Genomic DNA, 57,671 nt, shown 5'->3' on the forward strand with positions numbered 1-57,671 from the left:
GGCGCCATCGAGCTTACANGGACGTACTTGCAGCGTCCCCTGCATGGCCCACCCGCTCCGCCAAGCGCGGCTTTTGCTCTAAGCGTCAGACCACGAGGGGCTCAGCCGTTGGCCGCCGCAAACACCGGCCGCGTCAGGTTGTCCGCCTCGCCATCAGTGCACAGCACTTCGTCTTCAATGCGGATGCCGCCGTACGGACGGAAGAAGTCCACACGCTCCCAGCTGATCGCATCGCCATGACCGGCGGCCTTCACTTCGTTCAACAGCATGTCGATGAAGTACAGGCCCGGCTCGATCGTCACCACCATGCCCGGCTCCAGCACGCGGGTCAGGCGCAGGTACGGATGGCCGGCAGGACGCTCGATGCGGCCGCCTTCATCGCTGGCCGCGAAACCGGCCACGTCATGCACCTGCAGGCCGATCAGGTGGCCGATGCCGTGCGGGAAGAACGCGGCGCTGACGCCGGTTTCCAGCGCGGTCTGCGGCGACACCTTGATCACGCCGAAGTCCTTCAGCACGCCCATCAGCGACAGGTGCGCATCCACGTGCAGCTGCTTGTAGTCGAAGCCCGGGCGCACGGCCGCGCACATCGTCTGCTGCGCGGCATCGACCGCGTCGATCATCGCCGCGAACTCGTCATGGCCGGCGGCGGCGTAGGTGCGGGTGATGTCGCTGGCATAGCCGTGCGCGCTGGCGCCGGCATCGATCAGGAAGCTGCGCAGCGGTTGCGGCGCCTTGCGGCCCAGTTCGGTGTAATGCAGCACCGCCGCATGCTCGTTCAAGGCCACGATGTTGCCGTACGGCAGTTCGGTGGCGTCCTGGCCCACGGCCTGGCAGTACGCCATGTGGATGCTGAACTCGTCGGCGCCGTTGCGGAACGCCGCTTCGGCCGCGCGATGGCCGCGCACGCCCAGCACCTGCGCCTGGCGCATCAGGGCGATTTCGTACGGCGTCTTGCTGCCGCGGTGCCATTCCAGGTAGTTCACCACCGGCGCCGGATTGTTGGGCACATACGCGCCCAGCGCACTCTGCGGCTCACCCAGGATCGCGCAGCGCGCCGGGTCGGGCGGCAGCAGTGCCAGCGCCTCGTCCGGCGTGCGGATGATGTGGATGTCGAAGTGCTCGACCCACCAGCCGCTCGGTGCATCCGGCACCACATGCCAGTAGTCGAACGGCTGGTGGAAGATCACCGCCGGACGCTTGCCCGGGGTGAACACGATCCAGCTGTTGGGTACACGAGTCAGCGGCAGCCAGGCCTTGAACTGCGGGTTGACCGCGTACGGATAGTCACGATCGTCGAAGACCTGGTAGTGCAGGGTGCCGCTGGGCACCACCAGGTGGTCGAAGCCGCCGCGTGCCAGCGCCTGCTCGGCGCGTCGGCACAGCACGGCCAGGTGGTCGGGATACAGGGCGCCGGGGTCTTGCTGGGTCATTGCGGTGGCTCGACACGGAAAACGGCCCTAGATTCTGCCGGATACCGACGCAATCCGCTGTGCCGGAACCGGCACTCAGCCCGTCGAAACCGGTGCCTCGTCGCTGTCTTCGCCGATCCACCGGCGCAGCAGCTGCCGATGCTCGCGTGACAGGGTCAGGAAGCGGAAGCCTGCCCAGCTCTGGCCGGGGGCATGCGCCGGTTCGCTCCACAGCAGATGTACGCCGACGTCGATCCACTCGCTGCGGCCATCGGCCAATGGCAGCGGGAAGCGCAGCTGATACAGCGCATCGTCGCGCAGCGCGGCGCTGGCCAGCATCAGCATGCCGGTCTCGGACACGTTGCCAAGCCGGCCGACCACGCTGTCGCGCATCTGGTCGGTCACCGGTACCAGATCGGACACCTGCCGGCGCGGCGCGCGGCGGGTATCAACGGGCGGTTGCGTACTCATGCGTTGGGCTCCTGCGGGCGACGTCCGGCCAGCGTGCGCAGTGCGCTCAGGCTGGCCTGCCAGGCGCGGTCGACCAGACGGCCCTTGTCTTCGGTGACCAGCTGCGCGCGTCCGGCGGCCATCTGCCGGGCGAGTGCATCCAGGGTGGTTTCGCCGATCTTCTGCCCACGCGCGTTGACCAACAGCACATGGCCGGTCAGCAGGCTGTACCAGGACAGGCGCTGGCGGCGCAGCGCGCCTTCGCCATCGTCGATATCGAACCAGCTGCCGAAGGGCAGCGCGCACAGCTGCTGGTAACTGGCTTCCTCGGCCTCGCTGCGTGGTGCCGCATCGCTTGCCAGGGCCTGTGCGCCGGTGTGTTCGCCCAGTCGTGCACGGGCCTTCAGGCGTGCGCTGAGCTCGGTGCGCGAGGTGCTTTCGTCTTCGCCACCCGGTGTGGACAGGCGGCGCGCGACGGCAGCGGCCTCCTCGGCGTGGTAGCCGACCTGCAGCAGGGCCGATTCAACCTCGGCAGCCAGCGCAGCGTCGGTCGCGCTGGTTTCGCTGGCGGCCTCGGCAGTGATCGCCGCGATGCGTTCGGTCTGCTGCAGGCGTTCCTGCCATTGCGGCGAATCATCGCCGTGGCGCAGGCGGGTCAGCGTCAATGCATCTGCCCATGCCTGGCGCAGCAGTGTCTGCACGAAGCGCGGCGGCTGCTGGGTATCGCAGCACTGGTCGATCTGCGCATTGGCCTGGCGTCGCGCAAGTTCCAGCCGCTCCTTGCCGCGTGCGGCTTCCACGTGACGGCGCTCGGCCAGTTCGGCACGGTGCGCGGCCGCACGCTGGTGCTGCTGTATCTCTTCGTTGGCGGCGGCAAAGGCCTCGGGCGTGCGTGCATCCTGGCCGAGCAGGCCCTGCACGCTCTGCGCCAGCCGTTGCAGCAGCTGCGGATCGACATCGTCATCGCCGAGCCAGCTGGCGCCGGCTTCAGCGACATGGTTGAGCAGTTCGCGCGCCGGATGTTCGTCGCGCACGAAGAACCCCGGGTCGGCCATCGCTGCGCGCGCCAGCGGTACCTGCAGGCGCGCGAGCAGCGCGGCCGGCACCGGGTCCGGTCGTTGCTGCTGCTGCACCTGCTGCAGCAGCAGGCGCAGCAGATCGAGATTGTCGCGGTCGTGGCTGCCAAGGCTTGCCTGCGCGCCATGCTCGCTGCGCAGCTGGGCCACCACGGCGGCCTGCAGATCGGTCATGGCGCTGGCGGCGCTGGCCTGGCCCTGCAGGCGCGCCAGCACGGCATCGACCGCTGCACTGGGCAGGGCCGCCGGATCCGCCGCTGGCTGCGGGGTCTGCCGCGCCTGTTGCAGCATCTCGTGCAGCACGCTGCTGGCCGGTACCGTCATGCCGGCCGACGCACCGGGCGCAGCCGCGTCGGCGAAGGCGTCCTGCATCAACGTCGACCATGAGCCGGGCGGTGCCGAGCCACCCCAGCCGGTCATCGGCGTGGGCACACGCGGAGACGGGCGCCCGCTGCGTCCACTGCCGACCGACTGGGTGATGATCCGGCGGGTGCTCGAAGAACGTGCCAGGTATGGGGTGTAGACCAGGCCCGGCAGGATGCCGTGCTGTGCCAGCAGCGCATTGGCGCGGTCGAGCACATCGCCCAGCCGCTCCAGCACCTGCCGCTCGAAGCTGCGGTACAGCGCCATCTGCACGTCGGCGCTGAGGGCATCCTGTTCGGCCAGCCTGCGCACCATCGCGCACAGGGCCTGCGGGGCCAGCGGCAGGGTATCGGCTTCGAAGGCCGGTGCGCCGGCGACAACGCCCAGGCGCTGGCCGAGCAGGTTCAGGGCGTTGGCCGATCGCAGGGTTTCCCGGCGCACCATTTCGGTCAGCAGCAGATCGCGGTCGACTTCATGCTCGGCGACCAGGCTCAACCCCAGCATGCCGGGCAAGGGCGGTGGGGTGGCGGCGGCCACTACCGGGGCGATCGGTTCACGCAGCCGCGCAAGCGCATCGGCCAGTGCATCGAGCATGCGGTCGCTGAAGTGGCCGGCGAACGCATGCAGCTGGCCGCGCTGTGCCAGCAGGTCGGCCTGCTGTTGCGGGTTGCGGGCATGGTCGGCGTCATGCAGCAGGGTCTGCTCCAGCGCTTCCACGGTCAGGATCAGCGGTGCCGTCAGGGCTTGGTGGCACAGGCCGATCAGCGCGCCCAGCAACTCGCGCACGCGCGGCGGCAGGTCGGCTGCGGCCAGGCGGGCAGTGTCGGCACTGGAAAGGGAAAAGACAGCAGACATCGGCGAGGGGTTCCGGATTCCCGCGGATCGATCTTGGAATCTACCGTGTCGGCTGGTGAAGACGCTACTTTGGCGATGGATCCATTCAGGGCCGCCTGCGATGGCGGCGCCGCAGCAGATCAATCTTCCAGGAACAGGCTGACCACATCGTTGGTGAAGCGCCGGCCGAGCTCGGTTGGCTGCACGTGCCCGTCTGCCACCACCAGCCATCCGCGCTGCACCGCTTCGGCCAATGGAACGTCCAGCACGCTGCGGGCCAGGCCGGTCCGCGATTCGAAGTCGCGCAGGCTGAAACCTTCGTGCAGGCGCAGCAGGTTGAGCATGTACTCGAACGGCAGGCGATCGGCGGCGATCACTTCGTCGCCGCCGAACGATGCGGCCGTGCCTGCGGTATCCATGAACGTCTGCGGGTGCTTGTGCTTCCAGCGCCGCAGCACGTGCTCCTCGGCGCCGGAACTGATCTTGCCGTGTGCGCCGGCGCCAATGCCGAGGTAGTCACCGAAACGCCAGTAATTCAGGTTGTGCGCGCTCTGCCGGCCGGGGCGGGCATAGGCACTCACCTCGTACTGGCCGAAACCGGCCTGCGCCAGCAGCGCCTGGCAGTGTTCCTGCATGTCCCAGGCATTGTCTTCATCGGGGATGCCCTGCGGCGGCCGCGCGAAGAACACGGTGTTCGGTTCCAGGGTCAGCTGGTAGTGCGAGATGTGGGCCGGCTGCAACGCGAACGCGCGTTCCAGGTCGGCCTCGGCACCAGCCAGGGTCTGCTCCGGCAGGGCGTACATCAGGTCGATGTTGAAGTTGTCATAGCCCGCGTCCTGCGCCATTTTCACTGCGCGCTCGGCCTCGCCACTGTCGTGGATGCGGCCCAGTCGTTTCAGCGCGGCATCATCAAAACTCTGGATGCCGAAGCTGAGGCGGTTGACCCCGGCCGCGCGGTAACGATCAAAGCGACCGTGCTCGGCGGTGCCCGGGTTGGTTTCCAGAGTGATCTCGGCATTCGGTGCAAAGCGCAGGCGGGCACTGGCCTGCTGCAGGAAGCGGTCGATCGCCTCGGGCGGGAACAGGCTGGGCGTGCCCCCCCCGAAGAACACGCTGCTGACCACCCGGCCCCAGACCAGCGGCAGGTCCTGGTCGAGGTCGCGCACCAGCGCATCGATGTAGGCATCGAAAGGCAGTTCGCCCTTGGCCTGGTGCGAGTTGAAGTCGCAGTACGGGCACTTGCGCACGCACCACGGCAGATGCACGTACAGCGCCAGCGGCGGTGGCACCAGACGCGGTGGTGCGTCGTGGTCGCAGGCTTCGCCGGGCGGGTGGTTGCAGTGGTCGTGGGCGTGATCGTGCGGCATGGTGGTCATCGGTAGCGCTGGCCGCTGGCCGGCTTCCCTGTGTCGATCCGGTGGGGTATCAGAGCCAGGACGCGAGCTGCTGCTTGAGCTGCTGCAGGGCGATGGCACGATGGCTGATGGCGTTTTTCAACGCCGGTTCCATTTCCGCAGCAGTCAGGCCGTGGGTGGTGTCCAGGAACACCGGGTTGTAGCCGAATCCATTGGTACCGCGAAGTTCGCGGATGATCTGACCTTCCCAGCGACCTTCGCAGATCAGCGGCTGCGGGTCGGTGGCATGGCGCAGCAGCACGATCACGGCGTAGAAGCGGGCGCTGCGCTGGCCATCGGCGATGTCGGCCATCGCGTCCAGCAGCTTGGCATTGTTGGCCGCCGCATTGGTCGGGTGACCGGCATAGCGCGCGCTGTACAGGCCCGGTGCACCGCCGAGGGCATCGACGATCAGGCCCGAATCATCGGCCAGCGCCGGCAGGCCGGTCGCTTCGCAGGCCGCGCGCGCCTTCAGCAGTGCGTTCTCGACGAAGGTCAGGCCGGTCTCTTCCACATCGCCCAGGCCCAGTTCGGCGGCCGAGGTGATCTGCAGCGGCAGGTCGGCTAGGATTTCCTGCATTTCCACCAGCTTGCCAGCGTTGTGGCTGGCCAGGACAAGCTTCTTCATCAGCGGGGCTCCAACAGGTCCCAGGTGTTGCCGTACAGGTCGCGGAACACCGCAACCGTGGCGTAGGGTTCTTCGCGCGGCTCTTCCAGGAACTGCACACCGGCAGCCAGCATCGCCGCGTGGTCGCGGCGGAAGTCATCGGTATTGAGGAAGAAGCCGACGCGGCCACCGGTCTGGTTGCCGATGCGGCTGCGCTGCTCGTCGTCGCTGGCGCGGGCCAGCAGCAGGGCGGCGGCGCTGCCATCGGTCGGGCCGACCACCACCCAGCGCTTGCTGCCCTGGTCGATGTCGTCCAGCAGATGGAAACCGAGCTTGCCGGTGTACCAGGCGATGGCCTCGTCATAGTCGGCCACCACCAGGGTGGTCAGGGCAATGCGCCGGTTCATGCCGACAGCGCTGCCTGCTGCGCGGCCAGCAGCTCGGTCACGCCCTTCTCGGCCAGGCCCAGCAGGGCATCGAGCTCGTCACGGCGGAAGGCATGGCCTTCGGCGGTGCCCTGCAGTTCGATGAAACCGCCGCCGTCGTTCATCACCACGTTCATGTCGGTGTCGCAGTCGCTGTCTTCGGCGTAGTCCAGGTCCAGCACCGGGGCGCCGCGGTAGACGCCGACCGATACCGCCGCCACCGCGCCGAGGATCGGATTGCGCTTGATGTCGCCGCGCTTCATCAGCACGTTCACCGCATCGACCAGGGCCACGTAGGCGCCGGTGATGGCCGCAGTGCGGGTGCCGCCGTCGGCCTGCAGCACGTCGCAGTCCAGGGTGATGGTGCGTTCGCCCAGTGCGTTGCGGTCCACGCAGGCGCGCAGGCTGCGGCCGATCAGGCGCTGGATCTCCAGCGTGCGGCCGCCCTGCTTGCCGCGTGCGGCTTCGCGGTCGCTGCGGGTGTGGGTCGCGCGCGGCAGCATGCCGTACTCGGCGGTCACCCAGCCTTCGCCCTTGCCACGCAGGAAGCCCGGCACCCGGTTCTCGATGCTGGCCGTGCACAGCACGCGGGTTTCACCGAAGCAGACCAGCACCGAACCTTCGGCGTGGCGGGTGAAACCGCGCTGGATGACGACCGGGCGCAGCTGATCGGGCTGACGGCCACTGGGGCGGAAATCGGACATGGGGCAGGTTCCGTAGGGAAAGGGAGTACGCCACCATCCCCGCGGCCTTCACGGGGCGGGGAAAGGGGCTCAAAAGAGACCGCTAGGGTACCATTCCCCCTTTGCAAGCACCGGATACATCCATGATTCGAAGCATGACGGCCTATGCCGGCGGCGAGCGCTCCACCCCGTGGGGAACGCTGGGCTGCGAGCTGCGCTCGGTCAACCACCGCTTCCTGGAAGTGGGCACGCGCCTGCCCGAGGAACTGCGCGCATTGGAACCGCAGCTGCGCGAACGCATTTCCGCGCGCCTGAGCCGTGGCAAGCTGGATCTGGTGATGCGCCTGCGCGCGCCGGACTCGGCCGCCAGCCTGCAGGTCAACGAGGTGCTGCTGGGCCAGCTGGGCCAGCTGGCGCACCGGCTGACCTCCGATTTCCCCAACCTGCAGGTCAGCTTCACCGACCTGCTGCAGCTGCCGGGCGTCACCCAGGGTGAGGCCACCGATGCGGCAGCCCTGCAGATTGAAGCACTGGCGCTGCTGGACCAGGTGCTGGAGGGCTTCATCGCCGCCCGCGAGCGTGAAGGCAATACGCTGGCCACCGCCATCGCCGAGCGCGTGGATGCCATCGAGCGCATCGCCGCCGAGGTGCGCACGCTGATTCCGGCCATTCGCGACGGCCAGCGCACCAAGCTCGCTGCCCGCCTGGCGGACCTGCCACACCCGGTTGATCCGGGCCGCGCCGAGCAGGAACTGGTGATGTGGCTGCAGAAGCTGGACGTGGACGAGGAGCTGGATCGCCTGTCCAGCCATATCGTCGAGATCCGCCGCGTGCTCAAGCAGCGTGAACCGGTCGGCCGCCGCCTGGACTTCCTGCTGCAGGAGTTCAACCGCGAGGCCAACACGCTGGGCTCCAAGTCGGTGGACAGCCGCACGTCCAACGCCGCCGTCGAGCTGAAGGTGCTGATCGACCAGATCCGCGAGCAGGTGCAGAACATCGAATGAGCATTTCCACGCCCCCGGCCGCGATCGCACGCGGCACGCTGTACATCGTTGCCGCCCCCTCCGGCGCCGGCAAGAGCAGCATCGTCAACGCCACCCTGGCGCGCGACCCTCAGATCGCCCTGTCGATCTCGTTCACCTCGCGTGCCATGCGCCCGGGTGAAGTGAACGGCCAGCACTACCACTTCGTCAGCGCCGAGAAGTTCGAGGAAATGATCGCCGCCGGCGATTTCTTCGAACACGCCTGGGTGCATGGTGACTGGAAGGGCACCGCCCGCCAGTCGGTGGAGCCGCAGCTGGCGGCCGGCCAGGACGTGCTGCTGGAAATCGACTGGCAGGGTGCGCAGCAGGTGCGCCAGCTGGTGCCGGGCACGGTGACGGTGTTCATCCTGCCGCCATCCAAGCAGGCCCTGCAGGACCGCATGCGCAAGCGCGGCCAGGACAGCGAGGCGGTCATCGCCCAGCGCCTGGGCGCGGCCCGCGATGAAATGCTGCACTTCAACGAATTCGACTACGTCATCGTCAACGAAGTGTTCGATACCGCCGTGGACGAACTGTGCGCGATCTTCACCGCCAGCCGCCTGCGCCGGGACGCCCAGAAGGTCCGCCATGCCGGCCTGATCCAGGCCCTGTTGACCCCGGATGCGGGTTCAACTGATTGATTCCTAAAGGGTCCGGTGGGGGCTGGCTTGATTTTGTCCAGCCCCTGCCAGTACACTCCGTCCCCTTTCCCTCATTCGACTGAGCGGCCGACCGGTCGCCGGGAGCCCGTATGGCCCGCATTACCGTAGAAGATTGCCTGGAAGTCGTTAACAACCGTTTCGAGCTGGTGATGATGGCCTCCAAGCGCGCCCGTCAGCTCGCCAATGGCGTGCAGGCCACGCTGGACAACAGCGAGAGCGAGGACAAGCCGACCGTGCTGGCGCTGCGCGAAATCGCTGCCCGCAAGATCGACAACGCGCTGATCGACGAAGTCGAGAAGGCCGAGCGTGAGCGCGCCGAGCGCGAAGCGCTGGAGTGGGCCGCCGCCGAAGTGGTCGCCGACGAAGACATGTCCAAGAACGACGATTGATCGCATCGATCAACGTCATTGCTGGATACGCCGAACAGCCCGCCCCGTGCGGGCTGTTTCGCATTCAGGGTTTGCCGTAAACGTCGCGCTGGCATAGGCTTTGGCCATGAACCCAGGCCCCACTGCCAAGGTCGCCGCAGTCCCCGCTGCCGCCGTACCCGATTACGTCCTCCAGCTCGAACGCGCCGCCCACTACCTGCCGCCCGAGCAGCTGCCGCTGCTGCGCCGTGCGTGGGAAGTCGGTGCCTCCGCGCACGCTGGGCAGACGCGCAAGTCGGGCGAGCCCTACATCACCCATCCGGTGGCCGTGGCCCAGGTGCTGGCCGAGCTCGGCCTGGACGTGGAAGCGCTGATCGCCGCGATCCTGCACGACACCATCGAAGACACCCCGCTGACCCGCGAGGCCCTGTCGGCCGAGTTCGGCGAAGCCGTGGCCGAACTGGTGGACGGCGTCACCAAGCTGGACAAGCTGAAGTTCCGCGACCGCCAGGAAGCGGCCGCCGAGAGCTTCCGCAAGATGCTGCTGGCGATGTCGCGCGACCTGCGCGTGATCATGATCAAGCTGGCCGACCGCCTGCACAACATGCGCACGCTGGGCGCGCAGAGCCGCGAAGCGCGTGGCCGCATCGCCCGCGAGACGTTGGAGATCTACGCCCCGATCGCGCAGCGGCTGGGCATGAGCCTGGTCAAGAGCGAACTGCAGAACCTTGGCTTCAAGGCGCTGTACCCGTGGCGCCACGCGATCCTGGAAAAGCACATCCGCAGCCAGCCGGTCGTGCGCCGCGAGGCGCTGGCGCAGGTGGAAGTGCAGCTGTCGCAGCGCTTGGCCAAGGAGGGCATCGAGCACCGCCTGGTCAGCCGCATCAAGACCCCGTGGAGCATCTACAACAAGATGCGCGACGAGAACAAATCCTTCGACCAGGTGATGGACGTGTTCGGCTTCCGCCTGGTGGTGCGCGGCGTGCCGCAGTGCTACCACTCGCTGGGCGCGGTGCATGCCGCGTTCAAGCCGCTGGATGGGCGCTTCCGCGATTTCATCGCCATTCCCAAGGCCAACGGCTACCAGTCGCTGCACACGGTGCTGTTCGGCCCGTATGGTTCGCCGATCGAGGTGCAGATCCGCACCGAGGAAATGGACCTGATCGCCGAGCGCGGCGTGGCTGCGCACTGGACCTACAAGTTCGGCGGTGATTCGCCCAACAGCGCGCAGAGCCGCGCCCACGCCTGGATCGTCGAACTGATCGATTCGCAGCGGGCCGCCGGTTCGTCGCTGGAGTTCCTCGACAACGTCAAGGTCGACCTGTTCCCGGACGAGGTCTACCTGTTTACCCCGAAGGGCAAGATCCTGGCCCTGCCGCGCAATTCCACCGCGCTCGACTTCGCCTACGCCGTGCATACCGACGTCGGCAACATGGCCGTGGCCTCGCGCGTGGACAAGAAACTGGTGCCACTGCGCACCAAGCTGGTGTCCGGGCAGTCGGTGGAGATCATCACCGCGCGCTCGGCCACGCCCAAGCCGCAGTGGCTCGAATTCGTGGTGACCAGCAAGGCGCGCACCGCCATCCGCCACCAGCTCAAGCAGCTGGAGCACGAAGACGCCGTGCAGCTGGGGCACCGCATGCTCGACCGCGCGCTGGAAGCGATGGACAGCTCGCTCGAGCGCCTGCCCAAGGGCCGCCTGGATGCCTTCCTGGCCGAACACCGGTTCCCGCGCCTGGAGGCCCTGCTGGCGGAAGTCGCGCTGGGCAACTGGATGCCGACCCAGGCCGCGCAGGCACTGATGGCCTACGCCGAACTGCGCGGCGGCGCGCATTCGCGCCACAGCTCGCAGGAGAAGATCCTGATCAACGGCAGCGAGCGTGGCGTGGTCACCTTCGCCGGCTGCTGCCAGCCCATTCCCGGCGACGACATCATGGGCTACCACACCGCCGGCAAGGGCATCGTGGTGCACCGCATGGATTGCCCGAACCTGGCCGAACTGCGCAAGTCGCCCGAGCGTTGGGTGCTGATCGGTTGGGATACCACCGTATCCGGCGACTACGACACTTCGCTGGTGGTGGAAGTGGAGAACGGCACCGGCGTGCTCGCACAGCTGGCCGCGGCGATCGCGCAGAGCCATTCCAACATCGAGCGCGTGGATTACCTGGACCGCGACTTCAACGCTGCAGTGCTGGCGTTCAACATCCAGGTGCGCGACCGCAACCATCTGGCCGAAGTGATGCGTCGCCTGCGCCGCCTGTCGGTCGTGCAGGCCGTTCGCCGCCAGTAGATCCACGCCATGCGTGGATGACGTTCCGCGCACACAACGCACGGGGTCGGATCCGTTTCCCGCCGGGAAACGGATCTGGCCCCAGCTGACGCTCGCCCCACCCGGTACAATCACCGCTCTGTTTTCCCCCAACGCACCGGAGCGATCCATGTCCCGCCAGATCATCAACACCGAAAAGGCCCCGGCCGCCATCGGCCCGTACTCGCAGGCCGTGCGCGCCGGCAACACCGTGTATTTCTCCGGCCAGATTCCGCTCGACCCGGCCACCGGCGACATCGTCGGCGCCGGCGACGTCGAAGCGCAGGCCCGTCGCGCCTTCGACAACCTCAAGGCCGTGGCCGAAGCCGCCGGCGGTTCGCTGGACAAGGTCGTGCGCCTGGGCCTGTACCTGACCGACCTGGCCGAATTCGCCAAGGTCAACGCGGTGATGCAGGACTATTTCCAGGCCCCGTTCCCGGCCCGTTCCACCATCGAAGTCTCCGGCCTGCCGAAGGGCGCCAACTTCGAGGTCGACGCGGTGATGGTCATCGACTGACCGCCACGTGGCACGCAAGGCGGCGGTCACCCCGGCACTGGCACCGTCCGGTGAAGCATCGCTTGCGATGCTCGCCGGCGTCGGGCCGGCCGTGGCCGCCAAGCTGCAGGCGCGTGGCCTGGCCACCCTGCAGGATCTCTGGCTGCACCTGCCGCTGCGCTATGAAGACCGCACCCGGCTGACCCGCATCGAAGACCTGCGCAACGGCATTCCGGCGCAGGTGGAAGTGCGGGTGGTGGCCGTCGAGCGCGGCATGCGCTACCGGCCGATGCTGAAAGTGGCGGTGGAGGATGAAGGGCAGGGCACCCTGGTGCTGCGCTTCTTCCATTTCCGCCAGCAGCAGGTCGGCCAGTTCGCGGTCGGCAACCGTCTGCGCTGCTTTGGTACGCCCAAACCGGGTCACCTCGGGTTGGAGATTGTCCATCCCAGTTACCAGGTACTGGGCCGCAACGATGACCCCGATCTCGGCGACCGCCTCGACCCGGTATATCCCACCGTCGAAGGCGTCGGCCCGATGACGATGCGCAAGCTGATCGGCCAGGCGCTTGATCGCCTGCCGGAAGAAAGCACGCTGGAACTGCTGCCGAGCGGCTGGGTCGAAGGCCTCGGCCTGCCATCGCTGCGTAGTGCGCTGCTGACCGTGCATCAACCACCGCCGGATGCAGACCTGGCCGCACTTGCCGCCGGTACCCATCCAGCGCAGCGCCGGCTGGCAATGGAAGAACTGCTGGCGCACCACCTCAGCCTGCGTCGCCAGCGCATTGCGCTGCAGGCGCATCACGCGCCGCCGCTGGCCGGTCCCGGCAAGCTGGCCAAGGCGTTGTTGAAGCAACTGCCGTTCGCCTTGACCGGCGCGCAGGCACGCGTGTTCAAGCAGATCCGCGAAGACCTTGCGCGCCCCAGCCCGATGCTGCGGCTGGTGCAGGGCGATGTCGGCTCGGGCAAGACCGTGGTGGCGGCATTGGCAGCGATGCTGGCGGTGGAGCAGGGCAAGCAGGTCGCACTGGCCGCCCCCACCGAGCTGCTGGCCGAACAGCATCTCAACAACCTGCGCGGCTGGCTGGAGCCGCTGGGCGTGCGCATCGCCTGGCTGGCCGGCAAGGTCACCGGCAAGGCGCGCGCAAAGGTGATGGAACAGGTTGCCAACGGCGAAGCGCAGGTGGTGGTGGGTACCCACGCACTGATGCAGGAGGCGGTGGTATTCCACGATCTGGCGCTGGCCATCGTCGATGAGCAGCACCGCTTCGGCGTGCACCAGCGCTTGGCGCTGCGCGACAAGGGCAAGGGCGGCAACAACGTGCCGCACCAGCTGGTGATGACCGCCACGCCGATTCCGCGCACGCTGGCGATGTCCGAATACGCCGACCTGGATGTATCGGCCATCGACGAACTGCCGCCGGGCCGCACGCCGGTGCAGACCGTGGCACTGAACAACGATCGCCGCCCCGAGCTGATCGAACGCATCGCCCTGGCCTGCCGCGAAGGGCGGCAGGTGTACTGGGTGTGCACGCTCATCGAAGAAAGCGAAGAACTGGATGCCACGCCGGCACAGGCCACCTACGAATCGCTGCAGGCGCTGCTGCCGGGCGTGCGCGTGGGGCTGGTGCATGGCCGGCTGAAAGCGGCCGAGAAGCTGGCGACGATGGTCGCGTTCAAGGCTGGCGACATCGACCTGCTGGTGGCCACCACCGTGATCGAAGTCGGCGTGGACGTGCCCAACGCCTCGCTGATGGTGATCGAGAATGCCGAGCGCCTGGGCCTGGCCCAGCTGCACCAGCTGCGCGGCCGCGTCGGCCGTGGGTCGGCGGTGTCGCGCTGCGTGCTGCTGTACCAGGCACCGCTTTCGCAGATGGCGCGCGAACGCCTGCAGACCATGCGCGAAACCAACGACGGTTTCGTCATTGCCGAGAAGGATCTGGAGCTGCGCGGGCCCGGCGAACTGCTGGGTACCCGGCAGACCGGCCTGGCCGGTTTCCGCATTGCCGATCTGGCCCGCGACGCCGGCCTGCTGCCGGGCGTGCATGCGCTGGCCGAACGCCTGCTGGCGCAGCAACCGGCGCTTGCAGATCGCGTGGTGCAGCGCTGGATCGGTACGGCCGTGCGCTACGCCTCGGCCTGACTGGCCGGTTGGGGTCGGATCCCTTTGCCGAGCAAAGGGCTCTGACCCCGCAAGGATCAGGACGTCCGCCGCGGACTGGTAGAGCCGAGCCCATGCTCGGCTGCTGTTCGCGCTGCGCGCGTGAGTCGAGCATGGCTCGACTCCACAAAAGCCTATCCACGCATGGTGTGGATCTATTGGCATCTGCTAGACGGCCGGCAACTGCGTACCCATGTATTCGGACAAACCACGGCAGGCCAGCAGCAGTCCTTCGCGGATGTCATCGCCTATCTGCTGCACTTCTTCGCCGTCCACGCGCACGCGCTCACTGGCGTGCAGCATCTCCAGCAGCAGGATCAGCCCGGCATTGGCGCGGTCGATGCGGGCCAGCGCCACACGTTGGCCAGGTGTATGCCAGCGGCTCGGCCACGGCTGACCATCGGCACCTTCGCCCTGGCGGATGCGCTTGAGGCAACGCAACAGGGTGAAGCCGTCGTCCGTAGGTCCGGTCGCGGGGGCGGCGAGGGTGGTTTCCAGCGCCTGCGCCAGCTCATCGGGGATGCTGGCGGCGGCATCGCCCAGCGTGGCGAACAGGAAGGGATAGCGGGATGCGGTCATGTCGGCAGTCCTTGTGCGCAAGGCAAGAGGCCACCCACGCGAAGGCGAAGGTGGCGGACGGTGAGTGGTTGCAATACCGGTGACTACCTCAAGAACGCCGGCGGGCGCGAAGCCCCCACGCACCGCCCGCCATAGAGCGCACGGACGGATTGCCTGCCGGACGCCACGCAGGAACACGCGCGCAACGCCGGCAGGCAAGCGTAAACAACAAGGCAGTCAAACGGGATTGCAAGCCCGTGCCATCCGTTGTCGATGGCCTCCCATGTTTTCCATGAAGGACTGTGGGCCTCAATGAGAAAAGTTGGAAAGATCGAAAACGCTGCAATTGCAGCGCGGCCCCGCCCGGCACGCCGATTACGTCATCTTTCCCGATCCCGCCGACGTCCATCCACGCATGGCGTGGATCTACCGTGTCGACCAAGGTCGACACCCACCAACAGCAGCAGGGTCGGCACCCACCAAAAGCAGGTCATGCCATTCCGACAGATCGCGGAAATCTGTCGAAGGCGGGGTGGGTCCGGTTGCGGGGGCGTGAGCCGCATGGATGCGGCGACCGAGCTTACATGGACGTACTTGCAGCGTCCCCCGCCACCGGACGCGGGGGCGTGAGCCGCATGGATGCGGCGACCGAGCTTACATGGACGTACTTGCAGCGTCCCCCGCCACCGGACCCACCCCGCCATCCCACGGAATGCCAGCTTTTGCCGTTGCCGTTGCCGTTGCCGTCGATTCTGTGGGTGCAGGGCGCAGCCCTGCCGAACCCGAACCCCCGTACTTGCAACGGTCATCATCCCGGTCCACACTTCGTTGCCGATCTGAAGACGGCAACGATGACCAAGAAGATCCCGCTGTTGATCGATACCGACCCCGGTGTCGACGACGCACTGGCCCTGCTGATGGCCTTCGCCGATGAACGGCATGACGTGGTCGCCCTGACCATCGCCGCCGGCAACGTAGGCCTGCAGTACACCGTCCGCAACGCCCTCAAGCTCTGCGACATCGTCGGCCGCACCGACGTGCCGGTGTTCGCCGGCAGCCCCGATCCGCTGCTGCATCCGTCCGTCGACGCCGCCCACGTGCATGGCCGCGATGGCTATGGCGATGTGGACCTGCCGCCGCCGAGCCGCCAGGCCGACGCCGAGCACGCCGCGCTGGCCATCCTGCGACTTTCGCACCAGCATGCCGGCGAACTGATGCTGGTGATGCTCGGCCCGCTGACCAACCTGGCGCTGGCGCTGAAGCTCGATCCGACCCTGCCCCAGCGCATCAAGCGCATCGTGGTGATGGGCGGCGCAGTCACCTGCCACGGCAACATCACCCCCGCCGCCGAATTCAACATCGCCTTCGATCCGGAAGCCGCGCATGTGGTGTTCACTTCGTTCCCGCACCTGCTGGTATCGGACTGGGAAGCCACCGTTGCCCACGGCCTGCCGTTGGCCGACGCCGAGCAGTGGCTGGGTGCCGATTCCGATCGTGCGCGCTTCTACGAGCTCATCTCGCGCAAGACCCGTGGCCTGTCCGAAGACAGCAAGGGCGGCCGCTGGTACACCGCCGACGCGCTGGCCATGGCCTGGGCGCTGAACCCGGAAGGGCAGCTGCAGGTCGAGTCGCGGCCGCTGAATGTGGAACTGAACGGAACGTTCAGCCGCGGCGCGACCATCGTCGACTGGAACCGTCAGACCGGCCAGCCGGACAACTGCGATCTGCTGATGGCCTACGACCAGGGGCGTTTCGAAGCCCTGGTACGCCAGGCCCTGGGTGCGGTCTGAGGTCAGCCCCCGCACTGGTTGCCCCGGGTGGCAACCAGTGCTTATAATGCCGCTCTTGACCACCAGCCCATTTACGGTGTGAGCCCATGAAGGCCGATATCCATCCGAACTACCGCGACGTCGTCTTCCATGACGTCACCTCCGATTTCAAGATCCTGACCCGCTCGACCATGAGCACGAAGGAAACCATCAAGTGGGAAGACGGCAACGACTACCCGCTGGTGAAGGTTGAAATTTCCTCGGCTTCGCATCCGTTCTACACGGGCAAGCACAAGGTCATCGACACCTCGGGCCGTATCGACAAGTTCCAGAAGCGCTACGCGCGCTGATACGTCGTACCCGGTTCGAACCGACGGCCGCGCTCTGCGCGGCCGTTTGTTTTTGTCCAGCGCCTACCCAACGGGCGTTTGGATGGACGGAACACTGCGTCCTTGTGACAACGCTTTTGCCGATCCCGGCCGCTCGCTGGCAGGGTGTCGGCTGCCTGTCGTCTACGACTTCTGTCTAGCGCCCGGTAAATGCTGCTGTGCGATAATGACCTGATCCCCGGCACAGGCCGAGGACGTCATTCACGTGCCTGACCAATGCGCTTGGGCAGGCGCCTTCCCATGAAGGAGCGCACACAGTGTCCGATCTTGATCAGGTCACGCTCAACGCCGGCGATAAGTCGGTCGTTCTGCCCGTCATCAAACCCACCCTCGGCAACGACTGCGTCGACATCGCGAAGCTGACCAAGGAAACGGGGTATTTCACCTACGATTCCGGTTTCACCGCGACGGCCAGCTGCAAGTCCGCCATCACCTATATCGACGGCGACAAGGGCGTGCTGCTGTATCGCGGCTACCCGATCGAGCAGCTGTCGGAGAAGTCGAGCTACGTCGAAGTGGCCTACCTGCTGATCAACGGCGAGCGCCCGAGCGCCGAGCAGCTGAAGGCCTTCACCGACGAGCTGGCTGCCGAAGCCAACGTCGATGAGTCGATCAACACCCTGATCGGCAGCTTCGCCAAGGATGCCCACCCGATGGCGATCCTGACCGCCGGCATCGCGCAGCTGTCGGGCATCTATCACGCCTCGCTGGACCTGTCCGACGCCGAACAGCGCCGCCAGGCTGCCGTGCGCCTGATCGCCAAGGTGCCGACCCTGTCGGCGCTGATCTACCGCCACGGCAAGGGCCTGCCGGCCAACAAGCCGGATACCTCGCTGGACTACGTCAGCCGCTTCCTGAAGCAGACCTTCGAGTCGGCTGACGGCAAGTACGAGCTGAACCAGGACGTGGTCAAGGCACTGGACCTGCTGTTCATCCTGCACGCCGACCACGAGCAGAACGCGTCGACCTCGACCGTGCGTATGGTTGGTTCGACCGGTGCAAACCCGTATGCGTCGGTCGCCGCTGGCGTCACCGCGCTGTGGGGTCCGGCCCACGGCGGTGCCAACGAAGCCGTGCTGAAGATGCTGGAAGAGATCGGTTCGGCCGACAACGTCGAATCGGCCGTGCTGAAGGCCAAGGACAAGACCTCCGGCTTCCGCCTGATGGGCTTCGGCCACCGCGTGTACAAGAACTTCGATCCGCGCGCCAAGGTCATCGGCGAGATGACCGGCAAGGTGCTCAAGCAGCTGGGCGTGCAGGATCCGCTGCTGGACGTGGCCGTGAAGCTGGAACAGGCCGCGCTGCAGGACGAGTACTTCGTCGCGCGCAAGCTGTACCCCAACGTCGATTTCTACAGCGGCATCATCTACAAGGCGCTGCAGATCCCGACCGAGATGTTCACCGTCATGTTCGCCCTGGGCCGTACCTCCGGCTGGGTCTCGCATTGGCTGGAACAGCAGGTCGACCCGGAAATGAAGATCGGCCGTCCGCGCCAGGTCTACACCGGCCACGACGTGCGCGACTACCAGGGCTGATCGCCTGCGGTAGGTTGTGCTGAAAACGCCCCGCGATCGCGGGGCGTTTTTTTTGCTTCGCTTTTGGTAGATGCCAACCTTGGTTGGCAAGCTCTCGGCGTCCGCGGAACATCATCCACGCATGGCGTGGATCTACTGCGCCCCGGCTCCGGTGGGTGCCAACCTTGGTTGGCACGATTTGGGTGTCCGCGAAACATCATCCACGCATGGCGTGGACCTACTGCGCTCCGGCTTCGGTGGGTGCCAACCTTGGTTGGCACGATTTGGGCGCCCGCGAAACATCATCCACGCATGGCGTGGATCTACTGCGCTCCGGCTTCGGTGGGTGCCAACCTTGGTTGGCACGATTTGGGTGTCCACGAAACATCATCCACGCATGGCGTGGATCTACTGCGCTCCGGCTTCGGTGGGTGCCAACCTTGGTTGGCACGATTTGGGTGTCCGCGGAACATCATCCACGCGTGGCGTGGATCTGCTGCGCTCCGGCTTCGGTGGGTGCCAACCTTGGTTGGCACGCTTTCCCATCCACGCGTGGCGTGGATCTCCTGCGCCCGGGCGCTTGGCACGATGTTCGCTGCGGCAAGACCGCGTGATTCAAGGGTCTCACCAGCTTCACAAGCGCTCGCGCAGCCTCAGGACGCCAGCTGCACCTGCAGCACTGATACGGAGCGTCCAACCCATGAGTACCCGTTTCGACCTGCCCGAGCGCGATCCACTCGGTCCTGACATCGCCACCGTGGTGGCCACTCCCATCGTGCCACCGCCCAGCGAAAGCGCGGTGTCCTGGGGCGCCATTTTCGCCGGCGCCGTTGCGGCCGCCGCACTGTCGCTGATCCTGCTGATCCTGGGTGTTGGCCTCGGCTTGTCCTCGGTTTCGCCCTGGTCGTTCGAAGGGGTGTCCAAGGAAACCTTCGGCTGGACCAGCGTCGCGTGGCTGACCTTTACCGCGCTGGCCGCTTCCGGTCTTGGCGGCTACCTGGCAGGTCGCCTGCGCACCAAGTGGACGCAGCTGCACGGTGATGAAACCTACTTCCGCGACACCGCGCACGGCTTCGTGTCCTGGGCTGTGGCGACCCTGCTCACTGCTGGCCTGTTGACCTCGGCCATCGGTGGCGTGCTGGGCGCCGGCGCAAAGGTGGCCGGCGCGACCGCAGGCGCAGCCGCCACCACTGCCGGTGCCGCCGTGGCCGGAGCTGGCAGCGCTGCTGCAGGCGCACCGGAGAGCGACCTCAACTACTGGGTGGATTCGCTGTTCCGCGGGGCCACCACGGCGGGCCCGGACGCTGCCGGTGCACCTCCGGTTGCGCCGGCAGCGGGCGCAGCGCCGGGTACCAGACCGATGGACCCTGCCGCACCGCCGCCGCCGCCGGCCGCCGCCAGCGTTGGCCCACGTGACGCCCGTACGGCCCCGCCGCCGCCGCGCCCGATGCCGGGCAATGGCCCGATGGGCGACCGCCGCGAAGTCCGTGCCGAAGTGAACCGCATCATCGTCAACAGTCTGCAGGGCGATGGCCTGGACCCGGCCGATACCCAGTACCTGTCGCAGCTGATCGCACGCGAGACGGGAATGAGCCAAGCTGAAGCGCAGGCCCGTGTGACCGACGTGCAGACCCGCATGCGTGCTGCGCTGGAAACGGCCAAGAACACTGCCAAGCAAGCTGCCGACGACGCGCGCAAGGCCACGGCCTATGCCGCACTGTGGCTGTTCATCACCCTGCTGATCGGCGCGTTCTTTGCCAGCCTCAGCGCCACCTGGGGCGGCCGTCGCCGCGACCTGTAACCCGCATCTGATGCAAGGAGACCTACCATGAAAACGCTTCTGCTCTGGTTCCTGGGCGTGCCGATTCCGCTGTTGATCCTGTACGCGATCTTCTTCTGAGCGCCGCATCCGCCATCCCATCAGGCCGCCGCAAGGCGGCCTGATGCATTTGGTGGTCAGTGCAATGAGGTTTGTTGCAAAGATCCGGTGAGGAAATTTGCATAACCCTCAAACATTGAACGCCTTCAAAGAATCTCCTTAACGTTCAGCCATTTAGGAATGGTTGAATGGCCGTCGCTGGGTAGGGGTACCTACCATTCTCTCCGTCGCCCGCCCCCACGCAGGCGGGTGATGCCTCCGCACTGGAGGCCTCATATCCCACCGTCCGAGAGAGACACCATGAACTCCATCCTGAAGAAGGCCGCGCTCGCTGCAGCGCTGGCTACCGTTTCGCTGTCCGCCAATGCATTCGATGCCGACATCAAGGTCTGGGCCGACGTCGATCCGACCCTGGCCCTGCTCAAGGCCGATGGCACTGCGCTGGATTCGGTGGTCAACATGGTCCACAACCCGGTCAGCGGCCTGGTGCCCTGGTCGCAGCAGGTGCGCATCTACTCCAACGATGAAAGCAAGGATATCGAAGTGCGTGTTGGCAGCACCCCGCAGCTGCTCAACACCGATGGTGGCGGCGCGCCGGTGCCGCTGACCGTCAGCCTCAATGGCAGGGCGCTGACCGTGGCGGCGCAGGATTTCTCCGCAACCGATCTGTTCGATGGCGCCATGCCCGGTGCGTCGATCCCGATGGCGCTGCGTATCGCGCAGACCAGCCCTGCGCCGATCACCCGCGGTGGCCGCTACGAAGGCATCGTCACCATCGCCATGCAGCAGAAGACCACCAGCCCGTAAGGCACCCGCGCCGGCCCGCTTGCCGGGCCGGCTGCTTCCGGTAATCCCCCATGAATGCTCCCGCACCCGCCGTCACCCGGCTGGCGGTCGCGCTCGCCCTGTCGCTGGCCACACCCCTGGTCGCGGCGCGCGGCGTTCCCGCCGGTTTCGAGGATCTGGTCGAAGGCCAGACCGAACACCTGGAGATCCGTCTGTTCGGTCGCTCGACCGGGCTGGTGCCGGTGCGCGTGACCCTGGAACACGTGCAGCTGGAAACCCCGGCCGAGGCGCTGCAGGCATTGCAGCTGTCCGCCGAAGCGCAGGCGGCGCTGCTGCCGGCGTTGTCGAAGCCGATGCCGCGCAACAGTCATCTGGCGTGCCGTTACGGCGGTGCCAGTGCCGGTTGCGGGTACATCGATCTTCCCCAGGAGCCCACTGCCGTGCGCGCGCTGTATGACGAAGGCGAGGGCGCTGTGCGCCTGTTTGTCGCCCGCCAATGGATCCCCGGCGAGCCAGCCGCCGAGCGCTACCACCAGGTGAGTGCCAATGCCGAGAACGCCTTCCTGCACCAGCACACCTTCAATGTCAGCGGTGGCCGGGGCTACCAGGCGCTGGCCGCGCAGGGCATGGGCGCACTGGGCGTGTTCCAGCGCGGGCACCTGTCCGCCGACTGGACCTTCAGCCAGCAGCACTACCGCGGTGGCCTTGCCAGCCGCCGCTTCCAGCTCGACAACGCCTACTACCGCCATGACCTGGGCCAGCAGCACTACCTGCAGGCCGGGCGCATGGACCGCCGCAACCTGAGCAGCCCGCAGGGCGGCACCTTCAGTTTCAGCATGCTGCCGATGGATCGCTTCCAGGGCCTTCGCCTGGGCACCACGCAGGCTTACGTGGACTCCGCCGCCGCCGTGCAGGCCACGCCGCTCACCGTGCTGCTGGCGCGCGATGCGCGTGTGGATGCATTCGATGGCGAGCGCCTGTTGCAGACCTTCTACCTGCAGGCAGGCATCAACCAGCTCGATACGCGCCGGTTCCCGATGGGCAACTACACCGTCAGCCTGCGCATCTACGAAGACGGCGTGCTGGTACGCAACGAGGACGCGCCGTTCGACAAGGGCGGTGACTGGACCGACAGCAGCGTGCAGTGGTTCCTGCAGGGCGGCCGCCGCAACGAGCGGCGCAGCGACCGCTTCGACGACGAACTGGCGGCCATGGGCGGCCTGCGCGTGCCGATGGGGCGCAACGTGGCCATGACCGCTGGCATCGCCGATCTGGGCGGTTTCAGCTACGGCGAACTGCGGGTGGACCTGCGCCATGTGTTTGCCACCCAGGAAGTCCGCGCCACCTTCAGTGGCATGCACGGCAGCGATGGCAGCCGTGGCCAGCAGCATCAGCTTTCCTACCGTCGCCGTGCTTCGTGGAATGTGTACCACCAGCGCATGCGCGGCCGTGCCTGCCAGTTCGAGGATGACGCGCGCGACCGGCTGGGCTGCGCCGATTCGCTCAGCGCCTCGATGGCGCTGCCGGTGGCCGGCGGCAACGCCTACGTGGCCTATACGCGCCGCCAGACCTGGCGTGCAGGCACCGTGCGGCCGGGGCTGGATGATGATCCGCTGGCCGGGCTTGACCCGCTGCTGCCGCCGTGGATGCCACAGCCCACGCGCATACCGCAGCTCGGCCGCACCTGGCAGGCCAGCTACAGCCGCAGCCAGCGCTGGGGCGAGTTCAGTGTCTCCAGCCGCATCGGCGTGTGGCAGCAGACCAGCGGCGGTGGGCTGCGCGACGGCCGTGACCGCGGCATCTACCTCAATTTCAGCCTCAACCGCCTGCAGCACGATGACCGCGGCAGTTCGCAGCGACGCTATGGCGTGGACGTGCGGCAACCACAGCATGCGCGCCCGGACATCAACTACAGCGCCGGGCAGACGCTGCGCCAGGAATACGAGGATCAGTACCGCGAGGTATCGGGCGAACTGCGCGGCAACAACAACGAGCGCTACAGCGCCACGCTGAGTACCCAGCTGCAGAACCGCATCGGCCAGACCGGTGCCACGGTGTCGCGCTACCAGCACCAGGGTGGCAACGAAGTGGCGTACAGCGCCACGCACAGTTCCGGCCTGGCCATCGGCAAGCGCGGCGTGTACTGGGGCGCCGGCGTTGGCGCCGACGCGGGGCTGGCGGTGCAGGTGGATCACACCGACGACTTGGACCTGAGCGGCGTTGCCGCCGAGCTGCAGGTGGGCGGGCTGCGTCGACAGCGACTGAAGCTGGGCGAGCGCCGGCTGCTGCCGATTTCCGCCTACCAGTCGCACCGCGCTGAAGTGCAGGACGCCAGCGCCCTGGACAGCATCGCCGCCGTGCGCGTGAGCGGTGTGGGCGGCGCGCGTCCGTTGTTCCTGCCACCGGGCCGGCTGGTGCGCATGCCGGTGCCGATTGAAGTGACCTACACCTTCATCGGCAACGCCCAGGACATCGCCGGCGAACCGCTGCGCGGTGCCCGCATTCTCAACGCGCCGGTGCCCGGCACCGGCAGCAATGGAGGTTTCGTGGCCGACTTCCCACGACGCGAGAAGACCCTGTACCTGCTGCAGGACGACCGGTTGCTGCACTGCCCGCTGCAGGTGCGCGAGCGCCGCAGCGTGGTGATGCTGGTAGGCGCCGTGCAGTGCGAGCCGCTGGCCGTGGCCCAGCTGCCCGCCGACATCCGCCACCAGGCACGGGTGACGCGGTTGCTGCAGGAGCAGGCGCTGATTGCCGCCACGCCACAGACCGCAGCAGCGGGAGGTGCGAAGTGAGCCGGCGCGTGTGGTGGGCGATGGCGGTGTTGTGTGGGTTGGTGTTGCTGGTGCCGCGAGCGAAGGCGCAACAGCCGCCGGAGACGCATCCGTCGAGCGAGCACCGCGACATCGTGATGAGCTGGGATCGCTCTGCGATGCCGGGAGATATCGAACTGTGGCCATCCAAAACTGTATTTGGATACGAAGAGCAGGGCACGCTGGGCTACGGTCATATGTTCATGACGTGCAGCTCGAACTCCAGCTCGGAACGCGGAAAGTGCCCGACTAATGACACTTTGGAGAACAGCGTAGGGGGCGTTAGCACAATCCCACTGAAGTTCACGGAAAGCCGCAGCGGCATGGAGTTGGATGTGGAAGTCACCGCTGCCATCCGTCGTATCGACGCTACGTTCGCCTGCAGCTTTGACTACTGGTCCGGGCCGTTCCGGCCAATATGGTCTTCCACCACCGGCTCATGCGCGGGTATTGATCGCGTGGGTACATCCGTCGAGATGAAACTGACTTCCGGTCAGTTGAGCCAACTTGTAGCGGGTCACTGGTCAGCCGTACTGGACCTGACGCTACGAATGCCGCCTCACCAGCACCTTGCGGACTACTCGTTCTCCTTCGACTTCACCATCACCGACCACAACGCGGTCTCCATCTACTTCCCGCTTTTCGACCAGGTCACCCCCCACGTCGGCCTGAACCTGCAATACGACCCGATCGCGCAGACCGTCGGCGGCCGTACCCAGCTCGACATGTGTCTGTATGACGGACTCGGTTCGCAGAGCAGTTACCTGGGCGTCACCGTGCGTGACAGCGGCGCGCAACCTCCTGGACCCTCGGGCTACTCGGTATGGCACGTCGATGGCGGCAGTGATGCCAGCCAGCGCGTGGACTACACCGTCACCCTGGATCACAACGGCAGTGCAGTGCCCCTGCGCAACGGCGTGGAGCAGCTGCTGCACGGCATCGACAGCGCACGGCTGCGGCTGGTGTTGCTGCCCGGCATGACGCAGCCGGTGTTCTGCGTGCCTACGCCATTGACGCTGGAAACACCGCGCGTGCCGGTCAGCACCAAGCGCCCCGGCTACTACAGCGGCGATCTCAAGGTGGAACTGCGTGTTCCTACCGTCACGCCCTGAACCCCACATGGAGTACCCGATGAAATCTCTAGTCCGCTGCCTGCTCCCGCTGTCGCTGCTGATGGCGCTGCCTGCCCACGCCAATCTGACCGTGCATCCCATGCGTACGTCGGTGGACGCGAAGAAGGGCGCGCAGATACGTATCTACTCGCAGTCCACCCAGCCGCAGTACGTGCAGGCATCGATCAAGCGCATCGTCGACCCGGCAGGAGCAGGTGAACAGGAGGTCGAGGTGGAGCCGAATGAGGCGGCCATCGCCATCACACCGGGCAAGTTCGCCTTGGCCGGCGGCGGCAACCGGCTGATCCGCGTCATCCCGCTGCAGCCGGTCGAAAAGGAAACGGCGTACCGCGTGTACTTCGAGGGCGTGCGCGGCCCCGAACGTGCGGACCCGGCAGGCGAGGGTGAGGAGGCCCAGGCCAATATCGGGGTCAGCCTGGTATGGGGCGCGCTGGTCAATGTACTGCCCGCGCAACCCACGATGGATGTGCAGGTGGAGGGAAATCACCTGCGCAACACCGGCACGGTCCGCGTAGGCATCACCAGCATCGCTGACTGCAATGGTGCGCGCTGCACCGCGCATGACGTCTCACGAAGTCTGTACCCCGGCAGCGCGCTGGAACTGCCATTTGCCCTGCAGCCGGGCCACACGCTGCAGCTGCGCTATCGGCTGACCCGCGATGGCTATCGCGAGCACGTGCACAACGTCGCGCTCTGAATGCATCACGCCGCTGCGGCCGTGCGCTGCAGCGGTCCCTTCTGTCCCGTTTGTTAAGGAGAACTCCGTGAACAAGATTTATCGACGACTCTGGTCCGCCGCCCGCCAATGCTGGGTGGTTGCAAGCGAACTGGCCACAGGCCGCGGCACGCGCAGTCACGCATCCCGTGGCCCCGTACTGGCGCTGACGCTGGCCATGCTGCCGGCATCGGTCATGGCAGCCACAGCGGGCCCACTCGACACAAATGCCGATGCGTGGACGGAACAGGCGCTGCGCGCTGCGTTCTGGCCGTTCAATACAGACGCCGTGCTTGTGCAAGAAGATGCCGGCTTCGCTCCGAGCGGGCGGGCGCTTTCCCGCGCGAACGCGCTTCCGCTGGCTTACAGCGATTTCGTCCAGCTCGGCGCGTACGCCGGTGCCCGCGACAAGGCCGTCGCGGTGGGTGTATGGGCGTTCTCCAACAGTTACGGCGCGGCCCTTGGCTACCAGGCCAATGCGAACGGGCAATATGCGACCGCGCTGGGGCACCAGGCCATTGCCTGGGAGCTGGGCAGCATAGCGGTGGGCAATGATGCAAAGTCGTACGGTTACAACGCGATTGCGCTGGGAAGCGGCGCGCTCGCGGCCGGGCGCAATTCCGTCGTGCTGGGGGCGGATTCCAACGACTATGGTGCCAACCAAGTATCGGTTGGCAATGGCAGCATGCGGCGCAAGATCGTGTACGTCGCCGACGGTGCCGTTGATGCCAACAGTAGCGAGGCGGTGACCGGCAGGCAGCTCTATGCCACGCAGCAGGCGGTGCTGAATCTCAGCCAGGGCCAGCGGCTGCTGGCAACCGGAACGGCAGCATCCAGTGCCAACGCGGCGAAGGCGGCGGGCAGTCGTGCGCTTGCGATGGGCGTCGGGGCATCGGCCGATGGCGAAGACACCCTCGCACTCGGCGGCGGAGCGCGCACAGCTTCCGGGGCTGGCGTGTCGCGTATCGCGATCGGTGCAGGCGCCTTCGCGGGCAGCAGCGGCTGGACGGGCGCTGTCGCCCTGGGCGGGAGCGCCAGCTCCACGCATGACGGTGTAGCGATTGGCTATCAGGCCAAGACAAGCGACAGCGGTACGGCCGCGCTTGGCCGCGGGGCAACGGCAACGCACGGAAACTCTGTTGAACTTGGTGCCAACTCTGTGACCTCCAGCGCCAATACGGTGTCGGTGGGCAGCAGCAGCAACAAGCGCAGGATCCAATACCTCGCCGATGGCGTGATTGCGGCGGGCAGTACCGACGCGATCACCGGCAACCAGTTGCACGCCACCAATGCGTCGGTGGCGGCCGCTGCGGCGGCGGCGAATGCAGCCAAGGCGGGCGTTGATGCGGTCAACAACCGACTCAACGCAGAAGCGCTGGCGCTGGGCAGCGGTGCGCTTGCGGAGTTCAACACCTATGGGATCAGCACCGCAGTCGGGCGCAATGCCAAGGGCTACAATGGCAAAAGCGTAGCACTGGGCGACGACGCACGTTCCGGCGTGGACAAGGACGGGAACCGTGTTGCCAATGCCAATGCGGGTGTCTCGGTGGGGGCCATGTCACGCAGCGGCAATGGTGCTGTTGCGGCAGGGTTGCAGGCCAGTGCGGTAGGTGATCGCGCCATTGCCATCGGCCATGAGGCGTCGGCGGATGTAATTCATGCCACCGCCATCGGGTACCAGAGCAAGGCCAGCGCCGGCCAGTCCACGGCACTGGGCCGTGGTGCACAGGCCAGTGCAGCCTTCGCAACTGCCACGGGCAATCTGGCCAGGGCCTCGGCCGAAAGTGCTGTAGCCATTGGTGATCGCTCCGTGGCTCAGCACAAGGGTTCGGTGGCGTTGGGTAACGGGTCGCAGACCAGCGACACCAATCAGATCTCCGTCGGCAGCAGCGCCATCAAGCGCAAACTGGTCAATCTGGCCGACGGTACGCTCAGTAGTTCCAGCACCGAGGCCGTGACCGGCAAGCAGCTCAACGCTACCAATGCCAATGTGACGACTGCACAGAATGCGGCCAATGCCGCGCAGACGGCGGCAACCGGCGCCAAGGCTACTGCGGACAATGCGCTGGGCAGGGCCACGGCGTTGAGTGGTCTGGTCAGCCAGGTATCGGCCACGGGCACTGTGCGCCTGGGCGCAGACAACACTGGCAGCGTGGTGGATGTGGCCAACAAGGACGGCGCGAAGCGGCGTGTCAACAACGTTGCCAACGGCGTGCTGAGCGGCACCAGTACCGATGTCGTGACCGGACAGCAGCTTCATGCCACCAACCAGACTGTCTCCGCGCAGGGGCAGTCGCTGGTACTGCACGACCAGCAGCTGGCAACACACGAGCAGGCTCTGGTGGAGCAGGACAGGCGGGTCGCGACCAACCGTGCCGATATCGATCAGCTTCGTACGGATGTGGACAACTTCGACCCGGATCTGGATGGGGTGGTGAAGTTCAGTGCCGATCGCCTGCTTGTGGACATGGAAGGTGCGCGCCTATCGGGAGTGGCGGCGGGGGATGTCAGCTCTGCGGCCAGTACTGATGCGGTGAATGGTGGGCAGTTATTCGCGGCCAATGAGAAGATCTCGGCACTTGAGGGCGTGGCAAAGTTTGTATCAATCGGTACAGGTGGCAGCCAACGAGCATCTGCCGCAGGAGTGGGGGCAGTTGCAATCGGTGACTCGGCCGAAGCGACCGTCGGTGGTGAAGGTGGAGTCGCGCTAGGGGCATTTTCTCGCGCGGCGGCAATGAACTCTATCGCCATAGGTCGCGCAGCGCACGTTGCTGAAATTGCAGAGGGTGGATTTGCATTGGGCGTTGGCACATCTGTCAACGCGAACCGAGGGGTGGCACTAGGCGCGGAAAGTCAGGTGCACGCGGGAGCAGATAATAGTGTCGCAGTTGGCTATGGGTCGATTGCATCAGAACCGGACACCGTTTCTTTTGGCAACGACAGCATCCGTCGAAGGCTGACTGGCGTTTCTCGAGGACTTGGTGAAGCCGAAGCGGTTGCTATCGTCCAGTTGTCTGAATCCCTCTCCACCTTGGGAGGTGGTGCGAGGTTGAGCAGCCAAGGTGGCGTGATAGCTCCCGTCTATAACGTGCAGGGTGGTACGCAGAGTAATGTGGGTGACGCGTTAGCTGTTCTCGATGGCGCAGTGCTCAGATCCGATAGCCGAGTAGATGGCGTCGAAGGCCAGCTGCGTGCGACATTCCAACAGTCGCCATCAATCAGTGCAGATGGAATCGGCCAACTGAACCTGGCTGGTGCGCAGGGCATGGTTCTGTCGAATCTCGCCGATGGGCATATTGCTGCGGGTAGTCGTGATGCGGTGACCGGGAGTCAGCTGTATGCGGCGAAGCAGGACATTGCTCGCAACAGGAGTGATTTGGAAACTCTGCTCGATGCAAACGTACCCAGAGTTGCTCCTGCTGCGAAAGCAAACAGCGCGATCGACTTTGGCGGGGCAAAGCTTACAGGTGTATCCGATGGGAAGCTGTCTGCCGAGAGCCGGGAAGTGGTAAACGGATCGCAGCTGCATGCAACAAACTCAAAGATCGAGAAGATGGAGGGCCACGCAGAGATGTTCGCGGTCGGTTCGGAAGTCAATAGGGAGCGTGCCGAGGCAGGAATCTACGGCGTTGCTGTGGGCAATGGCGCTCAGGCTTCGATGGGATCTGAAGGTGGGACGGCTGTTGGCAGCTACACGAGCGCACTCGGTAAGAACTCTGTTGCCATGGGGCGTGGGGCGTATGTCAGTTTTTTCGCAGAAAATGGCTACGCACTCGGCGCAGGCTCGAGCGTGGATCAGCGCAATGGCGTTGCATTGGGAAGTTATGCACTTGTCACGGAGGGCGCCATGGACTCCGTCGCTCTCGGCGCATATTCATTTGCTGGAGAAAGCCGGGTGGTTTCCTTTGGCAATGCGTCGCTCAAGCGAAGATTGACTAACGTCGCTAACGGCGTTGCTCAGCATGACGCCGCTACCGTCGGCCAGCTCCGTGGCGCCCTCGCCACCCTCGGTGGCAGCATCGACGCCAACGGCAACGTCACCACCCCCGGCTTCAACGTCCAGGGCCAGCACCAGAACACCATCAACGAAGCCCTCGCCACGCTCGACTCGGCCGTAGTCACCACCGGCTCCCGCGTCGATCGCGTGGAAACCCAGCTCCGCGCGGTGTTCCAGGAGTCTCCGTCCACCCGCAGCGACGGCAACGCCCAGCTCACCTTGGCCGGCGCCAACGGCATGGTCATCTCCAACGTGGCCAACGGCCTGATCGCCGCCGGCAGCCGCGAGGCGGTCAACGGTGGCCAGTTGCATGCCGTGCAGCAGCAGCTCAATGGTCGCATCGATGGCCTGGAACAGCGCGTGGACCGCCAGTCGCAGGCGCGTGCACTGGTCGCGGCGTCGGCGGCACCGAGCGAAGAGGTCATGCCAACCCCGGAAGCCAGCGGTTCGCCGCAGCTCGCTTCGGCGGGTGAGGGCGCTTCGCCTGCACCGCAGCCGAAGTCGAAGAAGGATGACTCGCCCGCACCCACGCCGCAGGTTGATACCGCCGAGCTGGAAAAGATGCTGGCCCGCGCCAACGAGTACACCGATGGTGCGATCAGCAACTTCGAGCGCCGCCTGGACAAGATGGACAGGCGCTTCAACCGCATGGCGGCGATGAGCAGCGCGCAGACGGCCATGGCCATGAACACCGCTGGCCTGGCCACCTACAACCGCCTTGGCGCGGGCGTGGGCTACGCCGAGGGCGAGTCGGCCATGGCGGTGGGTTACCAGCGCGTACTCAACGACAAGGGCTCAGCCACCTTCAGCCTCAATGGTGCCTTCACCAACAGCGGTGAACGCAGCATGGGCGTGGGTGTGGGCATCGGCTGGTAAGCCATGGCGCCCCGGTGTGGTGCGCGTAACGAGCCCCGCCGCGCCGGGGCCATTGCAGAGGAGGTTGCAATGTATCGCTTCATGAGCCGCTTCATGACCTATCGGCGCTACTACCTGTGGCGCGCCCGCATCCGCTACTTCACCCACGACATGGATACGTGGACGCTGGCCTGCCTGGTGCTGATGGTCTGCATGGGGTTGATGGTGTGGGGGTTCTGGCGTGTGGTGAACGTGCCGCAGCCCCGAATCCACCCGGAGGCTGCAGCCGTGCGGGTGGAAGTGCTGACCGACGAAGCGATCCATCGCATCGTGCTGGTGCGCCACGGCGGTACGACGCCGGGTGATCCCTTCTACAGTGCTGCGGAGATCCGCGGCAGCACCCAGCGCACGCTGCGGGTCCGGCAGACGCTGCAGGACCCGGTGGCGATGAAGCTGCAGGCGGACATGTACGCCGACATCGCCGACTACATCAACGCTACCGGTGCCTGCATGCCCTTTCCCTGCCGCCGCGTGAGTTTCCGCATCGAACAGCTGCAGCGATCGGGGCATGAGAGTGCGGTACGCAACAAGGCGCTCGCCGAGATCCTGCAGGTGCCGTGGTACCTGGTGCCGAACCTTGATGGCGAACGCACGCGCGTGCGCAGTGGCTGGGCCGATGACTTCCAGGATGTGTATTCGCACGCCTGGAACCTGGATGACCTGCAGAAGATGCATGCGCGCATGATGGCCGAGTACCCGTACCGTGCGGCGGTGCCGTGGCTGGCACGATTGGCAACCCCTGCCCAGGAACAGCTGATCTTCCCGTAGCGCCGGGCCATGCTCGGCCGCTCTTGGCGCAGAGCCGGGCACAGGCCCGGCTCTGCCATGATCAACCGCCGATGTAGGCGGTGATTTCCATCTCGGCCAGAAGCTGCCGCAACTGCGTGGCCGACGCCCGCCGCATGGGTTTCTCATCCACCGGCGACAGCGGGGCCTGGCGCAACGCATCGTAGGGCAGGACGGCCAGGTCGAAGGTCAGGTCTTCGGCACTGAACACCCACACCGGTACATCCAGATTGCGCTCACGGTCCATCCGCAGGCGCCGCGTACGCGATTCGGCGGGGATGCGATGTTCGTCCAGGAAGCGATGCACGGCCTCCGGGTCGTCACTGTGCAGGTGCAATTGCACGGGGCTGTTGGCATCGGCGGTGCCGTCCAGCACCGGTCCGGCCAGGCGCGGCGAAAACCCGTGCAGGAACTCCAGCGCCCGCAACGCGGACTCGCGCCGCCGCTGCAGCTCGCTGCCGTGCTGTGGGCCGGAGAACAGCCGCTGGTACTCGCGCAGGGCCTGTTCGATCTCGACGTTGCGGGGCAGGGAAGCATCGTCGTGGATGCCAAGGCGGCTGGCAGCCTTGAGTTTGGCCTGGTGGAAGTCGCGGATTCCACCTTCGGCCATCAGCCGGGCGGCTTCGTGGGCGAGGCGATGACGCCGTTCGCGGGTCTGGCTGGCAGCATGCTGGTGAGCGCGGTGCATGCGATGACTCCCTGTTGCGACCTGGCCACAGACTAGCGCAGGCGTGTGACATCTGCGTGGGTATTTCGCAGAGGTGCCGCTGCGCTCGCCGGGCCATGCCCGGCGGATGCATCGGCGCCAACCAAGGTTGGCGACTACCAGGGCAACGTCGGGCCATGGTGCCAACCAGCGGTTGGCACCCCACCCAGCCTGGCTTCAGAAGATATCGAACGCGGCCGCGTCAGCCTGCGGGGTGCTCTGCAGGTTGAGGTCGTAGTCGGTCAGGCGATCCATGTCTTCCACCTTCACCCACTCCACCGCACCGTTGAGGGTGGCCTGGACCATGCCGCTCGGCGGTTCGTTCTGTGCGATCGGGGTGTCCTTCAGCGCAGTGCGCATGTAGTCGATCCAGATCGGCAGGGCGGCCTTGCCACCGTATTCGCGGTAGCCCAGCGAGCGGAAGTCGTCGCGGCCCACCCACACGGTGGTCACGTACGGGCCGCCGAAGCCGGAGAACCAGGCGTCACGGTGATCATTGGTGGAGCCGGTCTTGCCGCCCACGTCTTCGCGGCCGAGTACCTTGGCCTGCGCGCCGGTGCCGCGCTGGACCACGTCGCGCATCATCGACACCAGCTGGTAGGCGGTACGGGCGTCGATCGCACGCGGTGCGGTACGCGCATCCGGGTTGACCGGTGCGGCCGGCGTTTCGGTCTTGGTTTCCGGCTTGGCAGCGGCGGTGGCATCGACCTTGGGTGCCGGGGCGCCGAAGTTGAAGCCGTCCACGACCTGGTTCACCGGCTGGTCGCTGCTGCCGGCGCAGTCGCGGCAGGCCATCGCCGGGTTTTCCTTGAACACCAGATTGCCATCGCGGTCGTTGACCTGGTCGATCAGCCAGGTGTCCACGCGCGAGCCGCCGTTGGCGAACACGGCATAGCCGCGGGCCACCGACAGCGGGGTCAGCGAGGCGGTACCCAGCGACATCGACAGGTTCGGCGGCAGCTCGGATTCGGCAAAGCCGAACTGGCTGATGTACTTGCGCGCGTAGTCCACGCCCATGCCATCAAGCAGGCGCACCGAGACCAGGTTGCGTGACTGCACCAGCGCTTCGCGCAGGCGCATCGGGCCACGGAAGCCACCGCCGTCGTTCTGCGGCGCCCAGGTCTTGCCGCGGCGGTCGCGGAACACGACCGGGGCGTCGAGCACGATCGAGGCCGGGTTGTAGCCCTTGTCGAAAGCGGCCGCGTAGACGAACGGCTTGAAGCTCGAGCCGGGCTGGCGACGGGCCTGGGTGGCACGGTTGAACTTGTTGCCGGAGAAGCTGAAGCCGCCGACCAGCGCCTTCAGGGCGCCGCTGTGGGCGTCCAGCGAAACCAGCGCGGACTGGCCGCGCGGGAGCTGGTCGAGCAGCCATTCGCCCTCCTTGGCACCGGCGCGCACGCGCACGATGTCGCCGCGCTGCACCAGCTTGGCCGGGCTCTTGTTGGTCCACTTGGCGGCACCGGCCGGCAGCACGATCTCGCTGCGGTTGGCCAGCACCACGGTGGCACTGCCGTCGGCGCCGGTGCTGGCGACGATCGCCGGCAGCAGGCCGGCCTGGCCGAACATGCCGCGCAGGTGCTCGGCCAGGGCCGCGGCATCATCGCCGGCGCCCAGCTGTACCTGCTTCTCCACGCCGTGCCAGCCGTGGCGATGGTCGTACAGCAGCAGGCCGTCGCGCACCGACAGGTTGGCGGCGGTCTGCAGGGTCGAATCGATCGTGGTGGTGACGTGGTAGCCCTTGTTGACCACGTCGCCGCCGAAGCGGGCGATCATTTCCTGGCGCACCAGCTCGGCCACGTACGGGGCATCGACCTGCACCGGCGGCTCGTGGGCGGTGGCGTGCATCGGCACGGCCTTGGCCGCATCGGCCTCGGCCTGGCTGACGAACTTCAGGTCGGCCATGCGCTGCAGCACATAGTTGTCACGACGCTGGCGGGCGCGCTCCGGGTTGGAGATCGGGTTGCCCGAGGACGGGAACTTGGGGATGCCGGCCAGCGAGGCCATCTCATCCAGGTCCAGTTCGCCCAGCTTCTTGCCGTAGTAGAACTCGGCGGCGGCGGCCACGCCGTAGGCGCGGTTGCCGAAGAAACTCTTGTTCAGGTACAGCTCGAAGATCTCGTCCTTGCTCAGCTCGGACTCGATCTTGCGCGCCAGCAGGATCTCGGCCAGCTTGCGGGTATAGCTGTACTCGGAGCTGAGGAAGAACTGGCGGGCCACCTGCTGGGTGATGGTGGAGCCACCGGGCACGCGCTTGTCGTTGGTAGTGGCCAGCAGCCACACCGCGCGACCGATGCCCTTGTAGTCCACGCCGCCGTGCTCGTAGAAACGGGCATCCTCGGTGGCCAGGAACGCCTGCTTCAGCTTCTCCGGCACGTCCTTCATGGTGATGGGGGTACGCCGGGTCTCACCGAATACCGCCAACAGCTTGCCGTCGGCAGCGTAGACGTACATCGGCTCCTGCATTTCCACGTCGCGCAGGGTCTGCACGTCGGGAAGCTTGGAAGAAACGGCGTAGTACAGGCCGCCAACGGCGGCCGCTCCGACCAGCGCCAGGACCAGGACAACAAGAAAGATCCAGCGCAGCCAGCGGCGGAGACGGGTCATCGGTGTCAGATTCCGATTGCGAATTTCGTGGTCGCAGAGTATAGATTACGCAAGGTGGCGGCTGGGGCCGGCACTGGGGAGTGCAAGGGGACGCCAGGGGCTGCGTGTTCATCCTGTGAGGGATGTCACAGCAGGGCGGTTGCCATTTGCTAAGAATACGTTATTAATGCGCGGACGCAGCTCTTGCGTCCAAGTGCCCGTCGGCAGGGGAGAAACCGTGGGGCTCATCCCAAAAAGTCAGTCGCCGCTCATTGGCGTCGACATCAGTTCGACTGCGGTAAAGCTCTTGCAGCTTTCCCGCAGCGGCAACCGTTTCCGTGTGGAACACTATGCCGTGGAACCACTGCCGCCGAACGCGGTGGTGGAGAAGAACATCGTCGAAGTGGAGGCCGTGGGAGAGGCCATCCGCCGGGCGATGAACCGTTCCGGCAGCAAGGCCAAGCTGGCCGCTGCGGCCGTGGCCGGTTCGGCGGTGATCACCAAGGTGATCCCGATGCCGGCCGACCTGGACGAGAACGACATGGAAGCCCAGATCGAGCTGGAAGCGGTCAACTACATTCCGTACCCGATCGAGGAAGTGAACCTGGACTTCGAGGTGATCGGGGCGATCCCGAACAACCCGGAAATGGTCCAGGTGCTGCTGGCGGCCTCGCGTTCGGAAAACGTCGAACTGCGCCAGTCCGCGCTGGAACTGGGCGGCCTGCAGGCCAAGGTGATGGATGTGGAGGCCTTCGCGGTCGAGAACGCATTCGCCCTGGTGGCCAACGAGCTGCCGGTTTCCGCCGAGGGCGTGGTTGCGCTGGTCGATATCGGCGCCACCATGACCACCCTCAACGTGCTGCGCGGTGGCCGCAGCCTGTACAGCCGCGAACAGGTGTTCGGCGGCAAGCAGCTGACCGACGAGATCATGCGCCGCTATGGCCTGAGCTACGAGGAAGCCGGTCTGGCCAAGCGCCAGGGCGGGCTGCCGGAAAGCTATGAGATGGAAGTGCTGGAGCCGTTCAAGGAAGCCACGGTCCAGCAGATCAGCCGCCTGCTGCAGTTCTTCTACGCCGGCAGCGAATTCAACCGCGTCGATCACATCGTGCTGGCTGGGGGCTGTGCTGCCCTTTCAGGCCTGCCGGAGATGGTCGAGGAACAGCTGGGCGTGCCGACCGTGGTCGCCAACCCGCTGGCACAGATGACCCTGGGGCCGAAGGTGCAGGCGCACGCGCTGGCACAGGACGCCCCCGCGCTGATGATCGCGACCGGTCTGGCGCTGAGGAGCTTTGACTGATGGCACGCATCAATCTATTGCCCTGGCGCGCCGAACGGCGCAAGCAGCGCCAGCGCGAGTTCGGCATCATGCTGGGCATGGCCGCCCTGGGTGGCCTGCTGCTGTCGCTGTTGATCTGGTTCTACTACGACATGCAGGTCAGCGGGCAGAATGACCGCAATGCCTACCTGCAGACCGAGATCGACAAGGTCAAGGAACAGAACAAGGAAATCGACCGCCTCGACGAGCAGAAGAATCGACTGCTGGCCCGCAAGGCGGTGATCGAGCAGCTGCAGGCCAAGCGTTCGCAGATGGTCCACCTGTTCGATGCGCTGGTCCGCACCATTCCCGATGGCGTGGTGCTCACCGCTCTGCAGCAGGAAGGCGACGTGTTGACCCTGGAGGGCCGCACCCAGTCCAACGCCCGTGTCTCGGCGTACATGCGCAACCTCGAGGTCTCCGGCTGGATGACCAATCCGGAGCTGTCGATCATCGAGGCGCGTGAGCCGGAGAAGGACAAGGACGGGCGCGCGACCGGCCCGGTGGCCGACATCAAGGCATTGCCGTACGTGTTCAAGGTCAAGGTCAAGCTGCCTGCGCAGAGCGAGGAAGCAGGCGCCACGCCGGGCCTGAACCCGGATGGCAGCGTGGCCGGCACCGCGCCGGCAGCGCCGACGGTCGCACCGCTCAGCGCCGGGCCGGACGCCGCAGCGCCGGCTGCTGCCGCACCGGCGCCGGGATCGACACCGGCACCGGCACCGGCAGCGACGCCTGCGACCGCTCCTGCACAGGCCCCAGCACCGGCGGCAACGCCTGCGCCGGCCAAGCCCGCGCAGGCCGCACCGGCCACCAAGCCTGAGGGCAGCCGCCTGGCGCAGCCGCCGCAGGCCTTCCACGCCCCGTTGCAGGGGGATCGCGCATGAGCAGGAAAGTCGACATCAAGAATCTGGACTTCAACGACATCGGCAACTGGCCGAGGAACGCGAAGATCGTGTTCTGCTCGCTGATTGCCGTGGTGATCATGTTCGTGCTCTGGATGCTGCTGATCAGCGGCAAGCGCGAGGAGCTGGCGGGCCTGGAATCGCGGGAAACCGAGCTGCGTGCCGAGTTCACCAAGGAACAGGAACGCGCGGTCAACCTGGAGCCGTTGAAGCAGCAGCTGGCACAGATGGAGCAGGTGCTGCAGCAGATGCTGCGGCAGCTGCCCAGCAAAACCGAAATGCCGGACCTGATCATCGACATCTCGCAGACCGCGCTGTCCAGCGGCCTGGCCAACGAGCTGTTCGAGCCCGAGCAGGAGCAGATCAAGGAGTTCTACGCCGAGAAGCCGATCAAGCTGCGGATGGTGGGCAGTTACCACCAGTTCGGCGCCTTCGTCAGCGGCGTGGCCTCGTTGCCGCGGGTAGTGATCCTGACCATGCACGACATCAACCTCAAGCCGAAGGACAAGACCGGCGGCAACATCCGTGCCGGTGCGCTGGAACTGTCGGGCACGGTCAAGACCTACCGTTACCTGGATGAGGCCGAGGTTGCCGAACAGCAGAAGGCTGAAGCGGGCAAGGAGGAAAAGAAGTGATCGGTTCCTTCTTTGCACGTGGTGGGATGGTGTTGACGGTGCTGCTGCTGGCCGCCTGCGGTCGTGGCGTTACCAGCACGCCGGGTGATGCACCCAATCTGGAAAAGTGGGTCGAGAGCGAGCGTGCGCGACCGGCGCAGCCGCTGGAACCGCTGCCGGTGATGCAGCAGTTCGAGACTTTCGAATACTCCGCGCAGGGCATGCGCGATCCGTTTACCGATGCCTGGACCAACCCGCAGCAGGGGAATGGGGGACTGCGGCCAGACCCGAACCGGCGCAAGGAGCCGATGGAAGGCTTCCCGCTGGACGCGCTGGACATGGTCGGCACCATCGGAACAGGCGCCGGCACCGTGGCGCTGGTGATGGGGCCGGACAAGGTGACCTACCGGGTGCGTCCCGGCGGTTACCTGGGGCAGAGCGACGGGCGGGTCACCGCGGTCTTCGAAGACCGCGTGGAGCTGATCGAACTGGTGCCGGATGGCGCGGGTGGCTGGCTGGAACGTCCAGCAACGCTCGCGCTGGAAGATCAATGATCGTTTACTGGGGATAGCACGATGACCTTTCACCAAGCCAAGGGGCTGCGTCCCATCCGGCGCTCTACCTTGAACCGCATCAGCGCGCTGGGAGTCGCGTTGATGCTGGCCTGCGCTCCGGCGCTGGCCGCCGCACCGTCGGAAAAGCCGACCGGGACGGCGCTGGCGGCCACGCCGGCCGCTGCACCGGCAGGCCTGTCGGTCGCACGCATCGATTTCAAGCGTGGCGATGATGGCGCGGGCCGCCTGATCCTGCAGTTCGACGGCCAGGGCGCCATGCCCGACCTGCGCAGCCAGGGCAACAGCGTGGTTGTCGATGTCGGCAACGCACGCCTGCCGGCCAACCTGCAGAAGCCGATGAACGTCACCGACTTCGCCACCCCGGTGCAGCGCATCGACGCCAAGCCGTCCGGGGCCGGCACCCAGCTGGTGCTGAGCACGGGCGGTCCGGTCGAGTCGCTGGCCTACCAGAGTGGCAACGAGTATGTGGTGGAGATCAGCCCGCGGCAGGCCCAGGCCGCCGTTGGCGTAGTCACTGCCGGCAGCGTGACCCAGGCTGCCAAGGGCGTGCCGCAGCGCGGCTTCACCGGCAAACCGGTGACTTTCAACTTCCAGGACGTGCCGGTGCGCACCGTGCTGCAGTTGATCGCCGAAGAGTCGAATCTGAACGTGGTGGCCTCTGATTCGGTGCAGGGCAATGTGACCCTGCGTCTGGTCAACGTGCCGTGGGACCAGGCGCTGGATATCGTGCTGCGTGCCAAGGGCCTGGACAAGCGTCGTGACGGCAGTGTGGTGTGGGTTGCGCCGCAGTCCGAGCTGGCCAAGTTCGAGCAGGAGAAAGAAGACGCGCGCATCGCCATCGAGAACCGCGAAGACCTGGTGACCGACTACGTCCAGATCAACTACCACAGCGCCACGCAGATCTTCAAAGCGCTGACCGAGGCCAAGGGTATCGGCGGCGGCGGTGGCGGTGGCGGCGGTGGTGGCGGTGGCAGCTCGCAGGAAGAAAGCGGCTTCCTCTCGGCACGCGGCCGCATCGTCGCCGACGAGCGCACCAACACGCTGATGATCAGCGACATTCCGAAGAAGATCGCGCGCATGCGCGAGTTGATCGGCGTTATTGATCGTCCGGTCGACCAGGTCTTGATCGAAGCGCGCATCGTCATCGCCACCGACACGTTCGCGCGCGAGCTGGGGGCCAAGTTCGGCATCAGTGGCAGCCGTGACAATGTGTACTTCAGCGGCGACCTGGACTCCAATGCGAAGAACCGCGATTCGGAAGTAAGCACCTCCATTGCCAACCAGACTGCGTTCAACCAATGGGTAGCCGGTGGCAGGACGGGGCCGGCGCCGGTGCCGGTGGGTCCCACGATTACCCGTGGCCTGAACTGGAACCTGCCGGTGGCAGCGGCCAGCAACCCGGGTTCGCTGGCACTGTCGATCCTCAATGCCGGCTATCTGCTTGATGTGGAATTGTCCGCCATGCAGGAAGAGTCGCGTGGTGAAGTGATTTCCAACCCGCGCGTGGTGACTACCAACCAGCGTGAAGCGCTGATCAAGCAGGGCAAGGAAATCGGCTATGTCACCATCAGTGGTGGCGGCGCAGCAGGCGGCGCACAGACCCCGAATGTCCAGTTCAAGGAAGTGGTGCTGGAACTGAAGGTCACCCCGACCATCACCAACGACAACCGCGTGTTCCTCAACATGGCGGTGAAGAAGGACGAGGTCGATCAGCTGATCCAGCTGCAGGGCTACGGTACCGTGCCGTCCATCAACCGCCGCGAGGTCAATACCGCCGTGCTGGTGGAAGATGGCCAGACTGTGGTGATCGGTGGCGTGTATGAATTCACCGACCGCAACAGTGTCAGCAAGGTGCCGTTCCTGGGCGACGTGCCGTTCCTGGGCAATCTGTTCAAGAAGCGCGGTCGCAACAAGGACAAGGCCGAACTGCTGGTGTTCGTGACCCCGAAGGTCCTGCGCGTGGCCCGCCAGAACTGAGGCATCACATCTGTTGTATCCGACCGGGGCCGCCATGTGCGGCCCCGCGTCGTCAGCGCCAGTAGATCCACGCCATGCGTGGGGGCTGTTCAGCCGTTCTTGATGCCAGCAGCCGGACGGCCTGCGATGATGTGGGGAACCCGAGCCATCCCGCGCCGGTCAAAGGCCCCCATGAACCTGCCTCCGCCGATGCCCGAATCCATTTCTCCACCGCCTGCCCCCGTCACCTCGCGCCTGCATGCGGCCTTCAGCGACCTGCGCGATGCACTGTCGGCTGAGATCGTCGGCCAGGCGGCGCTGGTCGAACGCCTGCTGATCGCCTTGCTGGCCGATGGCCACCTGCTGGTGGAAGGTGCGCCGGGCCTGGCCAAGACCACGGCCATCCGGGCCTTGGCGGCACGGCTGGAAGCAGACTTCGCACGTGTGCAGTTCACTCCGGATCTGCTGCCTTCGGACCTGACCGGCACCGAGATCTGGCGCCCTCAGGAAGGTCGTTTCGAGTTCGTACCGGGGCCGATCTTCCACCCGATCCTGCTGGCTGACGAGATCAACCGTGCGCCGGCCAAAGTGCAGTCCGCGCTGCTGGAAGCGATGGGCGAACGCCAAGTGACCGTTGGCCGCCACACCTACGCACTGCCGTCGCTGTTCCTGGTGATGGCCACGCAGAACCCGATCGAGCAGGAAGGCACCTTCCCGCTGCCGGAAGCGCAGCTGGATCGTTTCCTGATGCATGTACGCATTGGCTATCCAGACCAGACGGCCGAGTCGGAGATCCTGCGGCTGGCCCGCGAGCGTGCCCGCGGCGCGCTTGGCGAGGCCGCAGCGGCGCCGGAAAAGCTGCCGATGCAGGATGTCTTCGATGCGCGCCGCGAGGTGCTGGAGCTGCACATGGCCCCCGCGCTGGAGCGCTATCTGATCGAGCTGGTACTGGCCTCACGCGACCCTTCGCGCTATGACACCTCGCTGGCGCGCCGCATCGCGTGGGGCGCCAGCCCGCGTGGCTCCATCGCACTGGAGCGGTGCGCACGGGCGCGGGCGTGGTTGGCAGGGCGTGATTTCGTCACCCCCGACGACGTGCGTGCCGTGGCTGCCGATGTGCTGCGCCATCGGGTTCTGCCCAGCTATGAAGCCACCGCCGAAGGCTGGGATGGCGAACGTCTGGTGCAGGAACTGCTGGCCCGGGTACCGGCACCCTGAGTGCGCGCATGACCGGCACGACCAAGGAACCTGCTCCGAGCACCAGTGATGGCGATGGTCTGCGACCGCAGCTTGCCGAGCTGGTGGCATTGCGACGCCTGGCACAGCGCCCGCCGCCGCCTCGTCGTGGGCGGGCGGGCAGCGCCGGGCAAGCACCTTCACCACTGCGCGGGCGCGGCATGGAATATGCCGAATCACGCGAGTACGTGGCGGGCGACGACGCGCGTCACATCGACTGGCGCGTCACCGCGCGCACCGGCCGCACGCACACCAAGCTGTTCCAGGCAGAACGCGAGCGGGTCACCCTGATCGTTGCCGATACTTCGCCTGCGCTGTACTTCGGTACCCGCGTGCGCTTCAAGTCCGTGCAGGCGGCGCGCGCGGGTGCCGTCGCGGCATGGTCTGCACAGCGTCGCGGCGACCGCATCGGTGCATTGCGCGGCAGTGAGCGCGAGGCGCCGATCGCGCCGGCCGGCGGTGCTCGAGGTGTATTGCGCGTACTCGACGCCCTCACGCGCTGGTACGCGCAGCCACCCGCCGATGATCTCGGCCTGGAGCGCGCGCTGGACCATGCCGGGCGGGTGCTGCGCCCCGGCGCGCGGATGCTGGTGCTGGCCGATCCGCAGCAGGCGATCCGCATTCCGCCGGCGCGCTGGAGCGCACTGGCCCAACACCATGACCTGAGTCTGCTGCTGCTGGTTGATCCGCTGGAGCTGCAACCGCCAGCGGCTCCCTTGCAGTTTCTCGCCGCACAGCAGCGCATCGGTTTGGACCTGCGCCGCCACGATGTGCAGGCGCACTGGCAGGCGCATTTTGTCGATCCCCTGCAGCAGCTGCGCACGCAGCTTGCTGCGCGTCGCGTCGATGTGCAGGTGCTTTCCACCGATGCGGCCAGCGATGCCTGGCTGGCACCGGCACCGACGGAGGTGCCGGCATGAGTCCCTCCCTGCCGCTGCGTGATGTGCAGTTGCCGGCCTCGCCAACGTGGTGGCCGCCGGCACCTGGCTGGCTGATGCTGATCGCACTGGTTCTGTTGTTGCTGGCAATCGTTGCTGCGGTGGCATGGCGTCGGCGTCGACGCCGACGACAGTGGTTGCATGCGTTCGACCAGGAGATTGCAGCAGTAACCGGCGCGCCGTCGGAACTGGCGGTCATCGCCAGCCTGCTGCGGCGTGCGGCGCGTCAGGCACGCCCCGGCAGCGAAGCCCTGCGCGATGACGCGTGGTGGCAGTACGTCGATCCCAAGGACACCCTGTCGCTCGCGCAGCGCAACCTGCTGGCCGAGGGGGCGTATCGTCCAAGCGTGGATGCCGCTGCCGTGGCCGACGTGCGCGCGTGGGCGCGGGCACGCTACCTGGCGTTGCTGCAGGAGCGCCGCCGATGAGCGCGCTGGCAGCTTACTGGCCCTGGCCGGATCTGCAGCTGGCTTGGCCGCTGGCACTGCTGGCACTGCCGCTGCCGATCCTGATGCTTGCATGGAAGCGGCGGGCCGATCCGGGCGCTGCGTTGCGCGTGCCCTACGCAGCTGCCGAACTGGAAGCACTGGCTGGCGGCGGTCGTGTCGGCATTTCCTGGCTGCGCAGCGGCTTGCTGTGGCTGGGCTGGCTGGCGCTGTGCGTGGCGATGGCGCGTCCGCAGCAACTGGGTGAGGCGATTACCCCGCCGCAGGAAGGCCGGCAGATGATGCTGGCAATGGACGTGTCCGGCAGCATGAGCGAGCCGGACATGGTACTCGGTGCGCAGGCGGTGGAGCGCTTGACCGCAGCCAAGGCGGTGCTGGCCGATTTCCTGGACCGTCGTGCCGGCGATCGCGTCGGCCTGCTGGTGTTCGGTGATCGTGCCTACACACTCACACCGTTGACTGCGGATCTGTCCAGCGTGCGCGATCAACTGCGCGACAGCGTGGTTGGCCTTGCCGGGCGCGAGACGGCCATTGGTGACGCCATCGCGCTGGCGGTCAAACGCCTGCGCAATCAGCCCGAAGGGCAGCGTGTACTGATCCTGCTGACCGACGGCGTCAGCAACGCCGGTGTGCTGGAACCTCTGCGCGCAGCCGAGCTGGCGCGTGCCGAAGGGGTGCGCGTGCACACTGTGGCGTTTGGCAGCGACGGTAGTGCGCGGTTCTTCGGCATTCCCGTGGCCGCCGACCGCGACCCGGTGGATGAGGCAACGCTGCGCAGGATCGCCGAGATGACCGGAGGCCGCTTCTTCCGTGCGCGTGACACCGACCAGCTGGCTGGCATCTATGCCGAACTGGACAGACTGGAGCCAATCGCAGCGAAGGGACCGGCACTGCGTCCGCGCAACGAGCGCTATGCATGGCCACTGGCCGTCGCCTTGCTGCTGGGTGCGTTGGCGTGGGTATGGCCGGAGCGTCGCCGATGAGCGCCACTTTTCTGAAGATGCCCGACTGGAGCACGTTCGATTGGAGCGCGCTGCATTTCCTGCGCCCGGATTGGTTGTGGATGCTGGCGGCACTGCCGTTGATCGTCGCAGTGGCCATCTACCGGCAACGGCGCAGCGACGCGTGGCGGCAGGCGGTCGACGCCCATCTGCTGTCGCAGCTCCTGGCGGGCGAGGGCAAGCGACGCACGCGCCTGCCATGGGCATTGCTGCTGGGCTGGACCCTGGCGGCACTGGCGATGGCTGGCCCCAGCTGGAGGCAGCAGGCGCAGCCGATCTATCAGGCCAGTGCGCCGTTGGTGGTGGTGCTGGATCTCTCCAGCCGCATCACCGCGACCGACCTGCCACCCTCGCGCCTGCTGCAGGCGCGGGCAAAGATCGGTGCTCTGCTGCGCGCCCGTCAAGGCGGACAGGTGGGTCTGGTGGTGTATGCCGAAGATGCCTATACCGTGGCGCCGTTGACCGACGACGCTGCCAACGTGGCGCTGTACCTGGACGCGCTGTCGCCGGAGGTGATGCCGCGTGATGGACAGCGCGCCGACCGTGGCATCGACTGGGCGGTCAGGTTGCTGCGGCAGACCGGTGCCCTGCGCGGCCAGATCCTCCTGGTCAGCGACCAGGCTGACAGCGAAGCGGCGCTTGCCGCAACGCAGGCGCGTGGCCTCGGCCTGCAGGTGTCGGTGCTGGGCCTGGGCACACCATCCGGCGCCGCTTATCGCGATGGTCAAGGCCAGATCGCACAGGCCGCGCTGGATGAAACCAGCCTGCGCGCCGTCGCCACCGCAGGTGGCGGGCGTTACCAGCGCATCGCCAGCGATGATCGCGACCTGAAGGCATTGGACGTACTTGATGCCAGCGACGGCGGTGCGTTGCAGCGGCCCGGGCAGGCCCGGCAGTGGCAGGACGAAGGCTATTGGTTGTTGCCGCCGGTGATGCTGCTGGCACTGCTGGCGTTCCGTCGCCGCGCGGTGCTGGCGGCGGTGCTGGCCGTGGGTCTTCTGCCCTTGAGCGGGCAGTTGCAGGCACAGCCGCGCGCGCCCATGGCTGCGCCGACAGCGGGCACGATGTGGGAACGTGCCGACCAGCGTGAGCATGCACGCCTGGCCGAGGGTGTGCAGGCGTACCGTCAAGGTGATTTCGCCACTGCCCGCAAGCAGTTCGAAGGCATCGACAGCGATGCGGGCTGGTACAACCTCGGCAACGTGCTTGCCCGCCAGGGCGACTACGACGGTGCCATCGCCGCCTACGACAAGGCCTTGGCGCGCCACCCGCAGATGGCCGACGCCGTCGCCAACCGTGCGGTGGTCGACGCCGCGCGCAAGCGCAAGTCGTCGTCGAACAACAGCCAGGGGCAGGGCAAGGGGCAGCAGAAGCCGCAGCAGGGACAGCAGCAGAACCAGCAGGGCCAGCAAGGCCAACAAGGTCAGCAGAATCAGCAGCAGGGCCAGCAGGGCCAGCAAGGCCAGCAAGGTCAGCAGAATCAGCAGCAGGGCCAGCAAGGCCAACAAGGCCAGCAGGAACCGCAGGGCCAGCAGAACCCGGCGTCTGCAGGTGCCGGCCAGCAGGGGGCGAAGCAGGAGCCGCCGCAGGCAGCCGACGCGCAGGCCCAGGCGCAGGCCGATGCCCAGCAGCGCCAGCGCATGCAGCAGGCCCTGCAGCAGGCGCGCGCCGGCGAAGCCGGCAAGGCAGCAGTGCGCGGCGATGGCGGCACGCCGCAACAGCGTGAGGAACAGCAGGCCGTAGAGGCGTGGATGCGGCGCGTGCCGGATGATCCGGGGGCACTGCTGCGGGCCAAGTTCCAGTTGGAAAACGAACGTAGAAAGAGGGAAGGGCGATGACAGGCATGGCGAGCAGGCAAATCCGGTGGCCCTTGCCTGTGCTGGCGATGCTGCTGCTGTGGCTGCCGATGTTGGCCATGGCGCAGACGCGCGCCTGGCTGGAGCAGGACAGCATCGCCGCCGGTGATGCGGTCACCCTGCACATCGAGACCGACCAGGGCGCGCCAGACTATGCACCGTTGAATGCCGATTTCGTGCTCAGTGCGCAGAGCAGCAACCGCCAGGTGCAGTGGAGCAATGGCGGTGTGCAGCAGCGCAACCTCTATACGGTTGCGTTGACGCCGCGCCGCACCGGTACGCTGCAGGTGCCTTCATTACAGGTAGGCGCAGCACGCACGGTGCCCTTGGTGCTGCAGGTAAGTGATGCGGTGGTGGCCACCCCGCAGAGCAATGCCACCGCCTTCATCGAAACCGAGGTGGATGACCCGACGCCCTACGTGCAGCAGAGCGTGGGCGTGGTGGTCAGGCTGTACTTCGCCTCGCAGCTGGCGTCGGGCGAACTGGTGCTCGACACACCCAGTGGCGCTTCGCTGCAGCGGGTGGGGGAGGATCGCAGCGACGTGCGCCAGGTCAACGGCCGTCGCTACAACGTGGTCGAACGTCGCTTCCTGCTGATCCCCGAGCGCAGCGGGGCGTTGCGCCTGCCGGGCGCGCGCTTCACCGGCCGCAGTGCAGGTGGGTTCTTCGATGACTTCTTCGGGAGCGGTGGCGATGGCCGCATGAATGCCGTCGGTGCCGAACGCACGCTGCAGGTGCAGGCGCAACCGGCGCAGGCCGTACAGCCGTGGCTGCCCCTGCACAGCCTGCAATTGCGCTACACCGCTGCACCCAGCAGTGCGCGTACGGGCGAAGCGGCCACCGTGATGGTCGAAGCGATCGCCAACGGCGCTACCCGGGCACAGTTCACCGATCTGCCCGTGCCCGACCTCGGCGACGCCGCACAGGTGTTCGCCGAACCTGCCCAGTACGAGGAAACCTTCAACGGCAGCACGCCACGCCTGAAGATCACCCGTCGCTACTCGATCGTGCCGCGGCAGGTTGGATCCCTGCGTGTGCCGGGGCCGCGCGTGGCCTGGTGGAACGTGGACAGTGGCAGTGCCCAGCAGGCCAGCCTGCCGGATCTGGAACTGGCCGTGGCCGCAGGCCGGGCCGGCGCGCCGGTGGCACAACCGATCGATACCGATGCCGCGTTGCCGGGAGACGCCGCACCCGCCGCTGCATCCTCTCTCGCACCCACCGCAGCAGGTCCCCGGCCGTGGCCGTGGATGGCTGCCGCCGCAGGCCTGGCGCTGCTGTGGCTGTTGACCCTGGCATGGGGATGGCGACGTGGCCGCCGTGCCGTCGCCCACACCCGTCCGGTTCCCCGGCCAGGAGCCAGTGCCCCTGCAACGTCCTCGCGTGCCAGCGTGGCCGAGCTGCGCCGGGCGATCGATGGCGAGGGCTTCGACCAGGTAGAGGCGCTGCTGTGTTCGATGGCCTGCGTTGAACGCCTGGAACAGGTGATCGAGCGCCTGGCCGATCCGGCCCAGCGGCAGACCCTGCAGGCGTTGCAGCAGGCGCGCTGGGGCGGGATGGGGGATGTCAGCGCGCTGCGGGCCCGCCTGCGCGAAAGCTTCCGTGACGGACCGCACTGGTCGGCTGCCACCGGCGCCGTCGACACTGGGCTGCCGCCGCTGTATCCGCCGCGGCAACCCTGAACCGGCGCGGCTTGCGCGCTTTGTTAGAGTAGATTCATTTTTCGAGGAATCCCGCGCATGACAGCAGCTGCTGCCGACAAGAAGAAGTTGCCCCTGCATTGGAAGATGGGCATCGGCTTTGCGATCGGCCTGGTCCTGGGACTGATCGTGCATGCCCTGGGCGGCAGCGTCGACGGCCTGCAGACCGGTGCCAAGTGGGTAATGGACTACGTCACCACCCCGGCGTCGGGCCTGTTCCTCAACCTGATCTTCATGCTGATCGTGCCGCTGATCTTCTCGGCGCTGATCATGGGTGTGTCGGAGATGGGCGACATCCGCGCCCTTGGCCGCATCGGCTGGAAGACGCTGGCCTACACCGTGCTGCTGTCTGGCATTGCAGTGGGTATCGGCCTGGTTCTGGTCAACCTGCTCAAGCCCGGTGCCGGCGTCGACCCGCAGGTGGCCGCGCTGATGCTGTCGGAGAATGCCGAGCGCAGCAAGGAAATCGTTGCTGGCATCCATGGCACGCCGAAGGGCATGGACATGCTGCTGTCGATCGTGCCGAGCAACGTGCTGCAGGCCGCGTCCGACAATGGCGCGATCCTGTCGCTGATGTTCTTCGCGCTGATGTTCGGCATCGGCATGGTGCTGACCGACGAGGCCAAGGTGGCCCCGCTGCGTCGCGCCATCGAAGGCGTGTTTGAGATCTCGATGACCCTGATCAACCTGGTCATCCGCCTGGCGCCGTATGCAGTGGCCTGCTTCATGTTCAACCTGGCCGCGCTGTTCGGTTTCGATCTGATCATCCGCCTGGGTGCCTACGTGGGCGTGGTGGTGCTGGCGTTGGGCCTGCACATGGTGGTGACCTACGGCACCGCGGTGTGGCTGTCGGGCCGTTCACCGCTGGCGTTCTTCCGCCAGACCCAGGAGGCCACGGTGATGGCCTTCTCCACCGCCTCCAGCAACGCCACCCTGCCGACCGCGCTGCGCGTGGCCGACCAGATGGGCCTGCCGCAGCGCGTGTCGCGCTTCGTGCTGACCGTGGGCGCCACCGCCAACCAGAACGGCACGGCGCTGTTCGAGGGCGTGACGGTGATCTTCCTGGCCCAGTTCTTCGGTGTCGACCTGAGCATCGGCCAGCAGGTCATGGTGATGGCAGTCTGCATCCTTGGTGGTATCGGTACGGCCGGTGTGCCGTCCGGCTCGCTGCCGGTGGTGGCGATGATCTGTGCGATGGTCGGCGTCAATCCGCTGGGCATCGGCCTGATCCTGGGCGTGAACCACTTCCTGGACATGTGCCGCACCGCGCTGAACGTGACCGGTGACCTGGCCCTGACCACCCTGGTGGCCAAGGGCGAAGCGCCGGACACTCCGGCCGAGGCCGCTGCCGCCGCGGCCCGTCTGGACAACTGACCCAGGCAATACCTGATCGGGGTCGGATCCCTTTCCGCAGGAAGGGGCTCCGACCCCTCTTCATATGCGGAATCCAGCGCAGATCACGACGTTGCCGGCCAACGGCCGGCACTAATGCCCTGGTCGACCTGACCCTGCCGGGCGTCTGTGGGACAATAGGCCGCCCGCAGTTCCGCGGCCGCCTCCCGATTCCGACAGAACCATGACGCAGCCTACCCGTCGCCAGTTGGCCAACGCCATCCGCTTCCTCGCCGCCGATGCGGTTGAAACCGCAAAGTCCGGCCATCCCGGCATGCCCATGGGCATGGCCGACATCGCCGAAGTCCTCTGGAACGACTACCACCGTCACAACCCGAACAACCCGCAGTGGTTCAACCGCGACCGCTTCGTGCTGTCCAACGGCCACGGCTCGATGCTGCAGTACGCGCTGTTGCACCTGAGCGGGTATGACCTGCCGATCGAGCAGCTGAAGGCATTCCGCCAGCTGGGCAGCCACACCGCTGGCCATCCGGAGCGTCACGAGACCCCGGGCGTGGAGACCACCACCGGTCCGCTGGGCCAGGGTTTCGCCAACGCGGTCGGTTTTGCCTTGGCCGAGAAGCTGCTGGCACAGCGCTTCAACCGCCCGGAGCTGGAAATCGTCGACCACCGCACCTGGGTGTTCATGGGCGATGGCTGCCTGATGGAAGGCATTTCCCACGAAGCCGCCTCGCTGGCCGGCACCTGGGGCCTGCACAAGCTGGTCTGCTTCTGGGATGACAACCACATCTCCATCGACGGCAACACCGAAGGCTGGTTCACCGACAACACCCCGGAGCGTTTCGAGGCCTATGGCTGGAACGTGGTCCGTGGCGTCGATGGCCACGATCCGGAGAGCATCAAGGCCGGTATCGAAGCGGCCCTGTCGCAGGACGGCAAGCCGACCCTGATCTGCTGCCGCACCACCATTGGTTTCGGCTCGCCGAACAAGTCCGGCAAGGAATCCAGCCACGGCGCACCGCTGGGCAAGGACGAACTGGAAGCCACCCGCAAGGCGCTGGACTGGAACTACGGTCCGTTCGAGATTCCCGAAGAGATCTACGCCGGCTGGCGTGCCGGCGGTACCGGCACCCTGCGCCAGGCCGAGTGGGAGCAGCAGTTCGACAAGTACGCTGCGCAGTACCCGGCCGAAGCTGCTGAACTGACCCGCCGCTCACATGGCGATCTGCCGGCCGACTTCATCGCCAAGGCCGACGCCTACATCGCCCAGGTTGCCGCCGAAGGCCAGACCATTGCCTCGCGCAAGGCGTCGCAGCTGGCCATCGAGGCGTTCGCGCCGCTGCTGCCGGAAATCGTGGGCGGATCGGCTGACCTGGCGCACTCGAACCTGACCCTGTGGAAGGGCAGCAAATCCGTCGCCACCGACGATGCCAATGCCAACTACGTGTACTACGGTGTGCGCGAGTTCGGCATGACCGCGATCGCCAATGGCCTGGCCCTGCACGGTGGTTTCATCCCGTTCGACGCCACCTTCCTGGTGTTCAGCGATTACGCCCGCAATGCCGTGCGCATGAGCGCGCTGATCCCGGCCCACGCCATCCACGTCTACACCCACGACTCGATCGGCCTGGGCGAAGACGGCCCGACCCACCAGCCGGTGGAGCATCTGGCCTCGCTGCGCTGCATCCCGAACAATGACGTGTGGCGCCCGTGCGATGCCGTCGAGTCGGCCGTGAGCTGGAAGGCTGCGATCACCCGCCAGGACGGCCCGAGCTGCCTGGTGTTCAGCCGCCAGAACCTGCCGCACCAGCCGCGCGACGCTGAGCAGATCGCACAGATCGAGCGCGGTGGTTACGTGCTGGCCGATGCTGCCGGCACTCCGGACGTGATCCTGATCGCCACCGGTTCGGAAGTCTCGCTGGCGACCGAAGCGAAGGCTCAGCTGGATGCGGCCGGCCTGAAGACCCGCGTGGTCTCGATGCCGTCCACCGATGTGTTCCTGCGCCAGGATGCGGCCTACCGCGAATCGGTGCTGCCGAACGCCGTGCGCAAGCGCGTGGCCATCGAAGCTGGCGTCACCGGCTTCTGGCGCCAGTTCGTCGGCCTGGATGGTGCAGTGATCGGTATCGACACCTTCGGTGCCTCGGCCCCGGCCGACAAGCTGTACCAGCACTTCGGCATCACCACCGCGCACGTGGTGGAAGCAGCCAAGGCGCTGTAAGTCCCGCTGCAATGGAATAGGGAAAAGGCCGGCGAAAGCCGGCCTTTTCTTTGCGGGGCGAAACGGATCGCCCGCCGTGCCCGTAGATCCACGCCACGCGTGGATGCGCGTTACATCGCGTCCCGCACTTCCATCAGCGCAAAGCCCAGCAGATTCAGTCCGCGCCACTGCGCCGGGTTGTGCGCGTCGGCGTGATCCTTGGCCAGGCCGATTCCCCAGACAAAATCCACCGGACTGACTTCGACCAGTACCTGATCTTCCGTGGCGCGCAGGAAATCACCCAGCGCCGCATTCTGCGAGAACTTGGCCCGATTGCCTTCGACCACCAGGGCGTAGCGCGCCTGCGCCCAGAGAGCCTCGTCGAAGCCCTCGATCTTCCGGCCCAGCGCTTTCACCTTGTCAGGCGTGCGGCTGGCGAGAACCTGTTCGAGGATGTCGGTGGCACCAAACAGTCGCGCTTTGCCGGCCATCATGAAGTGCTCGGCAGTTGGGTAGTGCACGCCATCGATGCTGAAACCCGCGTCATACCACTGGCTGAAACACGAAGCCGACACGCCGGTGCGCGGCGGCTGGTGGCCCCAGAAGCACAGATAGCGCAGGTGTTCGCCAGCGGCCTGGCGGCGTTGCAGGTCATGCAGAAAACGGGAATCGTCGTTCATTCGCACAGGATAGCGCGCTGCGCTACTGCGGCAGGTGCCAACCTTGGTTGGCGCTGATCGTTGTCCGCCGGGCATGGCCCGCCGCTACCCTCCGCGCGATCACGCGGTGCGCGCCAGGGCCAGCCTCAACAACCGTGCATTGAGCCGCTCGCCGAAGTCCTTGGGCGACTGCAGTTCCATCCGCTGCAGATACACCGCGTCACCATCGCCTGCAGGCTGCCACAGCGCGTCCCACACGGTACGCAGCTTGCTGCCGCGCGTCTGTGTATTGGCCTTCAGCCAGCCCAGTGCCTTCACCAGCACCTGTTCGATCTCGGTGAAGTCGCTGCCCAACGGGTAATCGGGCAGGGTGCCATCGTTGCGGAACGGCGCCAGCGCCGCCGCCAGTGCCTGGGGTGTATTGCGCTGCAGCCGCTGCGCATCAGGTTGCGCCGTGGCGGCCAGCTTGCGTGCCGAAAAGGCCTGCTGCAGCAGGGCGCCCTGGAACGGTGCTTCGGTGATGGCCGCCATCGCGTGCACACAGTCGTCGTCGGTCAGGCCGCGCACGTCGGCGATGCCGTACTCGTTGAGATAGATGTCACGCAGGTGGCGCGGAATGGTCGTGTGCCCGTAGTTCCAGCGCACATTGGATTCGCGCTGGCCGCGATCATCACGGGCGGCGCGGAACATCAGCACACTGCGGGCTTCCGGCAGGGCGTGCGCCATCGCCACGAAGTTGTACTGGCCGCCCACGCCCGAGACCACACGGCCATCCTCCAGCGCGTCGGATACCGCCGCGCCAAGCGCGGTGGCCATCATGCAGGAATTGAAGAAGCGGGCGTGACGGCGCTGCAGGCGCTCCAGCGTTTCGTTGCCACCGTACAGCTGGTTGATCTCGCTGATGCGGCGCATGCCGATCGCCCGGCATTCGTCTTCGGGCAGGGTGCGCAGCCATTCGTAGAATTCCGATGAGCCCAGGTAGAACGCGCCGTGCAGGTATTCGCCCTCGGCCTCCAGCGTGGCATGGTCGATGGACAGCGTGCTGCCGTTTTCGATGCGCTGCATCAGTGCCAGGTCGTCATGCACCTTGCGCCTGATCACACCGGTCTGCACCAGCCGGCGGAAGCCCTCGTTGAGCATTTCGCTGCAGCCGTACAGGCCGATCTCGAACGGGTCCAGTCCGCCGATCTCCTGCACCAGCGGATGGCTGGCCAGTTGCGGATCCAGCGCGTTCAACACGCGGCGGTAGCGTGCGTTGTCGGTGTGGCGCAATACCAATGCGTGGCTGAGTGCATCGGCCAGGGTGCCGATGCCGATCTGCAGGGTGCCACCGTCGCGCACCAGGGTGCTGGCATACAGGCCGATGGCGTAGTCGGCGTCGGCCACCGGTTGCCGTGGCAGGCCGAACAACGCCGGATACGGCGCTGGCGGGGTGATGACCAGATCGAAGAAGGACACGTCCACCGTGGCCGTGCCGCCCAGATAGGGCAGCTGCGGATCGATCTCGGCCACCAGCAGCGGGCGCGGCAGGCCGCGTGCGGTCATCGCGTCCAGGGTGTCCTGGGTGATGTCGTTGTTGCACGACAGCGAAAGGCGCCGGTCGTCCGGGCGCATCGCCACTTTCTGCACGATCACCTGCGGCGCGCGCTGCGCTACCGCATCGGCAGCGTGGGTGTAGTTGAGGCTGGTGTAGCTGGATTGCGCCTGCCGCGAACCGAGCAGGGCACCGGACTGCATGTAGAACTCTTCCACCTGCACGTGTGCTGGTAACGCATCGCGGGCGATCGCATCGGCGTAGGCCAGGCGCGGGAAGTCTTCACCGAAATGGCGGGCCGCGAACGGCGCCAGGAAACGCGCTTCCAGGCCGTTGCCCTTTGCCTGCGGGGGGTTCAATGACAGCGCGGTATACAGCTGCAGCGGCCGCGACGGGTCCTGTTCGACGCGCGCATACAGGGCGTTGAGCAGGCGGTGTGGTTTACCCAGCGCCAGCGGCGCACCGATCCGCAGCGGCCCATCCACGCGCGCAAACAGCCAGTCAACGGCGGCGTCGAGGTCGGTGAGGTGTTCGGTCATCCGGGGCGGTCCTGCTAGGGGGAGTGCTGGCATTACAGCATGTCGGGCTTGAACCGCCGTCGACGCGAGACTTCGGCACCGGACACCATGAATTGGCCATCGCCCCGGTAATGCACCGTGCGTGGCAGCGTTGGGCAAGGCGCAACATGGGCACGCACGATTTCCCAGATGAACAGGTTGCTCGATTCGACCTGGCTGTCGTCATGCAGGCGGCACTCGAAGCTGGAGTGGCACTGGCCCACCAGCGGTGCCCCGACCTCCCGCGCTGGCATCGCATCCAGGCCGAACCGTTCGAACTTGTCCACGTCACGGCCGCTGCAGTTGCCGATGTCCACCACGGTGTCCAGCAGCTCCACGCCCGGGATGTTGATCACGCATTCGCCGCTGCTGCGGGCCAGGCTGAAGCTATGGTTCTCGTTCCACAGGTAGGTGGCCAGCAGGCGCGATGAATTACCGGTCGAGGGGTTGACAGTTGATGCGATTACGCGCGTAATCGAATCGTCGATTACGGATGTAAACCATGACCCCGATCAGCGAAGCCGAAGCCGTCGTGATGGAGGTGCTGTGGCAGCAGGCACCGCGTAGCGCCGACGAGGTGGTGGCCGCACTGGCGCACCGTGACTGGGCCGAGCCGACCATCAAGACCCTGCTCAACCGCTTGCTGACCAAGGGCGCGATCACCGCAGAGCGCGATGGCCGGCGCTACCTGTACCGGCCGCTCCTGCAACGCCAGGCCTGGGTCGAGGCGCAGAGCCAGGACTTCCTCGGGCGTGTCTTCGAGGGCCGGGTGGCACCGCTGGTCGCGCACTTCAGCGAACGCGGCCAGCTGAGCGCGCAGGACATCGCCGAACTGAAGAAGCTGATCCAGGAGCTGGACCATGAATGAGCTGCTCGACGGACTGTGGCAGGCCAGCTTGTGGCTGGCGGTGGGCGTGGTCCTGCTGGCGGTGACGCGGCCGTTGCTGGTGCGATTGGGCGGCGCCGGGCTGGCCTACCGCAGCTGGTGGCTGCTGCCACTGCTGTTGGCCACGCTGTTGATTCCCCTGCCACAGGTCGCGCTGTTGCAGCATGTGCCGACCTTGCCGCTGAAGGTCGTGCCCGAAGCAGTGGAGGGCACCCCTGCGTCATCTCTGCAATTGCCCTTGCTGCTGTTGGTGGTGTGGGCGCTGGGTGCGGGCGCCTGCCTGCTGCGCGACCTGCGTGCACAGGGTCGCTTCGAGCGGAACCTGGGCGCGCTGTGGCCACGCACCGATGGCAGCTGGCAGGCCAGTGGCGATCCGGGGCTGCCCGCGCTGGTGGGCCTGTGGCGGCCGCGCATCGTGGTCGGCCCCGATTTCGACCAGCAGTTCACTGCACAGGAGCAGGCACTGATCCTGCAGCACGAGCACAGCCATCGTCGCAATGGCGATCACTGGGCCAACGGCGTACTGCTGCTGGTGCGCGCGGTGTTCTGGTTCCATCCGCTGCTGCCATGGGCCGCACGCCGTTTCCTGCGTGACCAGGAACTGGCCTGCGACGCCCGCACCATTGCCCCGCAGCCTGCGCTGCGCGGTCTCTACGCCAGCACGCTGCTGAAGGCGCAGCTGGTCCATCCGGTTGCGCCGGTGGTCTGCCACTGGCGCAGCCAGCCTGTGTTGAAGGAGCGTATCGCCATGTTGAAGCAGTCCAAGCGGAAGGCATTGCCGTGGGTGTCGGGGCAGGTGCTGGTGGTCGGGTTGTGCCTGGGGATGGGGGCGGTGGCGTGGGCCAGCGAGGGTAGGACAGCGGGCGTGCCGTCGATCAACGTAGAGCCGTTCGAACATGCTGGAGAAGACGCGGCCGAAGCGGGGCTCGACCGTCCGATCCAGGTCGACAAGATGTCGCCGCCCTCGTATCCGAAGTCTGCGATCGAGCAGCGTCAGGTGGGTGTGGTGAACCTGCGCGTGCAGGTGGATGCCAAGGGACACCCCGCCGATGTGCAGGTAATAAGCGCCACCAATCCGGGCGTGTTCGAAGAGGCATCGATTGCCGCTGCACGCCGCTGGACCTATCGCCCGGCGCTGAAGAACGGCAAGCCGGTGGCCGGCGCTGTGCGCATTCCGATCACCTTCGCCATGGATGAGAGCGACGGCGTGACGGAGACAGCCAGATGATGCGCATCGCGCTGCTGGTGGCAGTGGCGATGCTGGCAGGCTGCGCCACCCAGGAACGGTTGACCACCGTCGATACCCGCAATGAGAGTGTCGGCCATCAGCGCCTGCATGCGGAAGGGAAAGGTGGCAGCGGCCAGGTGCAGGCGTACACGCTGGGAGCGACCGAAGGCTATCGGATGCCGCAGCTGTATGCGGCGCCGGATCCGCAGATCGGTGATCGTGACCCGCGCACCGAGCTGGCGCCGACCACGATCTGCCTGCACGTGGTGATCGATGCCGAAGGCGCTGTCGAGCGAAGCCTGGCGCTGGTCGACCGCAGCGAATGCGCGGCAGGCGCGGCGAGCGAGAATGCGCCGCTGTTGCAGGCTGCGCAGGAGGCGGTGGCGATGTGGAAGTATTCGCCCGCCGCGGTCTGTCACTTCGCCCCCGGCAAGGTGCCGAGCGACCGGGGCGACTGCCAAGGCGCCGAGCGCGTCGAACCGGTGCCGGTGAGCCTGCTGTACGCCTTCACCTTCGAGATCGTGAAGGGCCAGCATGTGGTGCGCACGCAGGGTAGATGACGCGGTGTCATTGCTGGCGCGATGAGACGACCGTGCGGGCCCTACGCGCCGCCCTGGATGTTCGCCTTCACCGCCGGCTGCATCAGCTGCGGTTCTGCCAGGGTCGCATCACGGGCCTGGCGCACGCTGACGAACTCGGCCTCGGCCACGCCTTCATGCACATGGATGTTGTGGGCGCGCTGTTCGCCAATGGTGGTTTCGTTGGCGAAATCGCGTCCGCCCGGGCCGTAGTCGTGGCATACGAATACGCGGGTGGCATCGGGCAGGGCCAGCAGGCGCTGGATCGAGCGGTACAGCTGCGCAGCATCGCCGCCGGGGAAATCGCAGCGTGCGGTGCCGCCATCGGGCATGAACAACGAATCGCCGGTGAACAGCGCATCGTCGATCAGATAGGCGATGCTGTCGCTGGTGTGGCCGGGTACGGCGATGATGCGCCCCTGCAGTTCACCGAGGGCGAAGGTCTCGCCATCGGCGAACAGGTGATCGAAGACGGCATGTTCATCGGGTAGCTGCAGGCCATAGCGCGGTGCAAACGTGGCCTGCACCGCGCGGATGCCTTCGCCGATGGCCAGCGTCGCATCCGGGAACCGTTGCTTGAGCCGACGTCCTGCCGACACGTGGTCGGCATGGGCGTGGGTTTCCAGCAGCCAGCGCACGTGCAGCTGCTGTTGCGCGATGGCATCGAGCATCGCGCGCACCGGCGATTCGCTGCTGGCGTCGGTATCCGGGTCGTAATCCAGTACCGGGTCGATCAGCGCGGCCTCGCCGCTGGCCGGGTCGCTGACCAGGTAGCTGAACGTGTTGCTGTCACGGTGGAAGAACGATTGCACCTGGACCGACATCGGGCACTCCTCAGCGTGTGGCGAGCACGCGGTTCAGCAACTGCGCCAGGTTTTCACCGGCCAGCCGCAGCTGCGCTTCGGCCACCGGCCGGTAGCGCGTGGTGTAGTCGTCGCCGATCTTACGCGAGGCAGGGTAAACGCCAGGTTGCACCGAAATGCGGCAGCTGGCTTCAGCCCAGGTCACCGGATCACGCTGCGGGTTGGATTGGCGTGCCAGCTTCGGCGCCGGCAGTGCGCGCAGCACCGGCAGGTAACCGGCATCGTCGACCTTGCGGGTATTGAGCATGCCGCTGTCCCACAGCGAGTGCAGGTTGGTACCGCGGTTGCCGAACTGCAGCTGGAAATCGTTGCCGCCCTTGTCGTGGCCGTAGCCGGCGTGCATCGGCTGGTGGATGTCACCGACCAGATGCACGACGAATTTCAGCGCCTGCAGGCGCTCGCCATCGGTCAGGCTGCGGTCGCCGAGGATCGCGCTCTGCGCCTTCAGCGCTTCGACGATGCAGTTGCCGCTCTTG

General features: G+C 66.5%; 46 protein-coding genes and 1 pseudogene (1 of these 47 cut by a window edge). 32 read left to right on the plus strand and 15 right to left on the minus strand.

What is annotated here, in order from left to right; translation table 11 throughout:
• Positions 1 to 101 precede the first annotated feature (101 nt).
• The 7 genes from pepQ to rph all read right to left on the minus strand — a co-directional run bounded on the left by pepQ (position 102) and on the right by rph (position 7,265).
• A complete protein-coding gene (pepQ, locus tag TEP_RS03600) occupies positions 102 to 1,433 on the minus strand; it encodes a Xaa-Pro dipeptidase (protein ID WP_132824298.1) in 1,332 nt (443 codons plus the stop codon).
• Positions 1,434 to 1,508: 75 nt separating this feature from the next.
• Positions 1,509 to 1,883 (minus strand): PilZ domain-containing protein, encoded by a 375-nt coding sequence (locus TEP_RS03605; protein WP_025874204.1) that lies wholly within the window; start codon positions 1,881 to 1,883, stop codon positions 1,509 to 1,511.
• Positions 1,880 to 4,156 carry a DUF1631 family protein gene (locus TEP_RS03610; protein WP_132824299.1) on the minus strand — a complete coding sequence of 759 codons (2,277 nt, stop codon included), beginning with the start codon at positions 4,154 to 4,156 and terminating at the stop codon, positions 1,880 to 1,882. Before TEP_RS03610 ends, TEP_RS03605 begins: the two co-directional genes overlap by 4 nt.
• A gap of 119 nt (positions 4,157 to 4,275) precedes the next feature.
• Positions 4,276 to 5,502, minus strand: coding sequence for a radical SAM family heme chaperone HemW (gene hemW, locus TEP_RS03615; RefSeq protein WP_165933886.1), 1,227 nt, complete (start codon positions 5,500 to 5,502; stop codon positions 4,276 to 4,278).
• A 58-nt stretch (positions 5,503 to 5,560) separates the two neighbouring features.
• On the minus strand, positions 5,561 to 6,157 hold the full coding sequence (gene rdgB / locus TEP_RS03620) for an RdgB/HAM1 family non-canonical purine NTP pyrophosphatase (protein WP_132824300.1): 597 nt from the start codon (positions 6,155 to 6,157) through the stop codon (positions 5,561 to 5,563).
• Positions 6,157 to 6,543: a VOC family protein gene (locus TEP_RS03625; protein WP_132824301.1), complete on the minus strand. Its 387-nt coding sequence runs from the start codon at positions 6,541 to 6,543 to the stop codon at positions 6,157 to 6,159. The genes rdgB and TEP_RS03625 overlap by 1 nt, the downstream gene beginning before the upstream one ends.
• Positions 6,540 to 7,265 (minus strand): ribonuclease PH, encoded by a 726-nt coding sequence (gene rph, locus TEP_RS03630; RefSeq protein WP_132824302.1) that lies wholly within the window; start codon positions 7,263 to 7,265, stop codon positions 6,540 to 6,542. Before rph ends, TEP_RS03625 begins: the two co-directional genes overlap by 4 nt.
• A 122-nt stretch (positions 7,266 to 7,387) precedes the next feature.
• On the opposite strand from rph, the gene TEP_RS03635 reads away from it, so the two are divergent.
• The 6 genes from TEP_RS03635 (at position 7,388) to recG (ending at position 14,240) form a co-directional block, all read left to right on the plus strand.
• Positions 7,388 to 8,248: a YicC/YloC family endoribonuclease gene (locus tag TEP_RS03635; RefSeq protein ID WP_032976986.1), complete on the plus strand. Its 861-nt coding sequence runs from the start codon at positions 7,388 to 7,390 to the stop codon at positions 8,246 to 8,248.
• Entirely contained in the window at positions 8,245 to 8,907 is a 663-nt protein-coding gene (gene gmk / locus TEP_RS03640) for a guanylate kinase (protein ID WP_032976987.1), read from the plus strand. Before TEP_RS03635 ends, gmk begins: the two co-directional genes overlap by 4 nt.
• 110 nt (positions 8,908 to 9,017) lie before the next feature.
• Positions 9,018 to 9,317, plus strand: a complete 300-nt coding sequence (rpoZ, locus tag TEP_RS03645) for a DNA-directed RNA polymerase subunit omega (protein WP_049469622.1) — start codon at positions 9,018 to 9,020, stop codon at positions 9,315 to 9,317.
• Positions 9,318 to 9,423: 106 nt separating this feature from the next.
• Complete coding sequence (locus TEP_RS03650) at positions 9,424 to 11,586, plus strand: bifunctional (p)ppGpp synthetase/guanosine-3',5'-bis(diphosphate) 3'-pyrophosphohydrolase (protein ID WP_025874213.1); 2,163 nt, start codon at positions 9,424 to 9,426, stop codon at positions 11,584 to 11,586.
• A gap of 148 nt (positions 11,587 to 11,734) precedes the next feature.
• A complete protein-coding gene (locus TEP_RS03655; RefSeq protein WP_046987316.1) occupies positions 11,735 to 12,121 on the plus strand; it encodes a RidA family protein in 387 nt (128 codons plus the stop codon).
• A 7-nt stretch (positions 12,122 to 12,128) separates the two neighbouring features.
• The gene (gene recG, locus TEP_RS03660; protein ID WP_132824303.1) at positions 12,129 to 14,240 is read left to right on the plus strand and encodes an ATP-dependent DNA helicase RecG; all 2,112 of its coding nucleotides are present in this window, start codon (positions 12,129 to 12,131) and stop codon (positions 14,238 to 14,240) included.
• A gap of 186 nt (positions 14,241 to 14,426) precedes the next feature.
• Here the strand turns inward: recG and TEP_RS03665 are convergent, their stop codons facing one another.
• A complete protein-coding gene (locus TEP_RS03665) occupies positions 14,427 to 14,837 on the minus strand; it encodes a hypothetical protein (RefSeq protein WP_132824304.1) in 411 nt (136 codons plus the stop codon).
• An 830-nt stretch (positions 14,838 to 15,667) separates the two neighbouring features.
• On the opposite strand from TEP_RS03665, the gene TEP_RS03670 reads away from it, so the two are divergent.
• The 10 genes from TEP_RS03670 to TEP_RS03715 all read left to right on the plus strand — a co-directional run bounded on the left by TEP_RS03670 (position 15,668) and on the right by TEP_RS03715 (position 31,494).
• Complete coding sequence (locus TEP_RS03670; protein WP_132824305.1) at positions 15,668 to 16,606, plus strand: nucleoside hydrolase; 939 nt, start codon at positions 15,668 to 15,670, stop codon at positions 16,604 to 16,606.
• Positions 16,607 to 16,692: 86 nt separating this feature from the next.
• Positions 16,693 to 16,935 carry a type B 50S ribosomal protein L31 gene (locus tag TEP_RS03675; RefSeq protein ID WP_006389217.1) on the plus strand — a complete coding sequence of 81 codons (243 nt, stop codon included), beginning with the start codon at positions 16,693 to 16,695 and terminating at the stop codon, positions 16,933 to 16,935.
• 296 nt (positions 16,936 to 17,231) lie between these two features.
• Positions 17,232 to 18,509, plus strand: coding sequence for a citrate synthase (locus TEP_RS03680; protein ID WP_132824306.1), 1,278 nt, complete (start codon positions 17,232 to 17,234; stop codon positions 18,507 to 18,509).
• A gap of 679 nt (positions 18,510 to 19,188) precedes the next feature.
• Complete coding sequence (locus TEP_RS03685; RefSeq protein WP_132824307.1) at positions 19,189 to 20,289, plus strand: hypothetical protein; 1,101 nt, start codon at positions 19,189 to 19,191, stop codon at positions 20,287 to 20,289.
• Between the two features lie 378 nt (positions 20,290 to 20,667).
• On the plus strand, positions 20,668 to 21,174 hold the full coding sequence (locus TEP_RS03690) for a CS1 type fimbrial major subunit (protein ID WP_107380324.1): 507 nt from the start codon (positions 20,668 to 20,670) through the stop codon (positions 21,172 to 21,174).
• Between the two features lie 50 nt (positions 21,175 to 21,224).
• On the plus strand, positions 21,225 to 23,948 hold the full coding sequence (locus TEP_RS03695) for a TcfC E-set like domain-containing protein (RefSeq protein WP_132824308.1): 2,724 nt from the start codon (positions 21,225 to 21,227) through the stop codon (positions 23,946 to 23,948).
• Positions 23,945 to 25,078, plus strand: a complete 1,134-nt coding sequence (locus TEP_RS03700) for a CfaE/CblD family pilus tip adhesin (RefSeq protein ID WP_240790625.1) — start codon at positions 23,945 to 23,947, stop codon at positions 25,076 to 25,078. The genes TEP_RS03695 and TEP_RS03700 overlap by 4 nt, the downstream gene beginning before the upstream one ends.
• Positions 25,079 to 25,097: 19 nt before the next feature.
• A complete protein-coding gene (locus tag TEP_RS03705; RefSeq protein ID WP_132824309.1) occupies positions 25,098 to 25,796 on the plus strand; it encodes a pilus assembly protein in 699 nt (232 codons plus the stop codon).
• 67 nt (positions 25,797 to 25,863) lie between these two features.
• Positions 25,864 to 30,687, plus strand: coding sequence for an ESPR-type extended signal peptide-containing protein (locus TEP_RS03710; protein ID WP_165933887.1), 4,824 nt, complete (start codon positions 25,864 to 25,866; stop codon positions 30,685 to 30,687).
• Positions 30,688 to 30,756: 69 nt separating this feature from the next.
• Complete coding sequence (locus TEP_RS03715; RefSeq protein ID WP_132824311.1) at positions 30,757 to 31,494, plus strand: hypothetical protein; 738 nt, start codon at positions 30,757 to 30,759, stop codon at positions 31,492 to 31,494.
• 61 nt (positions 31,495 to 31,555) lie between these two features.
• Here TEP_RS03715 and TEP_RS03720 read toward each other — a convergent pair whose 3' ends face one another.
• Positions 31,556 to 32,200 carry a hypothetical protein gene (locus TEP_RS03720; protein ID WP_033831892.1) on the minus strand — a complete coding sequence of 215 codons (645 nt, stop codon included), beginning with the start codon at positions 32,198 to 32,200 and terminating at the stop codon, positions 31,556 to 31,558.
• A gap of 195 nt (positions 32,201 to 32,395) precedes the next feature.
• Positions 32,396 to 34,822: a penicillin-binding protein 1A gene (locus TEP_RS03725; protein WP_132824312.1), complete on the minus strand. Its 2,427-nt coding sequence runs from the start codon at positions 34,820 to 34,822 to the stop codon at positions 32,396 to 32,398.
• 217 nt (positions 34,823 to 35,039) lie between these two features.
• Between TEP_RS03725 and TEP_RS03730 the strand changes: the two genes are divergently transcribed.
• From TEP_RS03730 to tkt, 13 genes are all read left to right on the plus strand, one after another.
• Positions 35,040 to 36,098 carry a pilus assembly protein PilM gene (locus tag TEP_RS03730; RefSeq protein WP_132824313.1) on the plus strand — a complete coding sequence of 353 codons (1,059 nt, stop codon included), beginning with the start codon at positions 35,040 to 35,042 and terminating at the stop codon, positions 36,096 to 36,098.
• Positions 36,098 to 37,000 carry a PilN domain-containing protein gene (locus TEP_RS03735; protein WP_132824314.1) on the plus strand — a complete coding sequence of 301 codons (903 nt, stop codon included), beginning with the start codon at positions 36,098 to 36,100 and terminating at the stop codon, positions 36,998 to 37,000. The genes TEP_RS03730 and TEP_RS03735 overlap by 1 nt, the downstream gene beginning before the upstream one ends.
• Positions 36,997 to 37,653 carry a type 4a pilus biogenesis protein PilO gene (gene pilO / locus TEP_RS03740; protein ID WP_132824315.1) on the plus strand — a complete coding sequence of 219 codons (657 nt, stop codon included), beginning with the start codon at positions 36,997 to 36,999 and terminating at the stop codon, positions 37,651 to 37,653. Before TEP_RS03735 ends, pilO begins: the two co-directional genes overlap by 4 nt.
• 26 nt (positions 37,654 to 37,679) lie before the next feature.
• On the plus strand, positions 37,680 to 38,186 hold the full coding sequence (locus TEP_RS03745) for a pilus assembly protein PilP (protein WP_132826444.1): 507 nt from the start codon (positions 37,680 to 37,682) through the stop codon (positions 38,184 to 38,186).
• 21 nt (positions 38,187 to 38,207) lie between these two features.
• Positions 38,208 to 40,184 (plus strand): type IV pilus secretin PilQ family protein, encoded by a 1,977-nt coding sequence (locus tag TEP_RS03750; protein WP_132824316.1) that lies wholly within the window; start codon positions 38,208 to 38,210, stop codon positions 40,182 to 40,184.
• A 171-nt stretch (positions 40,185 to 40,355) separates the two neighbouring features.
• Positions 40,356 to 41,381: a MoxR family ATPase gene (locus tag TEP_RS03755; RefSeq protein WP_132824317.1), complete on the plus strand. Its 1,026-nt coding sequence runs from the start codon at positions 40,356 to 40,358 to the stop codon at positions 41,379 to 41,381.
• A gap of 8 nt (positions 41,382 to 41,389) precedes the next feature.
• Positions 41,390 to 42,319, plus strand: a complete 930-nt coding sequence (locus TEP_RS03760) for a DUF58 domain-containing protein (protein WP_132824318.1) — start codon at positions 41,390 to 41,392, stop codon at positions 42,317 to 42,319.
• Positions 42,316 to 42,765, plus strand: a complete 450-nt coding sequence (locus TEP_RS03765) for a DUF4381 domain-containing protein (protein WP_132824319.1) — start codon at positions 42,316 to 42,318, stop codon at positions 42,763 to 42,765. Before TEP_RS03760 ends, TEP_RS03765 begins: the two co-directional genes overlap by 4 nt.
• Positions 42,762 to 43,766, plus strand: a complete 1,005-nt coding sequence (locus tag TEP_RS03770; RefSeq protein ID WP_132824320.1) for a VWA domain-containing protein — start codon at positions 42,762 to 42,764, stop codon at positions 43,764 to 43,766. Before TEP_RS03765 ends, TEP_RS03770 begins: the two co-directional genes overlap by 4 nt.
• Before the next feature lie 17 nt (positions 43,767 to 43,783).
• Complete coding sequence (locus TEP_RS03775; protein WP_132826445.1) at positions 43,784 to 45,622, plus strand: tetratricopeptide repeat protein; 1,839 nt, start codon at positions 43,784 to 43,786, stop codon at positions 45,620 to 45,622.
• Positions 45,619 to 47,319, plus strand: a complete 1,701-nt coding sequence (locus tag TEP_RS03780) for a BatD family protein (protein ID WP_132824321.1) — start codon at positions 45,619 to 45,621, stop codon at positions 47,317 to 47,319. The genes TEP_RS03775 and TEP_RS03780 overlap by 4 nt, the downstream gene beginning before the upstream one ends.
• 57 nt (positions 47,320 to 47,376) lie before the next feature.
• On the plus strand, positions 47,377 to 48,711 hold the full coding sequence (locus TEP_RS03785; protein ID WP_033831880.1) for a dicarboxylate/amino acid:cation symporter: 1,335 nt from the start codon (positions 47,377 to 47,379) through the stop codon (positions 48,709 to 48,711).
• A gap of 202 nt (positions 48,712 to 48,913) precedes the next feature.
• Positions 48,914 to 50,911 (plus strand): transketolase, encoded by a 1,998-nt coding sequence (gene tkt / locus TEP_RS03790; protein WP_132824322.1) that lies wholly within the window; start codon positions 48,914 to 48,916, stop codon positions 50,909 to 50,911.
• A gap of 110 nt (positions 50,912 to 51,021) precedes the next feature.
• Here the strand turns inward: tkt and TEP_RS03795 are convergent, their stop codons facing one another.
• From TEP_RS03795 to TEP_RS03805, 3 genes and pseudogenes are all read right to left on the minus strand, one after another.
• Positions 51,022 to 51,570, minus strand: coding sequence for an NADAR family protein (locus TEP_RS03795; protein ID WP_132824323.1), 549 nt, complete (start codon positions 51,568 to 51,570; stop codon positions 51,022 to 51,024).
• A gap of 99 nt (positions 51,571 to 51,669) precedes the next feature.
• Positions 51,670 to 53,622: an acetyl-CoA hydrolase/transferase C-terminal domain-containing protein gene (locus tag TEP_RS03800; RefSeq protein ID WP_132824324.1), complete on the minus strand. Its 1,953-nt coding sequence runs from the start codon at positions 53,620 to 53,622 to the stop codon at positions 51,670 to 51,672.
• A 32-nt stretch (positions 53,623 to 53,654) separates the two neighbouring features.
• Positions 53,655 to 54,062, minus strand: a pseudogene (locus TEP_RS03805) (flavin reductase family protein); the annotation flags it as partial.
• An 80-nt stretch (positions 54,063 to 54,142) separates the two neighbouring features.
• Between TEP_RS03805 and TEP_RS03810 the strand changes: the two are divergent.
• The 3 genes from TEP_RS03810 to TEP_RS03820 are packed head-to-tail and all read left to right on the plus strand — an operon-like array spanning position 54,143 to position 56,314.
• Positions 54,143 to 54,508: a BlaI/MecI/CopY family transcriptional regulator gene (locus TEP_RS03810; RefSeq protein ID WP_132824325.1), complete on the plus strand. Its 366-nt coding sequence runs from the start codon at positions 54,143 to 54,145 to the stop codon at positions 54,506 to 54,508.
• The gene (locus TEP_RS03815; protein WP_132824326.1) at positions 54,501 to 55,754 is read left to right on the plus strand and encodes a TonB family protein; all 1,254 of its coding nucleotides are present in this window, start codon (positions 54,501 to 54,503) and stop codon (positions 55,752 to 55,754) included. Before TEP_RS03810 ends, TEP_RS03815 begins: the two co-directional genes overlap by 8 nt.
• Positions 55,751 to 56,314, plus strand: coding sequence for a hypothetical protein (locus TEP_RS03820; RefSeq protein WP_206140179.1), 564 nt, complete (start codon positions 55,751 to 55,753; stop codon positions 56,312 to 56,314). Before TEP_RS03815 ends, TEP_RS03820 begins: the two co-directional genes overlap by 4 nt.
• Before the next feature lie 41 nt (positions 56,315 to 56,355).
• Here the strand turns inward: TEP_RS03820 and TEP_RS03825 are convergent, their stop codons facing one another.
• Together TEP_RS03825 and TEP_RS03830 are read right to left on the minus strand one after the other, a co-directional pair.
• Entirely contained in the window at positions 56,356 to 57,156 is an 801-nt protein-coding gene (locus tag TEP_RS03825; protein ID WP_132824327.1) for an MBL fold metallo-hydrolase, read from the minus strand.
• Between the two features lie 10 nt (positions 57,157 to 57,166).
• A protein-coding gene (locus tag TEP_RS03830) for a S1/P1 nuclease (RefSeq protein ID WP_132824328.1) crosses the window boundary here: on the minus strand, positions 57,167 to 57,671 show its 3' portion. 314 nt of this gene lie beyond the right edge of the window; only the last 505 of its 819 coding nucleotides appear in the window; its start codon lies beyond the right edge, outside the window; the stop codon is at positions 57,167 to 57,169.

It is taken from the genome of Stenotrophomonas sp. TEPEL, assembly GCF_004348785.1.
Classification (GTDB): Bacteria; Pseudomonadota; Gammaproteobacteria; order Xanthomonadales; family Xanthomonadaceae; genus Stenotrophomonas; species Stenotrophomonas indicatrix.

Bases quoted from the DNA above. Each gene is read 5' to 3' on its own strand.
- pepQ (WP_132824298.1), bottom strand. From the start codon at position 1,433: ATGACCCAGCAAGACCCCGGCGCCCTGTATCCCGACCACCTGGCCGTG.
- TEP_RS03605 (WP_025874204.1), bottom strand. From the start codon at position 1,883: ATGAGTACGCAACCGCCCGTTGATACCCGCCGCGCGCCGCGCCGGCAG.
- TEP_RS03610 (WP_132824299.1), bottom strand. From the start codon at position 4,156: ATGTCTGCTGTCTTTTCCCTTTCCAGTGCCGACACTGCCCGCCTGGCC.
- hemW (WP_165933886.1), bottom strand. From the start codon at position 5,502: ATGCCGCACGATCACGCCCACGACCACTGCAACCACCCGCCCGGCGAA.
- rdgB (WP_132824300.1), bottom strand. From the start codon at position 6,157: ATGAAGAAGCTTGTCCTGGCCAGCCACAACGCTGGCAAGCTGGTGGAA.
- TEP_RS03625 (WP_132824301.1), bottom strand. From the start codon at position 6,543: ATGAACCGGCGCATTGCCCTGACCACCCTGGTGGTGGCCGACTATGAC.
- rph (WP_132824302.1), bottom strand. From the start codon at position 7,265: ATGTCCGATTTCCGCCCCAGTGGCCGTCAGCCCGATCAGCTGCGCCCG.
- TEP_RS03635 (WP_032976986.1), top strand. From the start codon at position 7,388: ATGATTCGAAGCATGACGGCCTATGCCGGCGGCGAGCGCTCCACCCCG.
- gmk (WP_032976987.1), top strand. From the start codon at position 8,245: ATGAGCATTTCCACGCCCCCGGCCGCGATCGCACGCGGCACGCTGTAC.
- rpoZ (WP_049469622.1), top strand. From the start codon at position 9,018: ATGGCCCGCATTACCGTAGAAGATTGCCTGGAAGTCGTTAACAACCGT.
- TEP_RS03650 (WP_025874213.1), top strand. From the start codon at position 9,424: ATGAACCCAGGCCCCACTGCCAAGGTCGCCGCAGTCCCCGCTGCCGCC.
- TEP_RS03655 (WP_046987316.1), top strand. From the start codon at position 11,735: ATGTCCCGCCAGATCATCAACACCGAAAAGGCCCCGGCCGCCATCGGC.
- TEP_RS03665 (WP_132824304.1), bottom strand. From the start codon at position 14,837: ATGACCGCATCCCGCTATCCCTTCCTGTTCGCCACGCTGGGCGATGCC.
- TEP_RS03670 (WP_132824305.1), top strand. From the start codon at position 15,668: ATGACCAAGAAGATCCCGCTGTTGATCGATACCGACCCCGGTGTCGAC.
- TEP_RS03675 (WP_006389217.1), top strand. From the start codon at position 16,693: ATGAAGGCCGATATCCATCCGAACTACCGCGACGTCGTCTTCCATGAC.
- TEP_RS03685 (WP_132824307.1), top strand. From the start codon at position 19,189: ATGAGTACCCGTTTCGACCTGCCCGAGCGCGATCCACTCGGTCCTGAC.
- TEP_RS03690 (WP_107380324.1), top strand. From the start codon at position 20,668: ATGAACTCCATCCTGAAGAAGGCCGCGCTCGCTGCAGCGCTGGCTACC.
- TEP_RS03695 (WP_132824308.1), top strand. From the start codon at position 21,225: ATGAATGCTCCCGCACCCGCCGTCACCCGGCTGGCGGTCGCGCTCGCC.
- TEP_RS03705 (WP_132824309.1), top strand. From the start codon at position 25,098: ATGAAATCTCTAGTCCGCTGCCTGCTCCCGCTGTCGCTGCTGATGGCG.
- TEP_RS03715 (WP_132824311.1), top strand. From the start codon at position 30,757: ATGTATCGCTTCATGAGCCGCTTCATGACCTATCGGCGCTACTACCTG.
- TEP_RS03720 (WP_033831892.1), bottom strand. From the start codon at position 32,200: ATGCACCGCGCTCACCAGCATGCTGCCAGCCAGACCCGCGAACGGCGT.
- TEP_RS03725 (WP_132824312.1), bottom strand. From the start codon at position 34,822: ATGACCCGTCTCCGCCGCTGGCTGCGCTGGATCTTTCTTGTTGTCCTG.
- TEP_RS03735 (WP_132824314.1), top strand. From the start codon at position 36,098: ATGGCACGCATCAATCTATTGCCCTGGCGCGCCGAACGGCGCAAGCAG.
- pilO (WP_132824315.1), top strand. From the start codon at position 36,997: ATGAGCAGGAAAGTCGACATCAAGAATCTGGACTTCAACGACATCGGC.
- TEP_RS03745 (WP_132826444.1), top strand. From the start codon at position 37,680: ATGGTGTTGACGGTGCTGCTGCTGGCCGCCTGCGGTCGTGGCGTTACC.
- TEP_RS03750 (WP_132824316.1), top strand. From the start codon at position 38,208: ATGACCTTTCACCAAGCCAAGGGGCTGCGTCCCATCCGGCGCTCTACC.
- TEP_RS03755 (WP_132824317.1), top strand. From the start codon at position 40,356: ATGAACCTGCCTCCGCCGATGCCCGAATCCATTTCTCCACCGCCTGCC.
- TEP_RS03760 (WP_132824318.1), top strand. From the start codon at position 41,390: ATGACCGGCACGACCAAGGAACCTGCTCCGAGCACCAGTGATGGCGAT.
- TEP_RS03765 (WP_132824319.1), top strand. From the start codon at position 42,316: ATGAGTCCCTCCCTGCCGCTGCGTGATGTGCAGTTGCCGGCCTCGCCA.
- TEP_RS03770 (WP_132824320.1), top strand. From the start codon at position 42,762: ATGAGCGCGCTGGCAGCTTACTGGCCCTGGCCGGATCTGCAGCTGGCT.
- TEP_RS03775 (WP_132826445.1), top strand. From the start codon at position 43,784: ATGCCCGACTGGAGCACGTTCGATTGGAGCGCGCTGCATTTCCTGCGC.
- TEP_RS03780 (WP_132824321.1), top strand. From the start codon at position 45,619: ATGACAGGCATGGCGAGCAGGCAAATCCGGTGGCCCTTGCCTGTGCTG.
- TEP_RS03785 (WP_033831880.1), top strand. From the start codon at position 47,377: ATGACAGCAGCTGCTGCCGACAAGAAGAAGTTGCCCCTGCATTGGAAG.
- tkt (WP_132824322.1), top strand. From the start codon at position 48,914: ATGACGCAGCCTACCCGTCGCCAGTTGGCCAACGCCATCCGCTTCCTC.
- TEP_RS03795 (WP_132824323.1), bottom strand. From the start codon at position 51,570: ATGAACGACGATTCCCGTTTTCTGCATGACCTGCAACGCCGCCAGGCC.
- TEP_RS03800 (WP_132824324.1), bottom strand. From the start codon at position 53,622: ATGACCGAACACCTCACCGACCTCGACGCCGCCGTTGACTGGCTGTTT.
- TEP_RS03810 (WP_132824325.1), top strand. From the start codon at position 54,143: ATGACCCCGATCAGCGAAGCCGAAGCCGTCGTGATGGAGGTGCTGTGG.
- TEP_RS03815 (WP_132824326.1), top strand. From the start codon at position 54,501: ATGAATGAGCTGCTCGACGGACTGTGGCAGGCCAGCTTGTGGCTGGCG.
- TEP_RS03820 (WP_206140179.1), top strand. From the start codon at position 55,751: ATGATGCGCATCGCGCTGCTGGTGGCAGTGGCGATGCTGGCAGGCTGC.
- TEP_RS03825 (WP_132824327.1), bottom strand. From the start codon at position 57,156: ATGTCGGTCCAGGTGCAATCGTTCTTCCACCGTGACAGCAACACGTTC.